This is a genomic window from Pseudomonas kilonensis (assembly GCF_001269885.1).
GTDB classification, from domain to species: domain Bacteria; phylum Pseudomonadota; class Gammaproteobacteria; order Pseudomonadales; family Pseudomonadaceae; genus Aquipseudomonas; species Aquipseudomonas kilonensis.
The window spans coordinates 115,343-169,225 of the sequence record NZ_LHVH01000023.1; the positions used below are offsets into that span (position 1 = coordinate 115,343).

Annotated in this window: 55 protein-coding genes (1 of these 55 running past the window's edge); 31 read left to right on the forward strand and 24 right to left on the reverse strand. The window is 61.0% G+C overall.

The window, feature by feature from the left end:
• The 8 genes from pnuC to AD662_RS16135 all read left to right on the forward strand — a co-directional run.
• Window positions 1–94 carry the 3' end of a nicotinamide riboside transporter PnuC gene (pnuC, locus tag AD662_RS16100; protein WP_053180120.1) on the forward strand. Its footprint begins 470 nt before the window's first position, so only the last 94 of its 564 coding nucleotides appear in the window; its start codon lies beyond the left edge, outside the window; its stop codon occupies window positions 92–94.
• Complete coding sequence (locus AD662_RS16105; RefSeq protein WP_053188875.1) at window positions 91–615, forward strand: AAA family ATPase; 525 nt, start codon at window positions 91–93, stop codon at window positions 613–615. The genes pnuC and AD662_RS16105 overlap by 4 nt, the downstream gene beginning before the upstream one ends.
• A gap of 323 nt (window positions 616–938) precedes the next feature.
• Window positions 939–1,385 carry a hypothetical protein gene (locus tag AD662_RS16110; RefSeq protein ID WP_053188771.1) on the forward strand — a complete coding sequence of 149 codons (447 nt, stop codon included), beginning with the start codon at window positions 939–941 and terminating at the stop codon, window positions 1,383–1,385.
• 1 nt (window position 1,386) lies between these two features.
• Window positions 1,387–1,980, forward strand: a complete 594-nt coding sequence (locus tag AD662_RS16115) for a hypothetical protein (protein ID WP_018601559.1) — start codon at window positions 1,387–1,389, stop codon at window positions 1,978–1,980.
• Between the two features lie 59 nt (window positions 1,981–2,039).
• The gene (locus AD662_RS16120; protein WP_033062397.1) at window positions 2,040–3,014 is read left to right on the forward strand and encodes a hypothetical protein; all 975 of its coding nucleotides are present in this window, start codon (window positions 2,040–2,042) and stop codon (window positions 3,012–3,014) included.
• Between the two features lie 169 nt (window positions 3,015–3,183).
• Window positions 3,184–3,864: a C39 family peptidase gene (locus AD662_RS16125; RefSeq protein WP_018601563.1), complete on the forward strand. Its 681-nt coding sequence runs from the start codon at window positions 3,184–3,186 to the stop codon at window positions 3,862–3,864.
• A 59-nt stretch (window positions 3,865–3,923) separates the two neighbouring features.
• Window positions 3,924–4,670: a hypothetical protein gene (locus AD662_RS16130; RefSeq protein WP_018601565.1), complete on the forward strand. Its 747-nt coding sequence runs from the start codon at window positions 3,924–3,926 to the stop codon at window positions 4,668–4,670.
• 46 nt (window positions 4,671–4,716) lie between these two features.
• Entirely contained in the window at window positions 4,717–6,000 is a 1,284-nt protein-coding gene (locus AD662_RS16135; RefSeq protein ID WP_053188774.1) for a transporter, read from the forward strand.
• 161 nt (window positions 6,001–6,161) lie between these two features.
• Here the strand turns inward: AD662_RS16135 and AD662_RS16140 are convergent, their stop codons facing one another.
• Entirely contained in the window at window positions 6,162–7,487 is a 1,326-nt protein-coding gene (locus AD662_RS16140; protein WP_024618716.1) for a sigma-54 dependent transcriptional regulator, read from the reverse strand.
• Window positions 7,488–7,828: 341 nt separating this feature from the next.
• Between AD662_RS16140 and AD662_RS16145 the strand changes: the two genes are divergently transcribed.
• The 3 genes from AD662_RS16145 to nhaB all read left to right on the forward strand — a co-directional run bounded on the left by AD662_RS16145 (window position 7,829) and on the right by nhaB (window position 11,166).
• Window positions 7,829–8,095: a hypothetical protein gene (locus AD662_RS16145; RefSeq protein ID WP_014338145.1), complete on the forward strand. Its 267-nt coding sequence runs from the start codon at window positions 7,829–7,831 to the stop codon at window positions 8,093–8,095.
• Between the two features lie 183 nt (window positions 8,096–8,278).
• Window positions 8,279–9,568: a delta-60 repeat domain-containing protein gene (locus AD662_RS16150; RefSeq protein WP_053188778.1), complete on the forward strand. Its 1,290-nt coding sequence runs from the start codon at window positions 8,279–8,281 to the stop codon at window positions 9,566–9,568.
• Window positions 9,569–9,663: 95 nt separating this feature from the next.
• Window positions 9,664–11,166 (forward strand): sodium/proton antiporter NhaB, encoded by a 1,503-nt coding sequence (gene nhaB / locus AD662_RS16155; RefSeq protein ID WP_053188781.1) that lies wholly within the window; start codon window positions 9,664–9,666, stop codon window positions 11,164–11,166.
• A 159-nt stretch (window positions 11,167–11,325) separates the two neighbouring features.
• On the opposite strand, the gene AD662_RS16160 is transcribed toward nhaB, so the two are convergent.
• From AD662_RS16160 to gnd, 3 genes are read right to left on the reverse strand one after another with little or no spacing between them, the layout of a single operon-like run.
• Complete coding sequence (locus tag AD662_RS16160; protein ID WP_018601576.1) at window positions 11,326–12,147, reverse strand: Cof-type HAD-IIB family hydrolase; 822 nt, start codon at window positions 12,145–12,147, stop codon at window positions 11,326–11,328.
• A complete protein-coding gene (gene zwf / locus AD662_RS16165; protein WP_053188783.1) occupies window positions 12,144–13,664 on the reverse strand; it encodes a glucose-6-phosphate dehydrogenase in 1,521 nt (506 codons plus the stop codon). Before zwf ends, AD662_RS16160 begins: the two co-directional genes overlap by 4 nt.
• Window positions 13,661–14,665: a phosphogluconate dehydrogenase (NAD(+)-dependent, decarboxylating) gene (gene gnd, locus AD662_RS16170; protein WP_225919183.1), complete on the reverse strand. Its 1,005-nt coding sequence runs from the start codon at window positions 14,663–14,665 to the stop codon at window positions 13,661–13,663. Before gnd ends, zwf begins: the two co-directional genes overlap by 4 nt.
• A gap of 250 nt (window positions 14,666–14,915) precedes the next feature.
• Between gnd and AD662_RS29530 the strand changes: the two genes are divergently transcribed.
• Together AD662_RS29530 and AD662_RS16180 are read left to right on the forward strand one after the other, a co-directional pair.
• On the forward strand, window positions 14,916–15,089 hold the full coding sequence (locus AD662_RS29530) for a DUF6026 family protein (protein ID WP_018601582.1): 174 nt from the start codon (window positions 14,916–14,918) through the stop codon (window positions 15,087–15,089).
• 356 nt (window positions 15,090–15,445) lie between these two features.
• Window positions 15,446–17,185, forward strand: a complete 1,740-nt coding sequence (locus AD662_RS16180) for a phosphoethanolamine transferase CptA (RefSeq protein ID WP_053188788.1) — start codon at window positions 15,446–15,448, stop codon at window positions 17,183–17,185.
• Window positions 17,186–17,209: 24 nt separating this feature from the next.
• Here the strand turns inward: AD662_RS16180 and AD662_RS16185 are convergent, their stop codons facing one another.
• From AD662_RS16185 to AD662_RS16200, 4 genes are all read right to left on the reverse strand, one after another.
• Window positions 17,210–17,704 carry a GNAT family N-acetyltransferase gene (locus AD662_RS16185; RefSeq protein ID WP_053180138.1) on the reverse strand — a complete coding sequence of 165 codons (495 nt, stop codon included), beginning with the start codon at window positions 17,702–17,704 and terminating at the stop codon, window positions 17,210–17,212.
• A 57-nt stretch (window positions 17,705–17,761) separates the two neighbouring features.
• On the reverse strand, window positions 17,762–18,883 hold the full coding sequence (gene zapE, locus AD662_RS16190; protein WP_053188791.1) for a cell division protein ZapE: 1,122 nt from the start codon (window positions 18,881–18,883) through the stop codon (window positions 17,762–17,764).
• A 193-nt stretch (window positions 18,884–19,076) separates the two neighbouring features.
• Window positions 19,077–19,418, reverse strand: a complete 342-nt coding sequence (locus tag AD662_RS16195) for a nuclear transport factor 2 family protein (protein ID WP_014338135.1) — start codon at window positions 19,416–19,418, stop codon at window positions 19,077–19,079.
• Between the two features lie 51 nt (window positions 19,419–19,469).
• Window positions 19,470–20,186 carry a helix-turn-helix transcriptional regulator gene (locus AD662_RS16200; protein ID WP_018601589.1) on the reverse strand — a complete coding sequence of 239 codons (717 nt, stop codon included), beginning with the start codon at window positions 20,184–20,186 and terminating at the stop codon, window positions 19,470–19,472.
• A gap of 288 nt (window positions 20,187–20,474) precedes the next feature.
• Here AD662_RS16200 and AD662_RS16205 point away from each other — a divergent pair, with 288 nt between their 5' ends.
• The gene (locus AD662_RS16205; RefSeq protein WP_014338133.1) at window positions 20,475–20,945 is read left to right on the forward strand and encodes an LEA/WHy family protein; all 471 of its coding nucleotides are present in this window, start codon (window positions 20,475–20,477) and stop codon (window positions 20,943–20,945) included.
• On the opposite strand, the gene AD662_RS16210 is transcribed toward AD662_RS16205, so the two are convergent.
• A complete protein-coding gene (locus AD662_RS16210) occupies window positions 20,946–21,869 on the reverse strand; it encodes a carbon-nitrogen hydrolase family protein (RefSeq protein WP_053188794.1) in 924 nt (307 codons plus the stop codon).
• Between the two features lie 86 nt (window positions 21,870–21,955).
• Between AD662_RS16210 and AD662_RS16215 the strand changes: the two genes are divergently transcribed.
• Entirely contained in the window at window positions 21,956–22,864 is a 909-nt protein-coding gene (locus tag AD662_RS16215; protein WP_053188797.1) for a LysR family transcriptional regulator, read from the forward strand.
• Window positions 22,865–22,867: 3 nt separating this feature from the next.
• On the opposite strand, the gene AD662_RS16220 is transcribed toward AD662_RS16215, so the two are convergent.
• On the reverse strand, window positions 22,868–23,122 hold the full coding sequence (locus AD662_RS16220) for a hypothetical protein (protein ID WP_003181187.1): 255 nt from the start codon (window positions 23,120–23,122) through the stop codon (window positions 22,868–22,870).
• 160 nt (window positions 23,123–23,282) lie between these two features.
• Here AD662_RS16220 and AD662_RS16225 point away from each other — a divergent pair, with 160 nt between their 5' ends.
• Window positions 23,283–23,600: an ElaB/YgaM/YqjD family protein gene (locus tag AD662_RS16225; RefSeq protein ID WP_014338130.1), complete on the forward strand. Its 318-nt coding sequence runs from the start codon at window positions 23,283–23,285 to the stop codon at window positions 23,598–23,600.
• A gap of 183 nt (window positions 23,601–23,783) precedes the next feature.
• Here AD662_RS16225 and AD662_RS16230 read toward each other — a convergent pair whose 3' ends face one another.
• The 3 genes from AD662_RS16230 to AD662_RS16240 form a co-directional block, all read right to left on the reverse strand.
• Entirely contained in the window at window positions 23,784–25,661 is a 1,878-nt protein-coding gene (locus AD662_RS16230) for a feruloyl-CoA synthase (RefSeq protein ID WP_053188878.1), read from the reverse strand.
• A gap of 141 nt (window positions 25,662–25,802) precedes the next feature.
• A complete protein-coding gene (locus AD662_RS16235; protein WP_053188801.1) occupies window positions 25,803–27,251 on the reverse strand; it encodes an aldehyde dehydrogenase in 1,449 nt (482 codons plus the stop codon).
• A 108-nt stretch (window positions 27,252–27,359) separates the two neighbouring features.
• A complete protein-coding gene (locus tag AD662_RS16240) occupies window positions 27,360–28,190 on the reverse strand; it encodes a p-hydroxycinnamoyl CoA hydratase/lyase (RefSeq protein ID WP_053188803.1) in 831 nt (276 codons plus the stop codon).
• Between the two features lie 213 nt (window positions 28,191–28,403).
• Here AD662_RS16240 and AD662_RS16245 point away from each other — a divergent pair, with 213 nt between their 5' ends.
• Complete coding sequence (locus tag AD662_RS16245) at window positions 28,404–28,889, forward strand: MarR family winged helix-turn-helix transcriptional regulator (protein ID WP_014338127.1); 486 nt, start codon at window positions 28,404–28,406, stop codon at window positions 28,887–28,889.
• A gap of 152 nt (window positions 28,890–29,041) precedes the next feature.
• On the opposite strand, the gene AD662_RS16250 is transcribed toward AD662_RS16245, so the two are convergent.
• Window positions 29,042–30,349, reverse strand: a complete 1,308-nt coding sequence (locus AD662_RS16250; protein WP_053188807.1) for an OprD family porin — start codon at window positions 30,347–30,349, stop codon at window positions 29,042–29,044.
• A 313-nt stretch (window positions 30,350–30,662) separates the two neighbouring features.
• Between AD662_RS16250 and mhpT the strand changes: the two genes are divergently transcribed.
• The 4 genes from mhpT to AD662_RS16270 all read left to right on the forward strand — a co-directional run bounded on the left by mhpT (window position 30,663) and on the right by AD662_RS16270 (window position 33,654).
• Window positions 30,663–31,886, forward strand: a complete 1,224-nt coding sequence (mhpT, locus tag AD662_RS16255) for a 3-(3-hydroxy-phenyl)propionate transporter MhpT (RefSeq protein WP_024617574.1) — start codon at window positions 30,663–30,665, stop codon at window positions 31,884–31,886.
• A gap of 88 nt (window positions 31,887–31,974) precedes the next feature.
• A complete protein-coding gene (locus AD662_RS16260) occupies window positions 31,975–32,700 on the forward strand; it encodes a CPBP family intramembrane glutamic endopeptidase (RefSeq protein ID WP_053188810.1) in 726 nt (241 codons plus the stop codon).
• A gap of 65 nt (window positions 32,701–32,765) precedes the next feature.
• A complete protein-coding gene (locus AD662_RS16265) occupies window positions 32,766–33,143 on the forward strand; it encodes a hypothetical protein (RefSeq protein WP_018601616.1) in 378 nt (125 codons plus the stop codon).
• A gap of 82 nt (window positions 33,144–33,225) precedes the next feature.
• Window positions 33,226–33,654, forward strand: a complete 429-nt coding sequence (locus AD662_RS16270; RefSeq protein WP_018601618.1) for a hypothetical protein — start codon at window positions 33,226–33,228, stop codon at window positions 33,652–33,654.
• Between the two features lie 67 nt (window positions 33,655–33,721).
• Here AD662_RS16270 and AD662_RS16275 read toward each other — a convergent pair whose 3' ends face one another.
• From AD662_RS16275 to AD662_RS16290, 4 genes are all read right to left on the reverse strand, one after another.
• On the reverse strand, window positions 33,722–34,420 hold the full coding sequence (locus AD662_RS16275) for a tRNA (adenine(22)-N(1))-methyltransferase (RefSeq protein WP_053188813.1): 699 nt from the start codon (window positions 34,418–34,420) through the stop codon (window positions 33,722–33,724).
• Window positions 34,421–34,435: 15 nt separating this feature from the next.
• Window positions 34,436–35,362 (reverse strand): Gfo/Idh/MocA family protein, encoded by a 927-nt coding sequence (locus AD662_RS16280; protein WP_053188816.1) that lies wholly within the window; start codon window positions 35,360–35,362, stop codon window positions 34,436–34,438.
• 131 nt (window positions 35,363–35,493) lie between these two features.
• Window positions 35,494–36,288, reverse strand: coding sequence for a DeoR/GlpR family DNA-binding transcription regulator (locus AD662_RS16285; protein ID WP_053188822.1), 795 nt, complete (start codon window positions 36,286–36,288; stop codon window positions 35,494–35,496).
• A gap of 112 nt (window positions 36,289–36,400) precedes the next feature.
• The gene (locus AD662_RS16290; RefSeq protein WP_053188824.1) at window positions 36,401–37,408 is read right to left on the reverse strand and encodes an aldo/keto reductase; all 1,008 of its coding nucleotides are present in this window, start codon (window positions 37,406–37,408) and stop codon (window positions 36,401–36,403) included.
• Between the two features lie 93 nt (window positions 37,409–37,501).
• Between AD662_RS16290 and AD662_RS16295 the strand changes: the two genes are divergently transcribed.
• The gene (locus AD662_RS16295) at window positions 37,502–38,404 is read left to right on the forward strand and encodes a LysR family transcriptional regulator (RefSeq protein ID WP_053188829.1); all 903 of its coding nucleotides are present in this window, start codon (window positions 37,502–37,504) and stop codon (window positions 38,402–38,404) included.
• Between the two features lie 104 nt (window positions 38,405–38,508).
• Here AD662_RS16295 and AD662_RS16300 read toward each other — a convergent pair whose 3' ends face one another.
• Window positions 38,509–38,850, reverse strand: a complete 342-nt coding sequence (locus AD662_RS16300; RefSeq protein WP_053188881.1) for a hypothetical protein — start codon at window positions 38,848–38,850, stop codon at window positions 38,509–38,511.
• A gap of 150 nt (window positions 38,851–39,000) precedes the next feature.
• Between AD662_RS16300 and AD662_RS16305 the strand changes: the two genes are divergently transcribed.
• The gene (locus AD662_RS16305; RefSeq protein ID WP_053188832.1) at window positions 39,001–39,237 is read left to right on the forward strand and encodes a hypothetical protein; all 237 of its coding nucleotides are present in this window, start codon (window positions 39,001–39,003) and stop codon (window positions 39,235–39,237) included.
• A 97-nt stretch (window positions 39,238–39,334) separates the two neighbouring features.
• Here the strand turns inward: AD662_RS16305 and AD662_RS16310 are convergent, their stop codons facing one another.
• The gene (locus AD662_RS16310) at window positions 39,335–40,273 is read right to left on the reverse strand and encodes a hypothetical protein (protein WP_053188834.1); all 939 of its coding nucleotides are present in this window, start codon (window positions 40,271–40,273) and stop codon (window positions 39,335–39,337) included.
• A 112-nt stretch (window positions 40,274–40,385) separates the two neighbouring features.
• Here AD662_RS16310 and AD662_RS16315 point away from each other — a divergent pair, with 112 nt between their 5' ends.
• On the forward strand, window positions 40,386–40,871 hold the full coding sequence (locus tag AD662_RS16315; protein ID WP_053188837.1) for a thiol-disulfide oxidoreductase DCC family protein: 486 nt from the start codon (window positions 40,386–40,388) through the stop codon (window positions 40,869–40,871).
• Here the strand turns inward: AD662_RS16315 and AD662_RS16320 are convergent.
• The 3 genes from AD662_RS16320 to AD662_RS16330 all read right to left on the reverse strand — a co-directional run bounded on the left by AD662_RS16320 (window position 40,868) and on the right by AD662_RS16330 (window position 44,823).
• Complete coding sequence (locus AD662_RS16320) at window positions 40,868–41,362, reverse strand: DUF2269 family protein (RefSeq protein ID WP_053188841.1); 495 nt, start codon at window positions 41,360–41,362, stop codon at window positions 40,868–40,870. The two genes, AD662_RS16315 and AD662_RS16320, sit on opposite strands and share 4 nt — an antisense overlap.
• A 3-nt stretch (window positions 41,363–41,365) precedes the next feature.
• Window positions 41,366–42,493, reverse strand: coding sequence for a saccharopine dehydrogenase NADP-binding domain-containing protein (locus tag AD662_RS16325; protein ID WP_053188844.1), 1,128 nt, complete (start codon window positions 42,491–42,493; stop codon window positions 41,366–41,368).
• Window positions 42,494–43,635: 1,142 nt separating this feature from the next.
• On the reverse strand, window positions 43,636–44,823 hold the full coding sequence (locus AD662_RS16330; RefSeq protein ID WP_053188847.1) for a XylR family transcriptional regulator: 1,188 nt from the start codon (window positions 44,821–44,823) through the stop codon (window positions 43,636–43,638).
• A gap of 154 nt (window positions 44,824–44,977) precedes the next feature.
• Between AD662_RS16330 and xylA the strand changes: the two genes are divergently transcribed.
• The 4 genes from xylA (at window position 44,978) to AD662_RS16350 (ending at window position 50,302) form a co-directional block, all read left to right on the forward strand.
• A complete protein-coding gene (gene xylA / locus AD662_RS16335) occupies window positions 44,978–46,294 on the forward strand; it encodes a xylose isomerase (RefSeq protein WP_053188850.1) in 1,317 nt (438 codons plus the stop codon).
• 146 nt (window positions 46,295–46,440) lie between these two features.
• On the forward strand, window positions 46,441–47,442 hold the full coding sequence (gene xylF / locus AD662_RS16340) for a D-xylose ABC transporter substrate-binding protein (protein WP_013693217.1): 1,002 nt from the start codon (window positions 46,441–46,443) through the stop codon (window positions 47,440–47,442).
• Between the two features lie 166 nt (window positions 47,443–47,608).
• The gene (gene xylG / locus AD662_RS16345) at window positions 47,609–49,165 is read left to right on the forward strand and encodes a D-xylose ABC transporter ATP-binding protein (protein WP_018612822.1); all 1,557 of its coding nucleotides are present in this window, start codon (window positions 47,609–47,611) and stop codon (window positions 49,163–49,165) included.
• Window positions 49,166–50,302, forward strand: coding sequence for a sugar ABC transporter permease (locus AD662_RS16350; protein WP_018612820.1), 1,137 nt, complete (start codon window positions 49,166–49,168; stop codon window positions 50,300–50,302).
• Window positions 50,303–50,312: 10 nt separating this feature from the next.
• Here AD662_RS16350 and AD662_RS16355 read toward each other — a convergent pair whose 3' ends face one another.
• A complete protein-coding gene (locus AD662_RS16355; RefSeq protein WP_053188852.1) occupies window positions 50,313–50,921 on the reverse strand; it encodes a LysE family translocator in 609 nt (202 codons plus the stop codon).
• Between the two features lie 106 nt (window positions 50,922–51,027).
• On the opposite strand from AD662_RS16355, the gene gcvA reads away from it, so the two are divergent.
• From gcvA to AD662_RS16370, 3 genes are all read left to right on the forward strand, one after another.
• Complete coding sequence (gcvA, locus tag AD662_RS16360; RefSeq protein WP_053188855.1) at window positions 51,028–51,948, forward strand: transcriptional regulator GcvA; 921 nt, start codon at window positions 51,028–51,030, stop codon at window positions 51,946–51,948.
• Between the two features lie 31 nt (window positions 51,949–51,979).
• Window positions 51,980–52,441 (forward strand): GNAT family N-acetyltransferase, encoded by a 462-nt coding sequence (locus tag AD662_RS16365; RefSeq protein WP_018612814.1) that lies wholly within the window; start codon window positions 51,980–51,982, stop codon window positions 52,439–52,441.
• Window positions 52,442–53,221: 780 nt separating this feature from the next.
• Window positions 53,222–53,503 (forward strand): hypothetical protein, encoded by a 282-nt coding sequence (locus AD662_RS16370; RefSeq protein WP_053188858.1) that lies wholly within the window; start codon window positions 53,222–53,224, stop codon window positions 53,501–53,503.
• Window positions 53,504–53,883: the final 380 nt, after the last annotated feature.

Genomic DNA, 53,883 nt, shown 5'->3' on the forward strand with positions numbered 1-53,883 from the left:
CCTGCACCTGACCGCCGCGCTCTACGCCCTGTTCACCCTGCTGGCCGTGCAAGGCTGGCGGGAATGGCGCGCCGACCCGGCCCTGCGCGCATGAAGGTGGTGGTCCTGACTGGCCCGGAATCCAGCGGCAAGAGTTGGCTGGCGGCGCAATTGCAGGAACACTTTGGCGGCGTGCGGGTGGATGAGTACGTGCGCCACTTCATGGAACAGACCCGGCGCGATACCTGCCTGGCCGACATCACCGACATCGCCTCCGGCCAACTGGCCTGGGAAGATCAGGCCCGTGCCCGCCGTCCCGCGCTGTTGATCCTCGACACGCACCTGCTGAGCAACATCCTCTGGAGCCAAACCCTGTTCGGCGACTGCCCGGACTGGCTCGAGCCGGCCCTGCTGGCCCGTCATTATGACCTGCACCTGCTGCTGAGCCCCGAGCAGGTCGAATGGACCGGCGACGGTTTGCGTTGCCAACCCGAACTGGCAGAACGGCTGGCGTTTTTCGAGACGATCGAGGCTTGGCTGAGCGGACATCGGCAACCGTTCCAGGTCATTGAAGGCGATTGGGCGCAACGCCAGCAGCAAGTGTTCGCCGCCGTTGCCCGCCTGCTTGAAGCCTGACCACAAGGGTGATCTGTTTCATTGCTGAAACACCACGGTCGCTGCAAACCCGGATCCAACGTCGCTTCACCAAATTGCCATCAAGACTGTCAAGCTTCTGAAACACCCCCCAAAAAGCCTGGATCCAGAGCCCTGGGACAGTGTGTGACCGCCTGGTCACCATGCCCCTTGTCTCAGCGCTGAAACAGGTCCCTTCCCCGGCTTCCCTCCCATAAATCCAACTCATTGAATCCAAAGGCATTCCAAAACTCGGCACGACACCTGCTCTGCCCCATTTCGCAACGCTGGACCAGGGCCAGCCCACCGAAGAAGGAATCGATGCCGTGGGAACTTTCGAGAGAAATTTGACCTGTCTGCTGTTGATCGGCTGCGCCGCCAGCGCAACGCTCAGTCTGCCAGCGCAGGCCGAGGGCAACGGCGTCATCGTGCTCAACCGTGACGTGCAGCCCATCGCAATTGGTCGCAACGGTGGCAAAGACCCCTACCCGACCACCGTCAATGCCAACCCCTCCGAACGAATCAATCAGGCGACCGCCAGCACCGAACTGAGCGATGGCGAGTTCGCCAGCGTGGCCAGCGGCTCGTCGATCCGCAACACCATCAACCCGAACACAGGCGTGCAGGGCCTGAACGTCGTGACCAACCCCAACGGCATGCCGGGCATGAATGCCGGTCACGGTGGCGGTAGCGGCGGCGCGATCTCCGGCACCATCAACCGCTCGTTGAGTTCTGGCCTGGCCCCGCTGGGTCGGCTGGCGGGAGGTCAGTGATATGAAGCCCGCGCTGTTTCTACTCACTCTGTTCATGCTTTCCCTGCTCAGCTCTTTCACCGTATTTGCCGATTCAGGTGTTGCGGTGGTCAGTAACGCCAACCTGCAGGATTCCGGCAGCCATTACACCGGCAACTTCAACGTCAACCAGGCGGCCGGTGACCAGATCCAGCAGACCAATGCCCGGGCCATTGCCATTGGCAGCCACGCCCAGGCCAGTACCCGCGTGCAACAACGGGTCGACACGCAGGCCAACCCTTCCATGAACGCCACCGCCCGCATCGGCGGCCAATCCTTTACCAACGGCAACGGTGTACTGGGCGTCAACCAGTCCGCCGGGGCCAACAACCAGATGGCCAATGTCATGCGGGTGGGCATCAGTGCCCAGCCGCAGAGCATTGACGACAGCGCCCTGTCTCAACAGAACGTGGCGTTGCTACCGAACTCAGGAGCAACTGGCGCCCCAACCGGCAGTCGCCAGGTCGTTACCAGCGACCAGGCCTTCACCGGCAGCCGAGGGGTAATCCAGGTGAACCAGAGCGCCGGGGTGGGGAACCGTATGGCCAACACCCTGAGCATCCGAGTCGCTGATTGACCCGGAGGCTACATAAGAAAGTACCGACACTTAACCAACGACACGCAAGGAGAAACACCATGAAACCTACAATGGCACTCAAACCATTGGTTTTCGCTCTCGCCGCTGTCATGGCAATGGCTGCACAGGCTGGAGGAAACGGCAACGGGCACGGCGATGGTAACGGCCACCATGGTCCCAAAGGCCCAACGTGGGAAGAACAGCTGTCCATCAACGCCAGTGCGATGGCTACCGTGATCGATGAGCAGAACAGCGACGGCAACGAGGTGCTCAACCAGGGCACTAAAAACACCGCCGACGCTACCGACTCCCTCAATGGCAGCAACGGGAACATGGGGGCGAACATCGCCGCTGGCGATGGTAACCAACAAGACAACGCCGCAGCGCTGGCTACCGCTGACGAAAGCTTCATCTTCGGCTCGGCTGTCGCCGCCTCAAGTGCCACGCAAACCAATACCAACAACTATGTAAAAAACAACTCGACCCACAACAACGCCTCGCTCACCAACGCAGGCAACGACGGCTCCGGCAACATCGGCATCAACGTGACCGCCGGCAACTTCAACCAACAGAAAAACAACCTGGCCATTGCCGTATCGGGTGGCCGTGTCGCACAGGCCTCTGCCGAGGCCAATCAGTCCTCCACTGGCCTGGTGGTCGACAATAAGGGTGTACGGACCTACAAAACCGACACGCTCACCAGCACCTACGCCGCTTCTGGCACCTTCAAGGCCAAAGGCACCGGCACCGTCGAAGAGGACGATCATGGTGGCTGGGGCAACAGAGGCGGTAACGGCGGTCACGATGACGACAAGTTCAAGTTCTCCGCCGTGGGGACTTTCGAACTGGCCGGCAGCAACACCCAGCAGGTGCTGACCCGCGACGGTTGGAAAAACCCTGTGATCAACAACGCCACCATGACCAACTCCATGAACGGCTTCTCCGGTAACGGCGGCGCCAACGTATCGGCAGGCGTGGGCAACCAGCAAAGCAACTCGCTGTCCATCGCAGCCGGCTGCAGGGCTTGCATGTAAAAAAGTACCGCTGTAGGGGCGGGGCTGTGGGAGCAAAGCTTGCTCGCGATGAGGTCGTTACATAAAACGCCTCTGTTGGCTGTAAACCGCTATCGCGAGCAAGCTTTGCTCCCACGGACTCGCTCCCACAGTGGGCTTTTTTCCCGGATGTCCACTAGGCGTATTGATCATGCGTGTCACTGCCGTTTCCCTGCTGCTCTGCCTGGCTTGTATGGCCGAAGCGGCGCAGATACCGGTCGCCGCCCTGCCTGGCGGCATGCTGGTCTACAAACCGGTGCAAAGCGTACGCGAGCGCAAGTTCAGCGACATCGTCGAGCAGAAAACCGATTTCAGTTGCGGCGCCGCCGCACTGGCCACGGTGTTGCGCCAGGCCTATTGGCTTGACGTCGATGAAGAGCACGTCATCAAAGGCATGCTGGTCAATGCCGACCAGGACCTGGTTCGCACCCAGGGTTTTTCCATGCTGGACATGAAGCGCTACGTGGAAAGCATCGGCATGCGTGCCCGAGGCTACCGGATACCGCCAGAGAAACTCGAAGCGGTGACGATCCCGGTGGTGGTCCTGATGGAAATACGCGGCTACAAGCATTTCGTGGTGTTGCAGCGGGCCGACAAGCAATGGGTCTACATCGGCGACCCGGTGCTGGGCCACAAGCGCTACGCCCATGATGAGTTCGTCAAAGGCTGGAACGGCATCGTCTTCGCGATCGTCGGCCCGGGCTATGACAAGACCAATGCGCTACGCAGCCCTCCTCAACCCCTGACAGCCCGTAACAAGCTGGACGGTTTCAACCCGGTCAGGGATGCGGAACTGATGGATTTCGGCTTCATTCAGAGCGACTTTTTTTAATCGCCGACCTACTGCCAACAATAAGTACAAAAAGGAGCAGGAAGCTCCGGGAGCAACACATGAAAACCTCACACTGGCTGTCGCTGGCCTGCCTGCTCGCGACTGCCTCGGGCTATGCCCATGCCGGCTTCAAACCCATCGAAGTCAAGGACCAGGAGCTTGCCGAGCTGCGCGGTCGTTATGTCATGCCCGGCCGAGTCATCAGCTTTGGCATCGTCATGAGCAGTACCTGGCGCAACGCCAGCGGCGACTTGATCGGCGCCACCAGCACCATGCAGATCCAGGCTGCCACCGTCAAACCCGAGTTTTATGTCTCCACCGTCAAGCAGACCGGCAACGGCAGCGTCCCGGAACAGGGCAGCGGCAACATTACCGGTGGTGCGGGCCTTGGCACGAGCCAGGGCGTGACCCAGAGCGTACGTGCCGCCGGCGACGGCAACACGGCCTACAACAACGTCAACATCAATGTGAAGGAGAGCAACCGGGCGCCAGCGCTTGTGCCCTCCCAGGGCCAACTGCTGACCAAGGGCCAGACCATCAGCGGCAGCAACGCCGCCGGCAGCGTCGCGGTCACCGCCACCGGCAGCGGCGTGCAAATGGCGATCCAGGCCAGCCACAACCAGGGCAGCAGCCTGCAACAAGTGGCCCAAGGCGGTTTGCTGCAAAACACCCGCCTGCTGGGCAACAGCAACCTGGTCAACAACATGACGCAACTCAATGTGGTGCTCAACAATAACGGCCCCAGTGCCGGCGCCTTGGACTGCAATCTGACCCAACTGCGTGGCCTGCGTAACCTCGGTTATTGAGCTACGCTGATCTCCGATCATTGGGCAAATAGGGACGACATATTTCATGTATCGATCCGTATCGTTGCGCGCTGTGATGTGTTTAAGCACGTTGTTCCCGGCGGCCGTGTTGCACGCGGCCCCGGATGCGGACATCGAGGCCCTGAAACAGGAACTTCTAGAGCTCAAGCAACGATACGAGGTCCAGCAAAGGGCCCTGGCGGTGCTCGAACAGCGGGTTCGCCAGGTAGAAGATCAACCCGCGGCGACACCGCCCAAGCGCCTGGCCAAATCCCCGGCCGACATGAAAGGCAACCAGACCGTGGCCGGCGGTGGCGCGGCAACGGCTGGCGGCAGCGGCTACGGGCAATCCCTGGCCGATGATTCCCAACCGGCCCAGAGCGTCTCCAACCTCTATGACGAGGCCAGCGGTTTCTTTGGCGGCGGTAAATTCAGTTTCGAGACTGGCGTGACCTATTCGCGCTACGACACGCGGCAACTGATCCTCAACGGTTTCCTGGCCCTGGATTCGATTTTCCTGGGCAACATCAACCTCGACCGGATCAAGGCCGACACCTGGACGCTGGACCTCACCGGTCGCTATAACTTCGACAACCGCTGGCAGTTCGACCTCAACGTCCCGGTGATCTACCGCGAATCCACGTACCAGTCAGGCGGCGCGAACAACGGCGCAGCCGGTGTCACCAGCGAAGAGACCGTGACCCGCAACCCCACCATCGGCGACGTCAACTTCGGTATCGCCTACAAGTTCATGGATGAGTCGATCAACTCCCCGGACGCGGTGGTCACCTTGCGAGTCAAGGCCCCCACCGGCAAGGACCCGTTCGGTATCAAGCTGCGCCAATCCCAGGCCAACACCAACCTGTTCGTGCCTGACGACTTGCCCACCGGCAACGGCGTATGGTCGATCACGCCCGGGCTTTCGCTGGTCAAGACCTTCGACCCGGCGGTGCTGTTCGGCACCCTTTCCTACACCCATAACTTCGAAGAATCGTTCGATGACATCAGTTCCACGGTCAACCAGGAGGTCCCGGGCAAGGTGCGGATCGGCGACAGCTTCCAGATCGGCGCGGGCATTGCCTTTGCCTTGAACGAGAAGATGAGCATGTCATTCTCGGTCTCTGACCTGATCCAAAAGAAAAGCAAGCTCAAACAGGACGGTGGCGACTGGGAGTCGGTGACCTCCAGCGACGCCAACGCCGGCTACTTCAATATCGGCATGACCGTCGCCGCGTCCGACAACCTGACCATCGTGCCCAACCTGTCCATCGGGCTGACCGACGATGCGCCGGATTTCACCTTTAGCCTGAAATTCCCGTACTACTTCTGACGCCCTTAGGGATATGTGAAGGACACATCCCCCAAGGACACTGCAAAACTACTGTGGGAGCGGGCTTGCTCGCGAAAGCGGCGTGTCAGTGACATGGATCAACCTGACACTACGCCTTCGCGAGCAAGCCCGCTCCCACAATGGGTTGTGTATAGGCAGTTCTAGCGGATCTGGTGCTTGTGCAGCAGACGATAGAACGTCGGCCGGGACACGCCCAGTACCCGGGCGGCGACGCTCAGGTTGTCACTGTGACGGTTGAGCACATCACTCAGGGCCTGGCGCTCGGCGCGGGTCTTGTAGTCCTCCAGCGTGCCCATCGGTGCCACGACGCCCTGGTGGCTGGCCAGGCCGAGGTCACGGGCCTCGATTTGTCGGCCTTCGGCCAGTACCAAACCGCGACGGACGCGGTTGGCCAGCTCCCGCACATTGCCGGGCCAGTCATGCATGCCCATCGCCACCAACGCATCCTCGCTGAAGCTGCGGGGACGGCGGCCGGTTTCCTGGCTGTAGAAATGGGAAAAGTGGCTGGCCAGCATCGCCAGGTCACCATGGCGTTCGCGCAACGGCGCCATCGACACTTGCAACACGTTCAAGCGGTAATACAGATCCTCGCGAAATCGCTTGTGCTCAATGGCCGCCTCAAGGTCCACATGGGTGGCGGCCAAGACCCGCACATCGACCGCAATCGGCTGACTGCCACCGACCCGCTCAATGTGTTTTTCCTGCAGAAAACGCAGCAGGTTGGCCTGCAGCTCCAACGGCAGGTCGCCAATTTCATCGAGAAACAACGTGCCACCGTGAGCCGCCTCGATCCGTCCGATCTTGCGTTGGTGAGCCCCGGTGAACGCGCCCTTCTCATGCCCGAACAATTCGGACTGGATCAGGTGCTCCGGAATCGCACCGCAGTTAATGGCGATGAACGGCTTGTTGCGCCGGTGAGACTGACAATGCAGGGTGCGCGCCACCAGTTCCTTGCCGGTGCCGCTCTCACCCCGGATCAATACCGGCGACTCGGCAGGCGCCAGCTTGCTCAACAATTTGCGCAGTTCGCGTATTGGCTTGCTGTCGCCCAGCAGCTCATGTTCGGGCTGATCAATGTGGACCGAGCCCTGCCCCCGCAGGCGCGCCATGCCAAACGCCCGGCCCAGTGTCACCTGGACCCTGGACACGTCGAACGGCAAGGTATGGAAGTCGAAAAACCATTCGCAGACAAAATCACCGACGTTTTGCAGGCGCAACACTTCCTGGTTGAGCACGGCGATCCATTCGGTGCCGCTACGGCTGATCAACTCCTTGACCGCTTCCGGGCGCTCCAGGTGAAAAGGTTGTAATCGCAAAAGGCCGACGTCACACGTCCGATCGCCAGCGTGTTCAAGGGCGCAACTGTCCACATCCCAGCCAATGGTGCGCAGACCTGGCAACAGGCGATGACAATCGTCGCAGGGATCAACCACGAGCAAACGACGTGACGTACTGGCTTCGATCATGACTGATCCTTGGCGCCAAAATAAGGAAATATGATTAGAAACAGTCGTTTGGCAAACCTGCATGTAACAGTAGCAAGAAGTTGACGCCCCCTTGTATCGATTGATTATCGAGATCGCGTCAAACTGGTTATAAGCGAGCGTTTCGTTAGTTGTCGCAGGCGTATTTCTTTCATGGCGCTTTCAAACAAAAGCCAAAAAGCCTGGTCTGAAAGAAAATCGAAATTTATTTAAATAATGTGTGACCCGCCTGCGGGTTCGGGACATCAGTACAAGTAACCAGCCGCACGGTACGCCCAACCGACGGCACATCATTTGTTTGGGCACACTTAAGAGAAAACGCCATGAACGCCCCGCTCCGTATCAACGAAGCTCTTTTGATTGCCGACCGCGCATTCCGTCCTTTCCACTGCGTGGCCTGGGCTCCACAAGACGGTAACGGTGAACTTAGCCTGACCGTCGTCGACCGCACCAATACCCATATTGGCCGCACCCAGATTCCAAGCAGCGCCTATACCGACCCGGTCCAACTGGCCGACCTGTTGAAACAGGCCCGTGCCGAACTGAGCCAGGAAGGTTACACATTGCAATCGTGGTCGATGCCTGAATAACCACCGGTAAAGCCTGTTATCGATTGCAGGCTTGGCTCTGGATTGTAAAGCCATTGTTATGGCACGAATCGCTGCTGTATCTGTAGAACATGACAGTTGTGCATTGTCACATTCAGGGATTGAATGTTGCCCTCATGCAGTCGTCGCCCTTCCGGGCCTTTCGACACGCAAGGAGAGGCAGGCATGCTCGATCAGTTCGCGTTTGTGCTCCCCCGGACCATGGCCCACGCCGGGCAGCTTGACTCAGGCTTTGCCGCCAACGGCAAAGCCTGGGTTCATTTCGAAGACAGCACCTCGAGCCTGACCACTGGATTGACCCTCGACCACGCAGGAAGAATCCTGGTGGCGGCCAGGATCGAGACCACCCACGGCAGCCGGTTCGGGCTGGCAAGACTCAACCATGACGGTTTAACCGACCCGGGCTTCGGCACTCGCGGCTGCGTGATCGGCGCATTTGAAAACGGTTTCGACGCGACGGCAGGCAAGGTGATCGCGTTGCCCGACGGGCATATCCTGTTGTCCGGCCTGCACTACGAAAACAACGACCATACCTTTCCCGCCCTGGCGCTGTTCGATCAGCAAGGCCGCGCCGTTCAAAGCTTCGGCAACGCCGGCCGGCACATCATCAGGCTTTGCGGCAATCTCTCCCAAGGCCTGCGCGATCCCTGGCTGCCGCCCGGCGTGCCGGGACTTGAGGCTTGCGACATGCAAGTGCAGGCCGATGGCCGGATCCTTGTGCTCGCCAACCATCACTATCAATTGTCCGACCATGTCGGCGTACTGATCCGGCTCTTGCCGTGCGGGGCATTGGATACCTCATTCAACGGTCGCGGTTTCGTGATGGTCCGACGCTTGTTGAAAAATACCTGGCTCGGCTGCCTGGCGCTCCAGGCTGACGGCCATATTGTCGTCGGCGGCGCCATCGACTTGCCCCAGCATGGCTTGATTGCCCGCTATGACAGCAGCGGCAAGCTCGATGACAGCTTCGGTGAAAACGGCTTTCTGTCGATCCTGGCGCAGGGTCACAGCGTGATGGTCAGCCAGATCGTCCAGGACACGAACGGTGATCTGCAGGTGTTCGGCAGCAGCCGTGATCCGATGCATAGCCTGTCCCTGAAAGTGCGCCCCGACGGCAAGCCGGACCGTCATTGCAATCAGGGCCAGTGCCAGCTCATGGCGATCGGGCGCAACGCCAGTCAGTGGACCGCCGCCCAGCTTCAAGCGGACGGAAAACTGCTGACCGCTGGCGCCACCATCGGCGGTATCGAGGCCGATTTCGTGCTTGCCCGACATCTGCCAGATGCCAGCCTCGACCCGGATTTCGGCCAGGGCAAAGGCTGGGTTCGCACTCGACTCGGCTACAGCCTCGATACCGCCACCGCCCTGGCTGTGCAGACTGACGGCAGAATCCTGGTGGGCGGCTATTCGCTCCACGGTCATTATCGAGCGGTGGTTGCGCGATATTGGGCCTGAGTCGAATTGTCACGGGTGAACGGTATTTATTCTTACGCTTGATATTCCTCATTTCTTACGGCAACTTGCGCGCTTCTAACTAAAAGGAGCAGCCGATGTCCGGCCCAATGGCTCAAGCGTTCGCGCACAACTTTCTTGGCCACTCACCGCGCTGGTACAAGGCGTGCATCATCACCTTCCTGATCCTCAATGCCGTGGTGCTGTGGACCCTGGGCCCGGTCGTCGCAGGCTGGATGCTGGTGCTGGAGTTCATCTTCACCCTCGCCATGGCCCTTAAATGCTACCCATTGATGCCTGGTGGGTTGCTGCTGGTCGAGGCCCTGGTGCTGGGCATGACGACCCCCAAGGCGCTGTACGACGAGCTGCTGCATAACTTCCCGGTCATCCTGCTGCTGATGTTCATGGTGGCCGGGATCTACTTCATGAAGGATCTGCTGTTGTTCCTGTTCTCGCGCCTGCTTTTGGGTGTGCGTTCCAAGGCGATGCTGTCCTTGATGTTCTGCTTACTCTCGGCGTTTCTGTCGGCCTTTCTCGATGCCTTGACCGTCACGGCAGTGATCATCAGCGCCGCGGTGGGCTTTTATTCGGTGTACCACCGCGTGGCGTCGGGCAACGATCCGCGCCAGGACAGCAGCATCGATGAAGACCATGACCTGCCGACGCTGCATCATGCCGACCTGGACCAGTTCCGGGCCTTTCTGCGCAGCCTGCTGATGCATGGCGCCGTGGGCACGGCGCTGGGCGGCGTCTGCACCTTGGTGGGTGAACCACAGAACCTGCTGATCGGCCATGAAATGGGCTGGCATTTCGCCGACTTCTTCCTGAAAGTCGCGCCGGTGTCGCTGCCGGTGCTGGTAGCCGGGCTAGCGACCTGCGTGGCGCTGGAAAAGCTGCGTTGGTTCGGTTACGGCACGTTGTTGCCAGACAACGTGCGTGCCGTGCTGGCCGACTACGCTGAGCAGGACAATCGCGAACGCACCGCACGGCAACGAGCGGCGCTGATCGTTCAGGGTATCGCCGCGCTGATTCTGATCGTGGGCCTGGCGTTACACATTGCCGAAGTCGGCCTGATCGGCCTGATGGTCATCGTGTTGATTACCGCCTTCACCGGCATCACCGACGAGCACCGGCTGGGCAATGCGTTCAAGGACGCCATGCCGTTCACGGCGCTGTTGGTGGTGTTCTTTGCGGTAGTGGCGGTCATCCACGACCAGCAGTTGTTCACGCCGCTGATCCAATGGGTCCTGGCCCTGCCCGCCGACCAGCAGCCGGGCATGCTGTTCATTGCCAATGGCCTACTCTCGGCCATCAGCGACAACGTGTTCGTGGCGACCATCTACATTACCGAGGTCAAACAGGCCTTCGTCAACGGCCACATGAGCCGCGAACAGTTCGAGACCCTGGCGGTGGCCATCAACACCGGCACCAACCTGCCGAGCGTCGCCACACCCAACGGCCAGGCCGCCTTCCTGTTTCTGCTGACCTCGGCGATTGCCCCGCTGATTCGCCTGTCCTATGGCCGGATGGTCTGGATGGCGCTGCCCTACACCGTGGTGATGGGTGGCTTGGGCTGGTATGCGGTGACTTACTGGTTGTAGAAATATTGGAACATCGATGGCAAGGGGATCCCTCTGTGGGAGCAAGGCTTGCCCGCGATGAAGGCGATGCGGTCTATCAGGAACCGAGGCGCCTGTTTCGCGAGCAAGCTTTGCTCCCACAGTAGGAATAAATTCCCCTGCCACAAAAGCCGGGGCATCCTATCGCGGCAAGATGTACCGTTCGATCGCCAGCGCCGCACCGTCATCGATAACGGCGGCGGTCACGACATCCGCTTGACGCCGGATCGCCTCCTCCGCCTGCCCCATGGCAATCGACAACCCCGCGCGGTGGAACATCGCCGGGTCGTTACCACCATCGCCCATGGCCGCCGTCTGTTCCAGTGGCACATCAAGGAAGGCTGCCAGGGTCGACAGTGCTTCCCCTTTGTTGGCCTTCATCGCCGTCACGTCCAGGTAGATCGGTTGCGAACGCGACACCTGGGCCTGGCCCTTGAGCAGCGGATGCAGCCGAGCTTCCAGTTCCACCAGCAGGTCGGTGTTGGCGCTGGTGGCGACGATCTTGTCGATCCGCTCCAGATACGGCTCGAAGCTTTCGACCTCTACGGGTGGGTAGCCCAGGCCACGCGTCTCCACCGGTACCATCGGACCATTGGCGTCGCGCACCAGCCAGTCGCCATCGGCAAATACCCAGACTTCGATGCCGGGTTGATCGGCATACAGGGCCAGCGTGGTCAGAGCGGCCTCGGGGGGCAGGTAATGGACGGCAAGAAAGCTGCCATCGGGATGAACCAACGTGCCGCCATTGAACGCCGCCGTGGGCAGGTCGACGCCCAGGGCCTCGATCTGCTGCAACATGGCCCGCGGCGGCCGCCCGGTGGCGAGGCTGAACAACACACCGGCCTCACGCAATGAGCGAACCGCTTCAATGGTGCGCTGGTTGAGACTGTGATCAGGCAGCAGCAAGGTGCCGTCCATGTCGCTGAGTAAAAACCGGATGGGGTGTTTCAGCAGATCACTCATCCGAGGCCATGCCAGACGCGATTGTCGCGAGTCAGCAAGTCCTCGGCGGCCGCCGGGCCATCTTCGCCGGCCTTGTAGGACTGGAGTGCCGCGTCCTGCTGCCAGGCATCGAGGAACGGCTGCACGGCGCGCCAGCCGTTTTCAATGTTGTCGGCACGCTGGAACAGCGTCTGGTCACCTGTGAGGCAATCGTAGATCAGGGTTTCGTAACCTGTAGACGGCTGCATTTCGAAGAAGTCCTTGTAGGCAAAGCCCAATTCGATATTGGCCATGTCGAGTGCCGGCCCCGGCCGCTTGGCCAGCAGGTCGAACCACATGCCTTCATTGGGCTGAATCTGGATTCTCAAGTACGTAGGTTGCAGTTCGTCGACTTCGGTGTCGCGAAACTGCGCGTAAGGCGCTGGCTTGAAGCAGATGACGATCTCCGTGTCCCGCACGCTCATGCGCTTGCCGGTGCGCAGGTAAAACGGCACGCCGACCCAGCGCCAGTTGTCGATCATGACCTTGAGGGCGACGTAGGTCTCGGTGCTGCTGTCGGGCGCTACGTTGGCCTCCTGGCGATAACCGTTTACCGCCTTGCCGCCGACTTCACCGGCAGTGTACTGGCCACGGACCGAGTTGGCCCGGGCCTGCTCCACCGACCAGGGCCGGATCGCCCCGACAACCTTGGCCTTTTCCCCACGCACGGCGTCAGCACCAAACGCCGCTGGCGGCTCCATGGCCACCATCGCCAGCAGTTGGAAAAGATGATTGGGCACCATGTCTCGCAGGGCGCCGGTATGCTCATAAAAACTGCCACGGGTTTCCACGCCGACGGTTTCGGCGGCGGTGATTTGTACGTGGTCGATGTAGTGGTTGTTCCAAAATGCCTCGAACAGGCTGTTGGAGAAACGGCTGACCAGAATGTTCTGCACCGTTTCCTTGCCCAGGTAATGGTCGATGCGATAGATCTGTTTCTCGCTCATGACCTTGAGCAGGCAGGCGTTCAGCGCTTCGGCGGTAGGCAGGTCGGAGCCGAACGGCTTTTCGATCACCACCCGCCGGAAGGCGCCCTCCTGCTCCTGAAGCAGCCCGGCCGCACCGAGGCGGCTGACCACTTCACTGAAAAAGCGCGGCGCGGTCGCCAGGTAGAAAACCGCATTGCCGGTGCCGCTGGCAGCGATTTTCGCCGCCAGCGCCTGGTAGGTGCTCTCATCGAGGAAGTCACCCTGGACGTAGCTGATGCCCTGGGCCAGCTTGGCCCACAGCACTGGGTCGAGCGCGCGGTTGGCATCACCGCCCTTGCTCGCCGCTTCGTTACGGATGAAATCCTCGAGTTTCTTGGCAAAATCCACATCGCTGATGGCGTTGTGGTCAACCCCGATGATGCGCAGCCCATCGCCCAGCAGACCGTCGCGACTGAGGTGGTAAAGCGCCGGCATCAGAAGACGCTTGACCAGATCGCCATGGGCACCGAACAGAAACAACGTGGTCGGCGGCGCAGGTTCTGCCTTGGATTTACTGGCGATCGAGGTCATTTTTTCGGCGTCTCCACGTGGCCGCCAAAGCCGAAGCGCATGGCCGAAAGCATTTTGTCACCGTACGTGCTTTGCTGGCGCGAGCGGAAACGGGCGAACAGTGAACTGGACAGGACCGGAACCGGCACCGCTTGCTCAATGGCGGCCTCGATGGTCCAGCGGCCTTCTCCGCTGTCGGCGACTTCGCCGGAAAAACCGTCCAGTTTCGGGTCGCTGGCCAACGCGTCGGCGGTCAAGTCCAGCAACCAGGACGACACCACGCTGCCGCGACGCCAGACTTCGGCGATATCGGCGACGTTCAAGTCGAAACGCTGCTCAGCCGGCAGGCTTTCGCTGGATTTGGTCTTGAGGATGTCAAAACCCTCGGCGAAGGCCTGCATCATTCCGTATTCGATGCCGTTGTGGATCATCTTCACGAAATGCCCCGAACCGGCCGGGCCCGCGTGGATGTAGCCACGTTCGGCGCGGTCATCGTCGGATTTGCGATCACGGGTGCGCGGGATGTCGCCCATGCCCGGCGCCAGGCTGTCGAACAGCGGGTCCAGGCGCTTCACCACGTCGGCCTCACCGCCAATCATCATGCAGTAGCCGCGCTCCAGGCCCCAAACGCCACCGGAGGTGCCGACGTCGATGTAGCTCAGGCCTTTTTCCGACAGGGCCTGGGCGCGACGGATGTCGTCCTTGTAATACGTGTTACCGCCGTCAATGATCACATCACCCGGCTCAAGCAGTTCGCTGAGGGCGTTGATGGTGTCTTCGGTGGGTGCGCCGGCCGGCAGCATGACCCAGACCGCCCGTGGTTTTTCCAGGCCGGCGACCAGTGCCGAGAGGTCCGCGACGCCCATCGCGCCTTCCTGGTGCAGGTTTTCGACAAAAGCGGCATTGCGGTCATAGACGACGGTGGTGTGCCCATTGAGCATCAGGCGCCGCGCAATATTGCCGCCCATGCGGCCCAGTCCAATGATCCCGAGTTGCATGTGCTGATGCTCCCTACTACAAATAAAGGTAAGTCAAAGATTTAGCTCGTAAGACACGTGGAGGTTAGTCCAGAGCATTGCTGCATAGTTTCCGGGTAATTCGAGCGATCACAAGGGATAAAGCTCAAGATCCGGCCGAAGCCACAGCGACCATGAAAAATAAAAAAGTTCCAATCACAAGCAAAAGAAATCAGAATCGGCGCCGATAGTAGAGGTGTCGACCAAATACTGGCGACATCTCTATAGTTGATGTACGCCATTTGCGAGGTGAGCAATGGGCCCTGTCGTTACCGCACGTCCTCCCCAAACCCTTTATGTGACCATTCGTCGCGATGAATTGCGCCTACTCAAGGAAGAACGCGATCTACTGCTTGATGAAGTGATGCAGCTGCGCATGCAGTTGCAACACGCACAACTGCCCCACCAGAGCCAGTCCCTGGCTCGGTAACCGCACCAGAGGGTAGGAGCTGGCGAAGCCTGCGATCTTTTGATATTGATCTTTCGCTTGAGACTTAACTGTCTGGGGCAAGATCGCAGCCTCGTTGCACTCGACAGCTCCTACACAGCTCCTACACAGCACCTGCAGGCAAAGGCCAGCGGGTGCAAGCTCCCTCGCCACAGCGTGGGGCGCTTCTTTGCCTGTCGTGCTACCGGCTCATCACCTTCCCTGCGTTTTGTAACCGAAAAACTCATAATTTTTTCACAACCGGCTCGCAATACTCCGCGCCTTTAGGGTTGCTCGGCGTATGCCTGCGGTCACCAATCAGGTGCCGACAGCTTCGTCGATAAGGGCTGGAGCGCTTGATGAGCTTGTTCAAACGCAGCAAAACGACAGCGAAAGGTTTCGACTGGGCCGGATTCGGCTGGCTGTTTCTGTTCTTCTGGTATTTCTCGGGCATCACCCAACTGCTCATTTTGCTGAGCGACACCTCCGGTTTCACCGGCTTTCGCCAAGCATTCGTGATGAGCGCGATATGGCTGGCACCCCTGCTGCTCTTCCCCGCCCGTACACGCTTGCTTGCCGCATTGATCGGCGTGGTGCTGTGGGCCTGCTCCATGGCTAGCCTGGGCTACTTCTTCATTTATCAGCAAGAGTTTTCCCAAAGCGTCATCTTCATCATGTTCGAATCGAACGTGCCTGAAGCCGGCGAGTATCTGACACAATATTTCGCTTGGTGGATGGTGGCGGCGTTCCTGGCCCATACCGCCGTCGGCTATTGGCTCTGGACCCGCCTGCGCCCGGTGTACCTGCCCCGAGGTCAGGCCATGGCGGCGGCAGCCGTCATCGTGCTTGCCGTGGTCGGCTACCCGTTGATCAAGCAGACCCTGCGCACCGGCAGCTTCGCCTACGGCCTGGAGGAGTTCGAAGATCGCATCGAGCCGGCGGTGCCGTGGCAGATGCTGGTGGCCTATCGTCACTACGGTGAACAGTTGGAGAACATGCAAGGCATGCTCCACAGCGCCAGCAAAATTGCGCCACTGCGCAACCTCAAGGATGCCATGGCCGACCAGCCGGCCACCCTGGTGCTGGTGATCGGTGAGTCCACCAACCGCCAGCGCATGAGCCTCTACGGTTACCCGCGGGAAACCACACCGGAGCTGGACAAGCTCAAGGACCAGTTGTCGGTGTTCGACAACGTCATCACCCCGCGCCCCTACACCATCGAAGCGCTGCAGCAGGTGCTGACGTTCGCCGACGAACAGAACCCGGACCTGTACCTGAGCACACCGTCGCTGGTGAGCATGATGAAACAGGCCGGCTACAAGACGTTCTGGATCACCAACCAACAGACCATGACCAAGCGCAACACCATGCTCACGACCTTTTCCCAACAGGCCGACGAACAGGTGTACCTGAACAACAACCGCAACCAGAATGCCGCGCAGTATGATGGCGACGTGATCGAGCCGTTCAACAAGGCCCTGGCCGACAGCGCCCCGCGCAAGCTGATCGTGGTGCACCTGCTCGGGACCCACATGAGCTACAAGTATCGGTATCCGCCGACCTTCAACAAGTTCACCGACCGCAAGGACGTACCGGCGAGCCTGCGTGATGATCAGGTCCCGACCTACAACAGCTACGATAACGCGGTGCTTTACAACGATTTCGTCGTGTCCAGCCTGATCAAGGACTACGCCAAGACCGACCCCAACGGTTTCCTGTTGTACCTGTCGGACCATGGTGAAGACGTGTTCGACTCGCAGGGCCACGGCACGCTGGGCCGCAACGAAGGCAAGCCGACCGCACCGATGTACACCATTCCCTTCATGGCCTGGGCGTCACCCAAATGGCGCGAAAGCCATGACTGGAACTTTGCCGGCGACCTGTCACGGCCCTACAGCAGCTCGCACCTGATTCACACCTGGGCGGACATGGCTGGCTTGAGCTTTGATGAGCTGGACCACAGCAAGAGCCTGGTCAGCAATGACTTCAAGGCCCGGCCGCTGCTCATCGGCAACCCGTATCAAGCCCCGCGCAAGGCCCTGATCGACTTCAGCCTGATGCAGCCCAAGTCGACATTGACTAAAGTCGTGCAGAAATAACCGAAGTCGTCCAGATGCACGCTTTTACAGGGGCTTGATCCAGAACTGCATAGGCCCGTGGGCCGGGTCGAACATGCCGGCGGCAAAGCCGAACTTGGCGTAGCTGCCCTGGGCCACGGCATTGCCCTCGAGCACCTCCAGGGTGATCTTGCAGCAACCGCGCTGGCGGGCGATGTCCTCGACCTTCTGCAACATCTTCTGGCTCAACCCGAGACCGCGAAAGGCCGGCATGACCGCCACGTCATGGATGTTCACCAAGGGCCGGCAGGCAAAGGTTGAAAAACCTTCGAAGCAATTGACCAACCCCGCCGGTTCGCCGTTGACGAAGGCCAGCACGCTGAAAGCATGGGGGCGCTTGGCCAGTTCCCCGGGCAGGTGCAACAGCACCTCGGCCGGCAATGAATGCCCCCCTCCCATCGGGTCCTGCGCATAGCCATTGAGCACATGACAGATCGCTTCGGCGTGGACCGGGTTGCTGTAGCTGGCTTGTAGAACAAGAATGTCCTTGGCTTCTTCCATGACCTTCCATCTCACTTCGGTAGTACCGGCGACTCGACGCCGTCGGCGGGATACAGGTCAGACCTGCTGACCAAAACGTTGCATTTGCATTTCCTGGAGGCGACTGAGCGTACGGCGAAACGGGAATTGCAGATAGCCCTCGGTGTACAACTCATCCATCGGCACCTGGGCCGAAAGGTACAGCGGCACCTTGCGGTCATAACATTCGTCGACCAGGGCGATGAAGCGCCGTACGCCATCGTCATGGATCGACAACTGCGGCAGTTCGCGATCACCCGCCGCGACCCGTTCGACGCCGTCCTCGGTGCCACGGGCAATGCGCCCTTCGCGCTGTTCGGCGCTCAGGCACGGTACATCACTGAGCAGGATGACGCTGAAGCGGTCGCACAGCGCCATGAAATCCAACGCCGAGAATGGCTGTTCGCACAGGTCGGAGTAACGGCTCCAGAGCACGCTGTCGCTGGCCTGGACCGGTTCAAGCAGGCGATGACCGACCTCGATCGGCGCGCTGTTCGACGTTTGCCCGGCGGTCAACTGGATGAAAACATTGGCCAGCGGATCAGGTTGCCCGGGATCGCGCAGCCAATAACGCTGCTGTAACTGGCCTGGGTGCTGGCGATGGTCTTGCCAGCCGTTCACCGGCACAACCTGCATATATCGATTGATCGCGGTGATAGTCGGCAGGAAACGCTCACGGTTGTGGCCGTTGGCATAGAGTTCTTCCGGCGGCAGGTTGGAGGTACTGACCATCACCATGCCCAGTTCGAACATCACTTGGAACAGGCGCCCGAGGATGATCGCGTCGCCAATGTCGTTGACGAACAGTTCGTCGAAACACAGCACCCGTACTTCAGCGCTCAGCTCCCGGGCCAAGGCTTGCAAAGGATCCGGCGTGCCGGTGAGCTGGAACGAACGCTGATGCACCCACGCCATGAAATGATGGAAGTGTTGTCGCCGGGCCGGCACCTTGAGGCTTTCGTAAAAACGGTCCATCAGCCAGGTCTTGCCACGCCCCACCGGTCCCCAGAGGTAAACGCCCCGGATCGACTTGCGCCCTTCGTGCAACGCCGTGTGGCATTGCTCCAACGCCATGATGGCCAATTCCTGGGCCTCGTCCTGGACGAAGCCGTGGTGTTCGATGGCATGCTGCCAGGCGCTCAGGGGGGAATCGAAGGTCATACGGCCCGGGTCCGGAAAACGAAGGTGGGGAGTATGCCCTGTGGGAGCAAGGCTTGCCCGCGATAGTTGCGCCGCGGTCCAACAGCCAAACCGCGTTATCGTTCATCGCGGGCAAGCCTTGCTCCCACAGGCCTTGATCCCACAAGACCTTGCTCCCACAGGGCATGCTTCCACAAGACCTGGGTGCAGAATGCTAAATCGAGATATCCAACCGACTGATCTTGCCCTGCTCATCGAGCCGGAAGGTATAACGCAACTCCAGCGGGCTGCCGGGGAATGTCCCGGAGATCAGGTTTTGCACCAGCACCTTGCCAGTGCGTTGCTGCACATTGAGGACTTCCACACGTGGCTGGAAGCGTCGGGCGGTGTCTTCCATCCATTGGGCGATGGCCTGGGCGCCAACACGGTGCTGGCCTTCATCGAACACGTTGGCATCCTCGGCGAAGAAACGCATCGCCGCCGAACTGTCACGGGCATTGGCGGCCGCAATGTAGCCGGCGATGGCCGGGGCCAGGGAAGAGACGGGATTGGACATGATACGGCTCCTTGTTTTATCGATCTGGCACCATGCTAGACCAGCGCTGTGTCAGTTTTTGTCAGGAGTGAAACGCCCGGTTTCGTCCAGTTTCATCAGCGCAAACCAGTCGCGCAGCAAGTCGCTGCGTCGGCCCGGATAACGCTCGCCTTGCTCGGTGGCAGAGGCAATCCGGTCGGTGCGAAAAGTTCGATAGGCGCTGCGCAATTCGCACCAGGCCACCACCACCCGCGCCTCATTGAAAAAACCCAGGGCCAGCGGCCAGATCAAGCGCTGGCTCGGGGTCTTGTTCACGTCGGCGTAGTCGATGTGCAGCTTGGCCTGGGCGCGAATGGCCTGGCGGTAGACATTCAGTTCCACGGTGTTCTGCGGATAACCATAACCCGGCGGGCCAGGCAACACCGTGGGGTTGCGCAACGCGTCTCGCACATCGGGCGCCAGCACCGCTGCGACCTTCGCCAGCGCGTCGGCCGCCGCCTTGCCCAGCACCTCGTCGGCGCGCTGATCCACGTAGCGCAAGCCCAGCACAATGGCCTCGATTTCATCGGCGGTGAACATCAGTGGCGGCAGGAACAGGCCACTGCGCAATACATAACCAATGCCCGCCTCGCCCTGGATCGGTGCACCGAGGGCTGTGAGTTCGGCAATGTCGCGGTACAAGGTGCGCTCGGAGACGTTCAGTTCGCCCGCCAACGTCGCAGCGGTGACCGGGCAACGCTTGCCCCGCAGGACTTGCAGCAAAGTGAGCAGACGAGTGGTACGCGACACGATGGACAGTCCGCAAAGAAAAAGATGACGCAGATTAGCAGAGGCTGGTGTCAGAAACTGTCAGGAGCCATGAACCTTGTTCGGATCCAGAGCAAGGTGGAATCTGCCCCGCAAGGCTGTGGGAGCAAAGCTTGCTCGCGAAACAGACACCTCGGCCCCTGAAAGACCGCATCGCCTTCATCACGGGCAAGCCTTGCTCCCACAGGGTGGTTTGCCGTTGTCATGGGGCCGCTGTGGGTTATCGTACTCAATCGTTTCCGAGTTTTTCCCTTCCTCGAGAGTCTATCCATGCGCAGAATCCTCGGCCTTTCCGTTTTCCTGATACTGCTCAGCCTGAGCGCCTGCGCCCTCTTCCCGCACCGTGACCCGCTGAACATCAACGTGGTCGGCATCGAGCCATTGCCCAACCAGGGCCTGGAGGTGCGTTTCGCCGTGAAACTGCGCGTGCAGAACCCCAACGAAACCGCCATCGACTACAACGGCGTGGCGCTGGACCTGGAGGTCAACGGCCGTACGCTGGCGACGGGGGTCAGTGACCAGAGCGGTTCGATTCCGCGTTTTTCCGAAGCGATCCTGAGCGTGCCGGTGAGCATTTCGGCGTTTTCCGTGTTGCGCCAGACCCTGGGTCTGAGCCAGACCCAAAGCCTGGATAACCTGCCCTACGTGCTCAAGGGCAAGCTCGCCGGCGGCGTGTTCGGCACCCTACGCTTCGTCGACCGCGGAACCCTGGACCTGCCGGGCTCCGCCGCCAACTGGTGATCAGGCGGTGAAGCGCACGCCGGGCTTGGCGCGCTCGTCCACCACCAACTCGAACACGTCCGGCCTGGCGTAATGCCCGACCACGTCATAGTCGTAGCGCGCCCGCACCAGTTCATCGGTGTCGATTTCAGCGGTCAGTAACCCGGCGGTGTCTTTCAGCGGCCCGGCCAGCACGTCGCCCATCGGGCCGACAATCACACTGCCGCCAGCAATCAACGGCCGCTCGGCCGGCCAGTGTGCGACCTCGATGCCCAGGGCCTGCGGCGAGGCCTGGACCTGGCAGGCACTGACCACAAAACAACGACCTTCGTGGGCGATATGGCGCATGGTCACCTGCCACATCTCCCGCTCATCCACCGTTGGCGCACACCAGACTTCCACTCCTTTGGCGTACATCGCGGTGCGCAGCAGCGGCATCATGTTTTCCCAGCACACCGCCGCGCCGACCCGGCCGACCTGGCTGTCGATCACGGGCAAGGTCGACCCATCGCCCTTGCCCCAGATCAGCCGCTCGGTGCCAGTGGGCATCAACTTGCGGTGCCGGGCCACCAGGCCCGCATCGGGTTCGAAATACAGCGCGGTGCAGTACAGGGTGCTGCCGACACGCTCGATGACGCCCAGCACCAGGCTCGCCCCCGTACGCGCCGACAGCCCGGCCAGCGCGTCGGTTTCAACGCCGGGCACGTCAATGGCATTGGCAAAATAGCGGGCAAACGCCTCGCGCCCCTCCGGCAACCGGTAACCCAGTTGCGTCCCGAACCCCTCGCCCTTGGGATAGCCACCCAACAGCGCTTCAGGCATCACCACCAGGCGCGCGCCAGCCTCGCGAATGGCCTCTTCGTAGGAAAGGATCTGTGCCAGGGTCTCGCCCTTGCCGCCGGGCAACGAGCCGATCTGCAGGGCAGCCACAATGGATTTGGGCATGGTTTTTCAACTCCTTGATCATCAGGTGTTGCTGATTCTCAAGCCGCGGCCGATCATGAATAAAGCCCAGAATGCTGCTAAATGATATGAGCCTTATGAATATCGCCGACATCGACCTCAATCTGCTCAAGACCTTCGAAGCCCTGCATGACGAATCCAGCGCCAGCCGCGCCGCCGTGCGCCTGGGCGTGACCCAGTCGGCCATCAGCGCGGCGCTGAGCAGGCTTCGCGCGGTGTATGACGATCAATTATTCGTGCGAACGGGCCGGGGCCTGGCGCCAACGTTGCGGGCCAATCAACTGAAGCCGGTGATCAGTGAAGCACTGGATAAATGTCGCCAGAGCCTGGCGATGGTCGACCCGGGTGCCAGCCATTACGAAGGCCGTTCGGTCATCGTTGGCCTGTCGGACGATTTCGAGATTGCCCATGGGCGTCGCCTGATAGACGAAGTGGCCCGACGCGCACCTGGCCTGCGCTTGATTTTCCGCCAGACCCACAGTCAGATCGTCGGCCGGGCCCTGATGGAGCGCGACCTTGATCTGGCGATCACGGCGGGCGGTTTCGCCCAGCGGTTGCTCAGCCGCCAGGTGTTGGGTGAAGGCGATTACGCCTGCCTCCTGGACCCGGCGAGCCTGGCGCAGGGCCAACAATCCCTCAGCCTGGAGGCGTTCGTGGCCCGCGAGCATCTGCTGGTGTCTTCGGGGGGCTTCATCGGCATCACCGATGAAGGGCTGGCCGGGCTTGGCCTGAGTCGACGAGTCTGTGCCTCGACCACCCACTTTGCCGCGTTGCCGTTCCTGCTCAAGGGCAGCCAGGCGGTGGCGACGATTCCGGCCCATGCCGCCCGGGCCATCGCCGACCTCAGCGGCCTGGCCTTGCTGCCCTGCCCCCTGGCCTTGCCCCGCTACCCCATCGAACTGGGATGGCGAACCCACACGCAAATGGACCCAGCGGTGATCAAGGTTCGCGAGGCCATTACGGCAACATTCGCCTAAGTCTTACTTGTTGGCAGCCATCAGTCGATTGACTTCACTGCGCACCATGTTGGCGTACTCCGGCGGCGACATGCCGTCCAGTTCGGCACGCACCCACTCGGCCCACTTGCCCTTGCGTTTGGAGCGCTCGCCGAACAAGCGGGCAGCATCGCCCTTGGCTTTGCCCAGATTGTTTTGCCACAGTTCAAAGAGTCGGGATTTTTCGTCTTCCAGCGCGGCGCGCTCGGCCAGGGGCTTGTCAGCCAGATTGAAGCTCATGGGAATTACCTGTTGCGTAAATAGGCGCCATCTTACACCTTGCAGGGAAACGTCTTAACCACGATTTGTGATGGGCTGCGCCGACAAGGCCAAACGTTGCAACTTTTGCACAAGCGCAGCACTCCATTGATCAATGCCATCATCAACAAGGAGCACTTCAATGGCCCGTAAAAGCACCGTTCAAGCGAATGGAGAGCAAATCAAGGATCAAGCCTTCAGCGAACTGAAGGCGTTGATCGAGGAATCGGAGAAACTGCTCAAAAGCAGTGCCTCGCTGGTGGGTGAAGAAGCTGACGACCTGCGCGGCCAGATCTCCCAGAAACTGCAACAAGCGCTTGATTCGGTCGCCAGCGCACGGGAGCGTACCCGTCCGATGGTCGATGCCACTGAGGTCTATATTGGCGGCCACCCTTGGCAGACCGTGGCGATTTCCGCCGGTTTCGGGCTGGTGGTGGGCTTGCTGCTGGGGCGGCGTTAAACATCACGACCTGTGCGCGGGCAAGCCCGACTCCCATAGGGGCCGGTGGCGCACACAAATATTGCCTACACCACAAATCCACTGTGGGAGCGGGCTTGCTCGCGAAGGCGGTGTGTCAGTCGACATTATCCTTGACTGATAGACCGTCTTCGCGAGCAAGCCCGCTCCCACATGGCTTTGTGCTTAGCCCAACGTCCCCGCCCGCAGGATCGACGCATCCTCCCCGCGATACAGCGCCTCGACCTTCCCCGCCCGCCACTGCAACACCGCCCGTTGGTTGATCGAGCCCTTGTCGGTGATTTCACCGCGGTCGATGGAGGCTGGCTCATCGAGCAAGGCGATCCACTCCACGCGACTGGCGTTGCCGCTGGCTTCGCGATTCAGGCGTTGCAGCCAGTCGGCGAACCATTGACGTACCGACGGGCTGGCGAGGACCTGGGCGTCACTGGCGTCCGCGCCCAGGCCTGACAGGCGCCGGCATTCAGCAAGCCGTGGGAACACCAGCGCCCCCAGGCACTCGCGATCCGGTGCGGTGATCACCAGGTCCTGCACGTAAGGCGTGCCCTCCAGCACCGCCCGGTTGCGCAACGGCCCGACGCTGACGAACACACCGGAAGACAATTTGAAATCCTCGGCAATCCGCCCATCGAACATCAGCCCCAGTTGCGGATGGCTGGCATCGGCCAGCTTGATCGCATCCCCCGAACAGTAGAAACCGTCCTCGTCGAATACCTCGGCCGTTTGCTGCGGCGAGCGCCAGTAGCCGGGCATGATGTGCGGACCGCGAAAACGCCCTTCGAACTTGCCGTCCACCGGCACCAGGCGCACCTCGCAGCCAGGCGCTGGAAGACCGATGTAGCCGGCCATGGACAACGGCCCGGTGGTGAAGGTGCAGGACGGCGCCGCCTCGGTCATGCCCAGGCCCGCCATCATGCGGATACGTTCGCCGCAATGCTGCTCGGCGACCTTGTCGAGTCGGTCCCAGGTGCTTTGGGAAAGGCCCGCCGCGGCGAAGAAGAACAGGCTGATGCGCTTGAAAAAGCGCTCGCGCAACTCCCCATCCCGCTCCAGGGCGTTGACCAGTTCCTCCCAGCCCTTGGGCACGGTCAGGTAGGCGGTCGGTGAAATTTCCTTGAGGTTGCGCAAGGTTTCGGCGAAGCCCTGGGCAGTGGGTTTACCGTCGTCCAGGTAGAACGTGCCGCCGTTGTACAGCACGATGCCGACGTTGTGGCTACCGCCGAACGTGTGGTTCCACGGCAGCCAGTCCACCAGCACCGGCGGCACCTCGCCGAACACCGGAAAGGTCTGCAACAGCATCTGCTGATTGGCGCAAAGCATACGCTGGGTGGTGATCACGGCCTTGGGCAGCTTGGTGGAGCCTGAGGTAAACAGGAACTTGGCGATGCTGTCCGGGCCAGTGGCGGCGAACGCCTGCTCGGCTTCGACGCAGCCGGGTTGGGCCAGCAGGCTGGCGAAGCTTGTCCTGGGCCGACCGGCCATCTCGCCATGCACCGTGATCAAGGGCACGTCCGCTGGCAATACGGCGGTGATCGCCCGCTCGAACGGTGCGGCTTCACTGACAAACACCAGCCCCGGCTGCAACAGATCGCAGACGTGGCGCAGCTTGGCGAAATCCTGGGACAGCAATGAATAGGCTGGCGATACCGGGCAATAGGGAATACCGGCGTACATCGCGCCGAGGGCCATTTGCAGGTGCTCGATGTCGTTGCCGGAGAGCAGCGCCAAGGGTTTTTCAGCCGACAAACCGTAACCGAGCAGGCTTTGGGCGATGGCCCGGACACTGTCGAGCATTTGCGCATAACTGACTCGACGCCAGTCACCGCCGGCTTCACGGGCCGCGATGAACGTCTGCTCTGGGCGCACCTCGGCCCAGTGCACCAGGCGATCGAGCAACCGCGCCGGCAGCGGGGCCAGGGGTTCCAGGGAGCGCATGTGCAAGATGCCACGCTCTTCCCGGACTTCGACGGCAGGATGACCAATCGACACCTGGCGATACCGCCCGGCCTCGGGTCGGGAGGACGATCTGGACTCGGAACTCACGTACATTTCCTCCACCAAGGCACACTCGGGTCGCGATGCGAGCGGAGCGTGGCAGCACGGGGCTGCGGCCTTGTCATTGTTATTCTGGCCTGCATCGGGGCGATGGCCTTCAAGGCTCGATCGCCCGCGATGCGACGGGTTTCAGATCGGGTAATGCCGGGGACCGTTCTGCAAAGTCACCCAACGCAGCTGGGTGAAATGCTCGATGGACGCCTTGCCGCCAAAGCTGCCGTAACCGCTGGACTTGACCCCGCCGAAGGGCATTTGCGCCTCATCATGCACGGTCGGCCCGTTGATGTGGCAAATGCCCGACTCGACCCGCTGGGCCAAGGCTAGAGCACGACTCGTGTCGCGACTGAAGATGGCAGCCGACAGGCCGAACTCGGAATCGTTGGCCAGGCGCAGCAGCTCTTCATCGCCGTCACCGCGCAGCAGCACGGCCACCGGCCCGAAGGACTCTTCGCGGTACAGGCGCATCTGCGCAGTGACGCCGTCGAGCAAGGTCGGTTGCAGGATGCTGCCCTCCAACTGCCCCCCCGTGACCAGTGTTGCGCCTTTGGCCAGGGCATCGTCGATCAGCCCCTTGATGCGTTGGCCGGCACTGACGTCAACCAACGAGCCCAGCACCGAATCGCCGGCCGCCGGATCGCCGGCGCGCAGGGTGGCGATCTTGGCGGTCAAGCGGGCGATGAACTCATCCGCCACACGGGCATCGACGATCAGTCGCTCGGTGGACATGCAGATCTGGCCCTGGTTGAAGTAGGCGCCGAAGGCCGCTGCTTGCACCGCGGCGTCCAGATCAGCATCGTCCAGCACCAGCAGCGGCGCCTTGCCACCGAGCTCCAGCAACGCGGGTTTGAGGTGGCGCGCCGACAGTTCGCCGACGATGCGCCCGACGTGGGTCGAACCGGTGAAATTGACCCGGCGCACCGCCGGGTTGGCGATCAACCGCTCGACGATGGCCGGCGCATCGGCAGGTGCGTTACAGATCACGTTGACCACACCGTCACCCAGCCCGGCGTCTTGCAACACCTGGCCGATCAGCCGGTGCACCGCCGGGCTTATTTCAGAAGCCTTGAGCACCACGGTGTTACCGCAAGCCAGGGGCATGGCGATGGCGCGGGTGGCGAGAATCACCGGGGCATTCCAGGGGGCGATGCCCAGTACCACGCCGCAAGGCTGACGCAGGGCCATGGCGAAACTGCCAGGCACGTCCGAAGGAATGATTTCGCCATTGATCTGGGTGGTCATGGAAGCGGCTTCGCGCAGCATGTTCGCCGCCAGGTGCACGTTGAAACCGTACCAATTGGCCATGGCACCGGTCTCGCCGGCAGCAGCGACGAATTCACTGCTGCGGGCCTGCAACTGCTCGGCGGCACGCAACAGCCGCGTCCGGCGCTCGTTGGGTGCCAGCGCGGCCCAGGCGGGAAACGCCGCTTGGGCTGCGGCCACGGCGGCGTCGGCATCTTCCAGGGTGGCGGCGGCCACGCGAGACACCACCTCACCGGTCACCGGGTTGCAGCGTTCGAAGGTCCGGCCGTCACGGGCCGGGCACGACTGGCCGCCAATCAACAGGGGCACGTCCAGCATGGTGATTCCTCTTTATTGTCTTTATCGGGAATACATCGCAGCGGTGTAACAGTAGCGCCAGGGCGACGCAGCGAACAGCGGGATGCGGCCTGCCATTCGCCTGTCGTTTCAGCGCTTATAGGTTTGCAAGCCAGGCTTGATGCTCTTGTCGTCCAGGAACTGCTTCATGCCCTGCTCGCGGCCGCCTTCGGTGTCGAGCAGGCGCGACTGGTCGAGCTTGGCGTACAGGTAATCCTCGTTCTGCTCCCAGGTCAGCTCGCGGCAGCGCTTGAAACCATGCTTGGCGGCTCGCAGCACCACCGGATTCTTCTCCAGCAGGTTGCGCGCCAGCTCCACGGTGACTTCACGCAGTTGCGCCAGGGGCACGCTTTCGTTGACCAGGCCCATCTCGGCGGCTTTCTGCCCGCCGAAGGTCTTGCCGGTCATGATGTAGTACAGCGATTGGCGATGGCCCACGGTATCGGCCATGGCCTTACTGACGAGGTTACCCGGCGGGATGCCCCAGTTGATTTCCGAGAGCCCGAAGGTCGCTTCGTCGGCGCAGATCGCCAGGTCGCACGCCACCAGCGGGCTGAAACCGCCACCAAAGCACCAGCCGTTGACCATGGCGATGGTTGGCTTGGCGTACATGCGCAGCAGCTTCCACTGCCATTGCGACGCTTCACGACGGATTTTTTCCTGGAGGATTTCCGGCCCGGCATCCACTTCGCGGAAATATTCCTTGAGGTCCATGCCAGCGGTCCAGGCATCACCGGCCCCGGTCAGCACCAATACGCCAGCGGCCGGATCCTGCTCCAAGGTCTCGAGCACGTCGATCATCTCGCGGTTGAGGGTCGGGCTCATGGCGTTGCGTTTTTCCGGGCGATTGAGGATGACCCAGGCGATGCCCTCCGCGATTTCGACCTTGACCGTTTTCCAGCGACCTTCGTAATTGCTCATGATGCGTGCTCTCTTGTTCTTGGCTGAAGATGATCAAAAACTAAACCGGAAAATTAGTTATGTCAATTAACTATTAATCGATTTATCTGTATTTTTCCGGGCCTGGATCGAGGGTTACAAATCTCGAATATGCGCGACCCCATAGCCAGGGCGCCGCAACCCCGGCAAACTGGATAGCCTTGTTAACCACTTACCTTGAGGAAGTTCACTTCGATGGCCAAGTCTTCCAAGCTTGCCGAACCCGCCGAGCCCCTGGCCGCCGGTACCGACGCGCAAGCGCCGCTGGACTCCGCGCTGGACGACCTGATCGGTTACGCCCTGCGTCGCGCCCAGTTGAAACTGTTCCAGAACCTGATTGGCCGGCTGGCCGTCCACGATCTGCGCCCTGCCCAGTTTTCGGCCCTGGCGATCATCGACCAGAATCCAGGCCTGATGCAGGCCGACCTGGCCAAGGCCCTGACGATCGAACCGCCGCAAGTGGTGCCGCTGCTCAACAAACTGGAAAGCCGGGCCCTGGCCGTGCGCGTGCGCTGCAAGCCGGATAAACGCTCCTACGGGATTTTCCTGAGCAAGACCGGCGAAACGTTGCTCAAGGAACTCAAGCAAATCGCCGCGCAGAGCGACCTCGACTCCACGGCGACCCTCTCAGGGGCTGAGCGTGAGGAGTTGCTGCGGTTGTTGAAGAAGGTTTACCAATAAAGGACACCGCTCCCCTGTGGCGAGGGAGCTTGCTCCCGCTATGTGGGAGCAAAGCTTGCTCGCGACGAAGGCACCTCGATTTCTGAAAAACCGCAGTGCGTTCATCGCGGGCAAGCCTTGCTCCCACAAGAGCTAGCCAGGCACCTCGAAACTCACCAGATCGGCACGCTGTACGTCACCAGGAACCGGGTCTGGTTCTCGTCGCGAAATGCCGCGGTGCCCGGGAAATTATTGCGATAGATCGATTTGCGTGCCAGCAGCCCGACGTTTTTCAGCGGGCCGCCCTGGATCACGTACCCCAGCTCCATCTGGAACTCGCGCTCCTTGCGATCCTCGGCATTGAGGGCCGCCAGTTCGATGTGATCGCCACGCACATAACGCAGCCGACTCCGCAGGCCCGGCACGCCCACGGCGGCAAAGTCGTAGTCATGGATCGCCTGCCAGGTGCGTTCCTTGGCATTGAGGAAATCCGAGCTCATGGTCATTTCGCTCAAGCCCATCAGCTCGGTGCCGGACACATAAGGCGTGGCCGTATCGCCACTGGCATGCATGTAGCCCAGGCTCACGCGATGGCCGCCCAGGCGATAGCCGACCAGCGCCGAGACATTGCGGTTATCCACCTTTCCAGCCTTGGCCGCACCGTCTTCGTCGCTGAAAAAACTGCGCAGGTCGGTGGTCAGGACGCCGTCGCCCAAGGGCAGGTTATGCAACAACGCCAGGGTGTCCTGTTGGTACAAGTCCGCCACTTCGGCGTGATAAGCCCGCAGGCTGAGGTCTTTGTTGACCTGGTAGTCACCGCCCACGTACGCCATGTGGGAAGAAGTCGCCGCACCGTTGAAACGACGGTTGGGCGAGGCGATGCTCATCGCTTGGTAGTCGGTGGAATCGCGCCGGGCGATGCGATCGATATAACCGGTGTTCAACGTCAAACCGTCGATGTCCTTGGAACTGAGGGTCGTCCCGCGAAAGGTCTGCGGCAGCAGCCGCGACGGGCTGGCAAAGGCAAACGGCAGGAAGATCGACACATCGCCGGTCTTCACTGTGGTTTGCGCAAAACGCAGCTTGCCGGTCACGCCCAGGCGCGAATACTCATCCGCCGCGCGCTTATCGCTGCTCGACACCGGCAACAGTTCGGTGCCGCTTCGGTCCGGCGACGAGTCGAGCTTGATGCCCAGCAATCCCCTCACGTCGAGGCCGAACCCGACCGTGCCTGGGGTAAACCCCGACTCGACGTTCATGAACACACCTTGAGCCCACTCCCTGGCCGCGGTCTTGGCGCCGTCGTCCTTGTAGTCGCGGTCCATGTAGTAATTGCGCAGGGTCAGGGTACCGTGGCTGTCGTCGATGAAGCCCTCCGCCCGCAAGGTGGGAGCCCCCAGGCTCAGCCCGAGACAGGCCAGCAGATGAACGAGCGATGAAACAGGGCGCACCGTCAGGGCGGCCCGGGCAAGGTTTGGCATGTTCGATATCCACTTATTGTTGTTGTTTTGTTCGGCCCAGCCTTGGTGATGGGGGCCGAGGGAACCAAGAATGGAAACCGCACGGGTGCTTCGTCAATCAACAATGGCCGATAATCGAACATTAATATCATTAACTAATTTATCAATTAACCTGAAGATTCTCGCCAAACCGCTGATTTTCTTAATGATCTGGTCCGTTATTGAATTCCCTTTGGCCGCCTTCATTTTTTAGTTAGCTTTGTTAATCTTAAATGCACCCGCCGGTTTTCCTCCGAGCCGGTGTTCCCTCACAAAAACAATAAGAGGATTTGCCATGAACCAGCCGGCGCGTCGTGCGACGCTGACCATCGCCTTGTGTTTCATCGTTGCATTGATCGAGGGTTTCGACCTGCAGTCAGCCGGTACCGCAGCCGCTGGGCTGCGACAGACGTTTGCCCTCGACCCGAAGATGATGGGCTGGGTATTCAGCGCCGGGATCATCGGGCTGTTGCCAGGTGCGTTCTTCGGTGGCTGGATCGCGGATCGCATCGGTCGCAAGAAAATCCTCGTCGCCGCGGTCTTGCTGTTCGGCGTGTTTTCCCTCAGCACCGCTTATGTCGAACACTTCTCCAGCCTCTTGCTGGTGCGCTTCATGACCGGCCTGGGCCTGGGCGCCGCCCTGCCCAACCTCATCGCCCTGTGCGCCGAAGCCGTGGGCGAGCAGCGCCGGGGCACGGCCATCAGCGTGATGTATGCGGGCGTGCCGTTGGGTGGTGCATTGGCGGCAGTGGTCGCCATGTTGTTTGGCGAACACTGGCAGATGACGTTTTTCATCGGTGGGTTGGCGCCCTTGCTGGTGGTCCCGCTGATGCTCTTGTGGCTCCCCGAGTCCAGCGCCTTTCGCCAGGCGCAGGATGGTGGTTCATCGCGCGATTCCACCGCCCAGGCGCTGTTCGGTGAAGGTCGCGGCCGTACCACCATGGCGCTGTGGCTGAGTTATTTCTTCACCTTGACGGTGATGTACATGTTGCTCAACTGGCTACCGTCGTTGCTGCTGGAACAAGGCTTCAGCAAACCCCAGGCTGGCCTGGTGCAGATGCTGTTCAACATCGGCGGAGCGCTTGGCTCGTTGCTCGGCGGCCTGTTGTTGGACCGCTGCAACGGCATCAAGGTGGTGCTGTTCGTCTATGCCGGCCTGCTGAGCGCCCTGGCCGGGGTCGGGTTGTCCGTCGGCATCGTGCCGATGGCCATTGCCGGGTTCGCCGCCGGGTTGTTCGTCATGGCCGCGCAATTGGTCCTCTATGCCCTGGCACCGCCCTCCTACCCTACGGCCATCCGTGCGACGGGGGTTGGTGCAGCAGTGGCCATCGGACGCCTGGGGTCGGTGGCCGGGCCTCTGGCCGCCGGGCAGATCCTGGCGGCCGGGGGCGGGACCACGGCCGTATTGCTGGCGACGTCTCCTGGGTTGGTGGTTGCGACGCTGGCTATTCTTAGTGTGATTCGTCATTCGGCAGCGCCGCGGTTGAGTACGACGAAACCGGTTGGGGGGCATTCCTGAGCAGGCCGTCCACAAAGTCGATAGGCGCTCATCCCAGAAGATCAAAACACTGGCATCATGCCTTTTTCCTTGCACTCATGGAGTGACTGTGACGAATCTGTGTACCGCCTCTGAGTTGGCATCCGCCTCCACTTTATCGCCCTACCGCTTTTTTCCCCGACTCGGGATGTTTGCGCTTGCCACCCTGGTCGTCTTCCTGGCAGCAGTGCCCGAGGTCCTTTTCGTACCCGCAGACATGCAGGCCTACCTGGCGTTCACGACAACCTCCGGTATCACCGCGCTCGTTCTCCTCGCCCTCTTCGCCTTGCAATACCGTGCCGATGCGCGCACCCAATGGCGTGGTCATTCCATACGCAACCCCCTGCGGTGGGGGGCGCTTGGCATCATTGGGGCCTACCTGCTTTTCGGGGTCGCCATATTCGTGCTGGGGTTGCCGCGAGAAGTGTTCATGGCCGAGCTCCTGGAGGGGCTCAACGGTTGGCAGGCCACGATCAAGATCGCCTCGCTGATCGTGCTGCCGCCCATCGCTGAAGAGTTGTTTTTCCGCCATTACATGCTCCGGCTGTTCCCCTACGAGAACAGCCGTGCCTGGACATGGATCGCGATCATCGTCACGTCAGCCGTGTTCGCCAGCATGCACATCCAATACGGGAATTGGATGACTGTCGCGCTGATCTTCGCCTGTGGAGGCGTATTCGCTGTTGCGAGAGTGGTCAGCGGTGGCCTGCTGGTGCCGGTGCTCCTGCATTCGCTGGCCGAAATTGTCGCACTGACCACTGACAAGTCTTTCTCGCTGATGGGGCTTTACGGTTGAATCAGGCAAAGGTGCAATACCAGACGATGATTTCGCGAACGCCAGCACCTCAAACAAGGGTAACCATGAACACTCACGCAGCGTGCCTCGGACTGCTTGCCTTGACGCTCCCCTTCCTGTGCGAGCCCGTCCAGGCCTCGACGTGGCAGATCTGCCATATGGAGCTGCGTATCGTCGAGGTCCTGAAACAACCCTATCCGCAGCTTCAGGCGCAGATCGTGAAAGCCCGGCCGAAATCCGCCTCGGTGGAGTGTCCTGCACAAGGCTCATCGCTCACCTTCACCCCGGAAACCCCGGACTACCAAGCCACACTGCCCCGCCGACAATGGCCCGGCAAAGGGCAGTCGGTACGAGTGGACTACCGCTACCTGGATGGCGTTTGTAAAGGCGACGGTAACTCGTATGCGTGTCGTATCAAACACTATTCAGTGGTCGGTCAGTAGGTAATGACAAGGCGGGGACATTAGCGACAATCGTCGTAATGCCTGTCGAAATGGAACATCAATACTTCAAGGAAATGCGTAGATGCTGGAAAAAATTGTGAAGTCCAAGGGGGTCGGTTTTCTGGTGGTCGACGCTGAGTTGAATCAAGACAACGCCGAGGCTTTTTTTACTATCGCTGGGGCTGGCGATGCGGGTGTGCTGGGCAAGGCACTGAAGAAATTCAAGGAAAAACACGGGGGACTTTGGGTAGGCGGGAAGATGCTGCTGACCCCGACCACGATTCACTTGAACGCCAATTGGATGAATCGAATTGCCCAAGATGGAACCCTGGATATTGAGGTCCCATTGGCATCGATCCGAAATGTCAGATTCGAAAAGAGTCTTATCACCCATATCGTCCGACTGGACACTGACGAGCAGTGCATCAAGTTTCGCTGCTTCGGGGCAAAGGAAGTCGCCGCGCTGATCGAGGAGACGATCCTGGCGCAGGCATCGGTCTCGGTGCTCTGAATGCAGCGTTCACCAACGGGGGGCTGCTACGCAGCCCAGCGAAAGCAAGCTCCCTCACCACAAGGTCTCAGGCGGCCAACAGCTCGCTGATCCACCGGACCTGCCGAGCAACCTCTTGCAGCTTCTCTTCCGGCACGGCTTGCCGCGCCTTGGCGAAGCTGGTGAGGGTCTTTTGCTTCTGGCGCAGCAGGCGCTGCCACTTGGCCAGGAAGATCGGGGTGCGGGCTTGCAGCTGCAGCGGGCCGAAGTACAGCTCCTCGGCCGTGTACGTCACCGGCCCGGCGCGCTCGGCGACGATGATCTCGTAGTAGAAACGGTTTTCCCGCAGCACTTCCTCGCAGAGGATGCGGTAGTCGTTCTCCATCAGCCATTGGCGCAGCGGTTGTTCACCGCCATTGGGTTGCAGGATCAGGCGCTCCTGAGCGCTCAACCGCGCTTTGCCGCTGTCCAGGATGTCGCGGATCGTCTCGCCGCCCATGCCACAGAGGCTGATCGCCGTGATCCCGTCTTCCGGCTCGATCGCCGCCAGGCCATTGGCCAGGCGCACGCTGATCTGCTGTTCCAGGCCATTCTCGCCAACGGTGCGTTCGGCGGCGCGAAACGGCGTCAGCGCCACCTCGCCAGCCACCGCCATCACGATGGCGCCACGGCGCAGCAAGGCCACCGGCAGGTAAGCGTGATCCGAGCCGATATCGGCCAGTCGCGCGCCCGCCGGCATATGCGCCGCCACGCGCTCCAGGCGCATGGACAAGGTCTGTTCGTTCAACTGCAATTCCCTGGATTAATCGTAGAACGGCTCGACCGCCGTCCGGCTGCCGACAAAAAAGCTGTCCGCGACCAACCGCAGCGGCTGCAGGTCCATGTCGCTGGTTTGCTCGGCAATCAGTTGTTGAAAATGTCGATACACCGCTGCGTACTCGCCTTCCTCGGAAACAGCCTGGCCCACGCCGTCGATGCTCAACAGTGCACCGCCGTTGTCCAGGCGCAGGACGCCTTCGGTGCAGCGAATCTCGATGCTCCAGAGCTCGTCATGACCATGGTCGAAATCAAATTCCGCACGAATATCGAGGTGGCGCGCGTCGGCCATCTTGATGCTGGCGGCAATCGGCGACTGGCAGTTGTCCGGCACGCGCAACTCGGCGGACTCCACGAACAGCGGCAACGCCAGCAGATGGGTCACTATCGACAAGGCATTGATACCCGGATCGAACACACCCAAGCCGCCGGGTTGCCAGATCCATGCCTGGCCGGGGTGCCACTTGCGCACGTCTTCCTTCCAGTCGATCTGCACGCTCTGCAAGGTGCGACTCGCCAGCCAGTCACGGGCGGCTTCGATGCCCGGGGCGTAACGCGAATGCCAGGCGAACAGGCCACTGACGCCTTGCTCGCGGACCTGCTCCACCAACGCCATCGCCTCCCCCAGGGTCGCGCACGGCGGTTTTTCCACCAACACGTGTTTGCCTGCCGCCAGCGCCTGTTGCACCAGGGCGAAGCGACCTTGTGGCGGTGTGCAAAACGCAATGGCATCGACCTGCGGACCGCTTTCGAGCAACTCGCCCAGGGACCGGAAGTTCTCCACCCCGGCGCAAGGCTGCCCTTGCGTGGCGACAGCCACCAGTTGGAACGCAGGGTTGGCGTGGATGGCAGGAACGTGTTGATCCTGGGCAATTTTGCCGTAGCCCACCAGCCCGAGACGAATCGGTTGCATCGATGACTCCTGATTTTTGTACTTGTGATCGGCCAGCAAACTAGACGCAAATCGCCCGGCGGACAATGGGGGCCGTGCAGTCTCTATACGATTGTCCTGCGCAATTGGGCAACAGCCGTGCAGCAAAGACCTCAGCTGTGCCGCGGCTCACTGGCTGCCGTCACGACGTTGGTCACCCGGCCGAAGAAAGGTTCGAGTCGCTCCCGGGGCGCATCGTGCTCCACCACCAGGGTGGCGACCTCTTCGCAGGAGGCCACCTGATAGTGGGCAACGCTGGAGAGCTTCTCATTGGTCACCGCCGCAATCACCTGCCCGCTTGCCGCGACCACCGCGCGCTTGAACTCCGCGTCATCCAGGCCGAACGCCGTGACGCCATTGTCCGGATCGATGGCGCAGGCGCCGAGGACACACACGTCGAAACTGAATTGGCGCAATTGCTGGACAGCCGTCAGCCCGATCACACCCCCCGCGTTTGGACTCAAGCGGCCACCCAGCAGAATGACCTCAGCGCGGGGCAGCTTCATCAACTGAACCGCAATCAACGGCGAATTGGTGGTGAGGGTCAACTGAAGTTGCGGATCGATGGCGCAGGCCACGGCCAGGTTGGTTGACCCGGCGTCGATGAAGACGTGCTGGCCCGCGCGCAGCAGTGCCGCGGCCGCTTGGCCGAGACTGCCCTTGCGCGCCGGGTCTTTGCGTACGCGTACGTCCAACGACCCTTCGACAGCGGGCAAGAGTATCGCGCCGCCATAAACGCGCTTGCACACCCCCGCCGCTGCCAATGCGCCCAGATCACGCCGTATCGAGTGCTCGGACACATTGAATTCGCTGGCCAAGTCGGCCGCGATCACCCGGCCATACCGGGCAAGACGCTGGCTGATCAATTGCTGGCGTTCGCCGGGGAACGCTTCGTGAGGAGAAGTCATGATGCTACAACCTGCATAAACGAGCACTAATGATCACAAACGAGCAAATAGTGCCGGTTATGCAGCGAGGCGTCAAACCCGCTTGTTCAAGCGGGCTGCCAAACGTCAGAGGTCAAGCGGCCCCAGGGACATTCGTGCCCATACCCAAGGGCAGGAAAGGTTGAATCTCATCGATTTCCTCGGCACTGAGGCGCAGCTGTGCGCCGGCAATCAGTCCATCGACCTGCCCGGGACGACGGGCACCGACGATGGCACCGGTCACCACTGGCTTGCGCAGCACCCAGGCGATGGCCACTGCCGCCGCGCTCACCCCATGTCGTTCACCGATACCGGCCAAGACCTCGACCAGCGCCAGGTTCGCGCTCAAGCGAGGCTCTTGGAAGTCCGCGCTTCGGGCCTTGCGCCAATCGTCATCGGGCAATTGGGCGATGCGCTCGCGCGTCATGCTCCCGGAAAGCAGTCCCGATTGAAGGGTGGAATAGGCCAAGACCCCCATTGCCACCTCCTCGCAAAATGGCAGGACGTCCTTCTCGATGTCTCGCATCAGGGCGGAATAAGGCGGTTGGAGAGAGACGATCTCGGTCACCGCCTGGGCCCGCTGGAGTTGCGCGACATCGAAATTGGAGACGCCGATAGCGCGAATTTTTCCCTGTTCGCGGGCGGTGGCCAACGCCGAAAGCGCACTCTCGATTCCTTCGCTGCTGCCATCTGCAGGAAAGGCCGGCCAGTGGATCTGATAAAGATCGATGGTTTCGACTTGCAGCCGGCGCAAGCTTGCCTCGACCTCGGCGAGCAGCGATTGAGGCGCCAGCGAGTGCGAGATCGCTTTGGTGACCGGGTCCCAGACCAGACTGCCCTTGGTGAACACCAACGGTCGCCGTGAAGCTGGCACCCGACGCAACAGTTGCCCAACCAGTTGCTCGGCGTGACCCAAACCATAAACCGCCGCCGTATCGATCCAGTTCACACCGCGTTCGACGGCATATTCAAGGGCGCCCAGGCTGTCCTCGTCATCCTGCGCGCCCCAACTGTATTCCCAGCCGGTGCCAGCAATGGCCCAGGTTCCCAGGCCAATGGGCGAAATCAGAAAATCCGATGATCCAAGACGATTCTTTTGCATTGCGAGTTCTCCACAGATGATGTGGGCCAGTATCCGCGAGCGATCTCATGACGATAAGATGGGTAATCGTATTTGAACTACTGAACAGTACTCATGAGTCAGCACCCCGATCTTTCCGAACTGGATGCCTTTGCCGCCGTCGCTCGCCATCGCAGCTTTCGCAAGGCCGCCGACGAGCGCGGCGTTTCGGCCTCGGCACTGAGCCACGCCATGCGTGCACTGGAAGCGCGCCTGGGTGTCAGGCTGCTCAACCGCACCACGCGCAGCGTGACCCCGACCGAGGCCGGCCACCAGTTATTGGCAACGCTGGCCCCGACCCTGCAGCAGGTTGCCGATGCGCTGGCGCAACTGACCTCAATGCAGGAAGTGCCGGCCGGCAAGCTTCGCCTCAACGTGGCGCGTCCGGCGGCGCGTGCGGTGTTTGCGAAAGTGCTCGCGCCATTCGTGGCCAGGTATCCACGTATTCAACTGGACCTGGTCACCGATGATGGCTTGACCGACATCGTGAACGGCGGGTTTGACGCTGGCGTGCGTTTTGGCGAAAGCCTGGCCGGCGACATGATTGCCGTTCCTGTCGGCCCTCCTCAATCGTTCGTGACCGTCGCTTCACAGGCTTACCTGGCCGCAAAGGGGATGGTCCAGGCTCCACGGGACTTGCTCGACCATGCCTGTATCGCCCGACGTTTTCCCAGCGGCAAACTCTATGCCTGGGAGTATCAGGCAGAAGGGCAACCGATGCGCTTGTCCGTCACCGGCCCGCTCATTCTTGAAGACGATGCGCTGATGATCCAGGCCGCAAAAGATGGCGCCGGGATTGCCTACGTCTACGAGGAGCTGGTGCGCGATGACATCCGCAATGGGCTGCTCACGGAACTGCTTGCGCAATGGAAAGCACCGCCAAGCCGGTTTTTTCTCTACTACCCCAGCCGACGCCATGTGCCACCGGCCCTGAAAGCGTTCATCGCGTTCATCCGGGCGGATGATGGGCCAACCTGAAACCGGCAGGCAAAAAAAGCCCCGCGACCGAGGACGGTGCGGGGCAAGGGAATTGGTTGGTTGCGGCCAACCAAAGGAGCACAGTGAAAAACGTTACGGGCCGGTCAGATGCATTCCTGTGCGGCGCGTTCAAAACTCGAAGGCAAGAGGTTGGAGGCCAGCAAATGTCGCTCGTAGATGAACACCTTGCCGCCGCTGCCAGCCTTGTAGGCTTCCAGCACGTTATCTGCCGAGACTTTGCTCGGCACCACGATGCGGTAACTGCGCTGGGTCTGCGAGACCATCGGGTTCAAGGCATTGCCCTGCAATTTCGGTACGACGCATTCAGCGTATTGAGCCGGCGTCTTGCTGGTCTGCAAGGTCAAGGTCGGGTCGTTCGGCGCCGAGGCACAACCGGCCAGCAACAACGGGGAAAACGCCAGGGCAAGCAAAAATAAAGGGCGCATGGGTCGGGTCCTGAAAATAAAAAAATGGGCTGCGTGTTCGATGGCGCTGATTTTCCAATGATTGCCGGCAAAGCAGAACTTGCATTTGGTAATGGTCACTATTACTCCTAGCAATAGTTGCAAGCCGAGAAAGATTGATGAGGTATAGCCATGAGAACGTTTGATCTGATTCGCGACGCGGTATTGCCCGACTTCCGTGAGCGGGTGGCGGACTACCTGATCCAGTACGAAAGCGTGCTGTTGAGCGGCACCGAACCCGACCCGGAGCTCAGGCGCGCCACGGCCAATCAACTGCGCGGTTATTTGCGCGGGTTGAACACCACTCGGGTACTGGGCATGGCGGATTGGGAGGAACTGGATCGGCGGGTGGTGGATACGTGGCTTTAGCACCCGGCCAAGGACAGGCCGGACTTCCAGGAATGTGCTCGCTTCAGCTTGCTCCCGCTGGGCTGCGCTGTAGGAGCTGCCGAAGGCTGCGATCTTTTCACTTGTGGCTCAAATGTCTGGGAAAGATCGCAGCCTCGCTTCGCTCGACAGCTCCTACAGGCCCAACGCTCGCTTGCGCCCTGTTCAGCAACCGTTGCACCCACGCGGCATCCTCGGCATTGACCACCCCATAGCGGTTCGGCGGTAAAAAATTCCAGTGATGAGCGGCCTCGTCCAGGCGCTTGAGTTCATCGGCAGACAGCCAGTACGGCGTCTCCACCAACGGCATCGGCGCACCGTCGAAACGTCGGCCCAACTGCAGGTTCGTGCCGGGGGCGAAAGCAATCGCCAGATGCTGGAGGGGTTGCAGCCGCTTGTCCGGTGCAGGCATTTGCCCTACCCGCCCGTAGCTGAAGTCGCCCGAAAACTCCTCCTTGAGCACCAGCCAGTGCCCCGCCGCGGTCTTGGCCAGGATCCATTGCGACACACCGCTGTCTTGCACGTACTTCACCTTGCCGTCGGACCATTGCATGAGGGTATTGCAATCCGGGTCATAGTCGTTGGACCACAGGCAGATGCCGGAGACCAGGGTATGGTGTTCGAGCTCGACCAGCCCTTGATCAGGCATCGATTGCCAATATCGCTTGGTCGGGTCGCGCTTATCGCGCAAGTAGTTATGCAGGACCCAGGCAGCCATGAACAGCAAAGTGGCGAGCACAAGCCAGCCAAGGGAATCCCCGACGATTCGGTCAAGGTCGACGCCTGGGGCGGATAACCCTTGATAGACCAGCAGCCCCAGCAGAAACGCGATGCCCGGCAACACCGGGCCCAGGCACAACGGCGGCACCAGCACCACGATCCAGCTGAAACGATGCATGGCAGCACGCTCACGCGCCCAGGCCTGCTCCTGGGCAAGCATCGGCACCCGCTCCCGTGGGCCGATGTCAGGATTGGGGGTCTGGAAGCGTGTGAACAGGTTGTAGATGTCATCGCTCATGGATCGGATCATGCCTTTGAAATCATCATGGTCGAGCAACCCTTCGGGACGCCCTTTGACGCTGGAACACGCGTATTATCCGGATAACCAAGCGCCATGTAGACACACATTCATGCCCATCTCCCAAACTCGCCCCTCACCCGCGCCCTTGCTCAAGCCAGGCGAGACAGTGGTCCTGTTCGATGGCGTTTGTAAACTATGCAATGGCTGGGCGAAATTCCTGATCCGCCATGACCACGCCCGACGCGTGCGATTGGCCTCCGTACAGTCGCCCGAAGGGCAAGCCCTACTTGCCTGGGCGGGCCTGCCCTTGCAGCAGTTCGACACCATGGCCGTGGTTCGCGATCAGCATTACTGGGTGCGTTCGGAGGCGATTTTTGAAGTCGTAGCCCTGCTGCCCTGGGCCTGGCGCCCGATGAAGCTGCTGCGCTACGTCCCCCGCAGGCTTCGGGACTGGGCCTATGATCGCATTGCCCTGAATCGTTATCGGCTGTTTGGCAAATACGACGTGTGCCTTTTGCCGAGCCCGGATCATGAGCGGCGTTTCTTGAAGGCTCCAACGCCTGGGAGCAATCCGGTGGAACGGATCGGTACTTAGCCCGTCAGTAGCTCGATCCACTGAGGTGGCGTCATCTTCGTCACCATGATCAGCACAATGACAAACATCCCCAAGAATCCAAAAACGCCCATCCAGAACCACTTCTGATACACGGATGAGTATCGATCATCGAGCGCCTGCCCGTCCCCAACCGCGCTCGAAGCCATCACGTATAAACGCTTCTGAAGCACCAGCACAGGAAGCCACAGCGCCCCCACGCAAAAGAAAATGATCAACGACGTCATTATCCATTCCGTGGTCAGGGGAAGTCCGGCCAGTCTCATTAACAGATAGCCCGTCGCTATCTGAATAAAGCCCGCCGGCGTGGTAATCCAAGTGTCGAACTGGACGACCGTCCTGGCCACGTGGGCAATGACCTGAGGGTTGGCGGTGCGGCTGGCCGCGATCAGGTAAAGATAGGACCCCATGCCGAAGCCGAAGAGGAAAATGGCAGCAATGATGTGGAGGTACTTCAGGCAAAGATAGAGCATCTGTCAGCCCTGCGCCTCAGAGAAGTGAACGGACAGGTTCAAGTTTTCGGGATCGTTGATGGCGGCCATGTATTCGTCGACGGTGATTTCACCCACGCAGGCCCGAGCACCGGGTTCGGGCCGATACCCTTGGGCGACTTTTGCCGCCAAGGCAACGGCTGCGCAGCTGGGAATCTCCGGCCCCTTGTCGTTCATGGCGGTGAGCTGCACGTTCATCGACAACGGTTCGCCATTGGCCCCCATGCCATGGACGTCGATGTACATTGCGCTTTTGCCATCGCCAAATCGTTCGAACCAGAGCCCCCACCGATGAAGCCTGGCGGCCCAAGGGGCATGGTCACGTACCATCCCCATCCGCATTGCCTGGGCCAGCAGGTAGTTGGCAATGCCGCCGAGCTTCAGGCCTGAGCCGGCCTTGAAGCTCAGGGTCTGGGCACCATAGCGGCTGGCAAAGATATCCATGTCCGGCACGTCGACATTGGCCAGTACCCGGGTCCCCATATAACGCATTCTACGAAGCGTCAGGTCCTGCCATCCCAGGACCTCATGTACCCGACCATTCCGGAGTTGCTTGATCGGCTTGCCTGCATAGGCCAGAACGCCTTCGACAGTGGACAACCCCGGCATCTTGGCCGAAGAGGAAATACCATGTTCGATCGTGTCGATGCGTTTAAAGCGATGCCGCTGCTGATCGATGAGGGCGGCCGAAAGCGTCGGCACTGAGCTGCAACCACTGAGGACCGCGACGCGTGCCTGTTTTGCCCGGGCGTCGAGTGCGCTAATACCGGTGACGAAGGCCCTGGAATCGGACAGGTCGCAGTAGTTCACGCCCGCGTCGATGCAGTTCTCGGCGACGGCATAGGACTGCCCTTGAAATGGGCCACCGGTATGGATGACCCATTGGATGTTCATCAAGCCCAGGACAGATTTGAAGCCCGCGCCCATGGCGTCGCCGCACCAGCTTTCACACACAGCGCCCGATTGAGCGTTCAACTCATCGACTTTGTGCTGCAGTTTTTGGGCGTCACGTCCGGAAATCACCAACTGTACGCCTGGCATCGCCACCAGGTGCCTGGAAACGATACTGCCGAAGTTTCCATACCCACCGACCACCATCACCCTGAGCGTCATTCCATCCGTCCCTAAATATTCGATGAAGCCCGCAACCTTGCCACAAGGAAGACGCGGAGGTGTACCCCTTGTGGTGGGTCACTGTCCCTTTGTGGCGAGGGAGCTTGCTCCCGCTGGCTGCGCAGCAAATTAGCCTGACACACCAGGGTGCCAGGTTTCAGGGCCGCTTCGCGCCCCAGCGGGACCAAGCTCCCTCGCCACAAGAGCGGTTCGGTGGTGTGCCAACTCATCAGGCGCAGACCTGTTTTTTTGTGGCGAGGGGATTTATCCCCGCTGGGCTGCGCAGCGGCCCTATGTCGTCAACTCAATTAGCCTGACACACCAGGGTGCCAGGTTTCAGGGCCGCTTCGCGCCCCAGCGGGGATAAATCCCCTCGCCACAAGAGCGGTTCGTTGGTGTGTCAGTTCATCAGGCGCAGACCTGTTTTTTGTGGCGAGGGGATTTATCCCCGCTGGGCTGCGCAGCGGCCCCAGGTCGTCAACTCAATTAGCCTGACACACCAGGGTGCCAGGCTTCAGGGCCGCTTCGCGCCCCAGCGGGGATAAATCCCCTCGCCACAAGAGCGGTTCGTCGGTGTGTCAGTTCATCAGGCGCAGACCTGTTTTTTGTGGCGAGGGGATTTATCCCCGCTGGGCTGCGCAGCGGCCCTATGTCGTCAACTCAATTAGCCTGACCCACCAAGGTGCCAGGTTTCAGGGCCGCTTCGCGCCCCAGCGGGGATAAATCCCCTCGCCACAAGAGCTATTGGGTGGTGTGTCAGTTCATCAGGCGCAGACCTGTTTTTTGTGGCGAGGGGATTTATCCCCGCTGGGCTGCGCAGCGGCCCCAGGTCGTCAACTCAATTAGCCTGACCCACCAAGGTGCCAGGTTTCAGGGCCGCTTCGCGCCCCAGCGGGGATAAATCCCCTCGCCACAAGAGCGGTTCGTTGGTGTGCCAACTCATCAGGCGCAGACCTGTTTTTTGTGGCGAGGGGATTTATCCCCGCTGGGCTGCGCAGCGGCCCCAGGTCGTCAACTCAATTAGTCTGACACACCAGGGTGCCAGGCTTCAGGGCCGCTTCGCGCCCCAGCGGGGATAAATCCCCTCGCCACAAGAGCTATTGGGTGGTGTGTCAGCTCATCAGGAGCGGTTCGGCCGTGGGTCAGTGAGTGGCCGCATTTGCTCCCTGCTGATACTCCCGAGGGGTGCAGCCGAACTCGCGGCGAAACACGGTGTGCAGGTATTGCGCCGATTTGAAGCCGCAGTTCTGGGCGATGTCGGCAATCGGTGAGTTGGTGTTTTCCAATCCGTTGGCCGCGGCGGCCAGTTTGAAGCGCAGGATTTCGTCGTGGACGCTGCAACCCCGCTCCTTGCGAAAGTGCGCTTCCAGCGATGAGCGCGACACTCCCACATAGGCCGCCACCTGGGCCGTCTTGATGCCCTGGCAGGCGTATTGGCGGATGAAGAGCAGTGCCTGCATGACATAAGGGTTGCCCAACGGTTGATGCAGGCTCGACACCTGTACGTTGATCGCATCAGGCGGAACCAGAATCTGCGTGCCGGTGGACGGCATGCCGTGCAGCATTTGATGGAGCAGGCGCGCGGCGGTGCGACCCATGGTTTCGGTGCCCTGGATCACCGAACTCAGCGGCACCCGTGTCAGGCTGCGGGTCAGGGGGTCGTTGTCGATGCCGATCAACGCCACTTGCTCGGGCACGGCGATCCCGGCGGTCAGGCAGGCTTGCAGCAACTGCCGGGCGCGGGCGTCGCTGACGGCGATGATACCGATGGGTTTGGGCAGGCTTTGCAACCAGGCGATCTGCTGTTCAACGGCGCTGTCCCACAGCGGCGCGCTGGTGCCCATGCCACGATAGACCTCGGCGTGCAGGCCATCGCGCTGCACCAGCCGGCGAAAGGCTTTTTCCCGTTCCTGGGCCCAGCGATTGGCTTGTGCCTCAGGCAGGCTGAAACAGGCGAAGCGGGTCAAGCCGGCCTCGATCAAGTGCTCGTAGGCCAACGTCATCAACGCATCATTGTCGGTGGCGACATAGGGAATGCCCTTGGGGTAGGCGCGTTCGTCCTGATAGGAGCCGCCCACCGCCACCACCGGCAGCTTGATCCCGGCCAGCGCCTCGCCGATCAGCGGGTCGTCGAAGTCGGCGATGATCCCGTCGCCCTGCCAGCGCTCGATGCCTTTCAAGCGACAGAGAAAATCTTCCTCGAGGAACAAGTCCCAGGACGCGCGCGTGCTGCTCAGGTAGTTGCCGATACCGCTGATGATGCCGCGGTCGTAGATCTTGCTGCCGTTGAACAACAGTGCAATGCGGTGAACGGGCGGGACGGTTTTCATTGCTTTAACCCTGGGCCGATGCACACAGACTAGGCGCGCAAGCAGCGAACCTCAATACTCAAAATCGAACTGCTCGTTGGTGATTTTCATAATCAGCAGCCACAGGGCCGGCGTTAGTATCGAGACACCGCCAAGAATAAAAAGGAACTCGCCCATGTCGTACTTCCCCGCTGTCGACAAGATTCGCTATGAGGGCCCCGCCAGCGATTCGCCGCTTGCCTTCCGTCACTACGACGCCAACAAACTGGTGCTCGGCAAGCCCATGCGCGAGCACCTGCGCATGGCGGTCTGCTACTGGCACACCTTCGTCTGGCCGGGGTCGGATGTGTTCGGTGCCGGTACCTTCAAGCGCCCGTGGCAGCACGCCGGGGATCCCATGGAAGTGGCCATCGGCAAGGCCGAAGCGGCCTTCGAGTTCTTCTCCAAGCTGGGCATCGACTACTACTGCTTCCACGACACCGATGTGGCCCCGGAAGGCTCTTCGCTCAAAGAGTACCGCGAACACTTCGCCCAGATGGTCGACCACCTGGAGCGCCATCAGGAAGAGACCGGGATCAAGCTGTTGTGGGGCACCGCCAACTGCTTCAGCAACCCGCGTTTTGCCGCCGGTGCCGCCAGTAACCCGAACCCGGAGGTGTTCGCCTGCGCCGCCGCCCAAGTGTTCAGCGCCATGAACGCCACCCAGCGTCTCAAAGGCTCCAACTACGTGTTGTGGGGCGGCCGTGAAGGTTACGAAACCCTGCTCAACACCGACCTGAAACGCGAGCGCGAACAGCTGGGCCGCTTCATGCGCATGGTGGTCGAGCACAAGCACAAGATCGGCTTCAAGGGCGACCTGCTGATCGAGCCCAAGCCCCAGGAACCGACCAAGCACCAGTACGATTACGACAGCGCCACGGTGTTCGGCTTCCTGCAACAGTTCGGCCTGGAAAACGAGATCAAGGTCAACATCGAAGCCAACCACGCGACCCTGGCCGGGCACAGCTTCCATCACGAGATCGCCACGGCCGTCTCCCTGGGCATCTTCGGCAGCATCGACGCCAACCGCGGCGATCCGCAGAACGGCTGGGACACCGACCAGTTCCCCAACAGCGTCGAGGAAATGACCCTGGCCACCTATGAAATCCTCAAGGCCGGGGGCTTCGGCAATGGCGGGTTCAACTTCGACTCCAAGGTCCGGCGCCAGAGCCTGGACGATATCGACCTGTTCCACGGCCACGTCGCCGCCATGGACGTCCTCGCCCTCGCCCTGGAACGCGCGGCGGCCATGGTGCAGAACGATCAGTTGCAACAGTTCAAGGACCAGCGCTATGCCGGCTGGCAGCAACCGTTTGGCAAAGCGCTACTGGCCGGTGACTTCAGCCTTGAATCACTGGCCGAGCATGCCTTCACCAACGAGCTGAATCCCCAAGCCGTCAGCGGTCGCCAGGAGATGCTCGAGAACGTGGTCAATCGCTTCATCTACCCCTGACAACGGGCAATCGTCGGGGCACAGGCGCTGTTACATTCGCGCGACAAATCTGTGCCCACGGCGCGCTGCAACGCTCTACAGTTCTACCCGGTATCACGCTCATCGTCAGGCAGTGTCTTTCAAACAACAATAAAAGGACGCACCACATGAATACATTCAAACGTACCCTGCTCGCCGGCGCCCTCGCCCTGCTCTCGCTTCCGGTCATGGCCGATGCGGCCCATCCGAAAATCGGTTTTTCCATCGATGACCTGCGCCTGGAACGCTGGTCGCGCGACCGTGACTACTTCGTCGCGGCGGCGGAAAAACTCGACGCCAAGGTCTTCGTCCAGTCCGCCGATGCCAACGAGCAGAAGCAGATCTCGCAGATCGAAAACCTGATCTCCCGCGGCGTCGATGTGATCGTCATCGTGCCATTCAACGCCACCGTGCTGACCAACGCTGTCGCCGAAGCCAAGAAGGCCGGGATCAAGGTCGTGTCCTACGACCGACTGATCCTCAACGCCGATATCGACGCCTACATTTCCTTCGATAACGAAAAGGTCGGCGAGATGCAGGCCAGCGGCGTGCTGAAGGCCGCGCCCAAGGGCAACTACTTCCTGCTCGGTGGCGCGCCCACGGACAACAACGCCAAGGTTCTGCGCGAAGGCCAGATGAAGGTGCTGCAACCGGCCATCGACAAGGGCGACATCAAGATTGTCGGCCAGCAGTGGGTGAAGGAATGGAACCCCACGGAAGCCCTGAGCATCGTGGAAAACGCCCTGACCCGGAACAACAACAAGATCGATGGCATCGTCGCCTCCAACGACGCCACCGCCGGCGGCGCCATCCAGGCCCTGGCCGCCCAGAAAATGGCCGGCAAGGTGCCGATCTCGGGCCAGGACGCTGACCTGGCAGCGGTCAAGCGGGTGATCGATGGCACCCAGACCATGACCGTCTACAAGCCGCTGAAGCTGATCGCCTCCGAAGCCGCCAAGCTCTCGGTGCAACTGGCGCGCAACGAGAAGCCGACCTTCAGCTCGCAATACGACAATGGCAGCAAGAAAGTCGACACCATCCTGCTCACCCCCACGCCGTTGACCAAGGACAACATCGACCTGCTGGAAAAGGACGGGTTCTATACCAAGGCGCAGATCGCCGGGCAGTGACTTGGGGGCAACCCTGGAGACCTGTGGGAGCGGGCTTGCTCGCGAAAGCGGTGCACCAGTCAACATTGATGGTGCCTGACATACCGCCTTCGCGAGCAAGCCCGCTCCCACAAGGTCACACCTGCCCCACTGCTGATGTGTGAGCCCTTTTTCATGAGTCCTTGCCATGTCCGACTACCTGCTGCAAATGAACGGCATCGTCAAAACCTTTGGTGGTGTCAAAGCCCTGAACGGCATCGACATCAAGGTCAGGCCGGGTGAGTGTGTCGGCCTGTGCGGTGAGAACGGCGCCGGCAAATCCACGCTGATGAAGGTGCTGTCGGCGGTCTATCCCTACGGCACCTGGGAGGGTGAGATTCTTTGGGACGGCCAGCCGCTCAAGGCGCAGTCCATCAGCGAAACCGAAGCCGCCGGGATCGTCATCATTCACCAGGAGCTGACCCTGGTCCCCGACCTGTCGGTGGCTGAAAACATCTTCATGGGCCACGAACTCACGCTGCCCGGCGGGCGCATGAACTACCCGGCGATGATCCACCGCGCCGAAGCCCTGATGCGTGAACTCAAAGTGCCGGACATGAACGTCTCGCTGCCGGTTTCGCAGTACGGCGGTGGCTACCAGCAACTGGTGGAAATCGCCAAGGCGCTGAACAAGCAGGCGCGGCTGTTGATCCTCGATGAGCCCTCCTCGGCCCTGACTCGTTCGGAAATCGAGGTGCTGCTGGACATCATCCGCGACCTCAAGGCCAAGGGCGTCGCTTGCGTGTACATCTCCCACAAGCTCGATGAAGTGGCCGCCGTGTGTGACACCATCTCGGTGATCCGCGATGGCAAACACATCGCTACCACCGCCATGGCGGACATGAGCATCCCGAAGATCATCACCCAGATGGTCGGACGGGAAATGAGCAACCTCTACCCCACCGAACCCCACGACATCGGCGAGGTGATTTTCGAGGCGCGCCACGTCACCTGCTACGACGTCGACAACCCCAGGCGCAAACGGGTCGACGATATTTCATTCGTTCTCAAGCGTGGGGAAATCCTCGGCATCGCCGGGCTGGTCGGCGCCGGCCGCACGGAACTGGTGTCAGCGCTGTTCGGCGCCTACCCCGGCCGCTACGAAGGTGAAGTCTGGCTCGGCGGCCAAAAAATCGACACGCGCACACCGCTCAAGTCAATCCGCGCCGGCCTGTGCATGGTCCCCGAGGACCGCAAGCGCCAAGGCATCATTCCGGACCTGGGCGTGGGCCAGAACATCACCCTGGCGGTGCTGGACAATTATTCGAAACTGACCCGCATCGACGCCGAAGCCGAACTGGGCAGCATCGACAAGGAAATCGCGCGCATGCACCTCAAGACCGCGAGCCCGTTCCTGCCGATCACCAGCCTCTCCGGTGGCAACCAGCAAAAAGCCGTGCTGGCGAAAATGCTCCTGACCAAACCCCGCGTGCTGATTCTCGATGAACCCACCCGCGGCGTGGACGTCGGCGCCAAGTACGAGATCTACAAGCTGATGGGCGCGCTGGCGGCCGAAGGCGTGTCGATCATCATGGTGTCCTCGGAGTTGGCCGAGGTGCTGGGGGTTTCCGACCGCGTCCTCGTGATCGGCGAAGGCCAGTTGCGCGGCGACTTCATCAACCACGAACTGACCCAGGAACAGGTGCTCGCCGCCGCGCTCAGCCATCCCGATGGCCATAACAATAATGATCGGAAGTCCGCGTAGATGAATCAGGTCAAACAGCTGTTTTCCCGCTACAAAATGCTCGCGCTGGTGATCGCCGTGGCGCTGATCTGGCTGTTCTTCAGTTGGCAGACCGACGGCGGATTCTTGACCCCGCGCAACCTCTCCAACCTGCTGCGGCAAATGTCCATCACCGGGATCCTTGCCTGCGGCATGGTGCTGGTGATCATCAGTGGCGAAATCGATTTGTCGGTGGGCTCATTGCTTGGGCTATTGGGTGGCCTGGCGGCGATTCTCGATGTGGTCTATCACATCCCGCTGCTGGCGAACCTGAGCCTGGTGGCCCTGTGCGGCTTGGTGATCGGCTTGGGCAACGGCTACATGACCGCCTACCTGCGCATCCCATCGTTCATCGTCGGGCTGGGTGGCATGCTCGCGTTTCGCGGCGTCCTGCTGGGAGTCACTGGCGGCACCACCATTGCCCCGGTGTCACCGGAACTGGTCTACGTGGGCCAGGGTTACTTGCCGCACACGGTCGGGACCGGGCTCGGCATCCTGTTGTTCGCCCTGACCCTGTTCCTGACCTGGAAACAGCGGCGCAACCGTGCCCTCCATGGCCTCGCGGCCCACTCCCTGGTGCGCGACGTTTTGCGCGTGGTGGTGATCGGCGCAGTGCTGGCCGGGTTCGTCTATACCCTCAACAGTTACGACGGCATCCCGGTGCCGGTGCTGCTCCTGCTGATCCTGCTGGGCGTATTCAGCTACGTCACCAGCCAGACCGTGTTCGGCCGACGTGTCTATTCGGTGGGCAGCAACATGGAAGCCACGCGCCTGTCCGGCATCAACGTACAGGCGGTGAAGCTGTGGATCTTCGGCATCATGGGCGTGATGTGCGCCCTCGCCGGCGTGGTCAACACCGCACGCCTGGCCGCTGGCTCACCCTCGGCCGGCAACATGGGCGAACTCGACGCCATCGCCGCCTGCTTCATCGGCGGCACCTCCATGCGCGGCGGCTCCGGCACGGTCTACGGCGCCCTCCTCGGCGCGCTGGTCATCACTAGCCTGGACAACGGCATGTCCATGCTCGACGTCGACAGTTATTGGCAGATGATCGTCAAAGGCAGCATTCTGGTGCTGGCGGTGTGGGTGGACGTGAGTACGCGGACGGGGCGGCGCTGACCTGTACTCGTCACTTGCTGGCAGACGCCATCAGCACGCCGAACCCCAGGAAGGTGATGCCCGACAATTTGCCGACAATCCTGGCGCCCTGGCTCGACGAGAGCCAGCCCCTGGCGCCATTGGCCATCAGCGCATAACCGCAATGCACCAGCACCACAAGCACGCTATAGGACGACACCAGCAAGAAGAACTGGCTGTAGTAGTCACCCGCCGGCTTGATGAATTGGGGGAACACGGCGAGGAAGAAAAACCCGGCCTTGGGGTTGAGCAACTGGATCGACAGCGCCTCGCCGAATCGCCGCCACGGGCGCGTGGACGTGACCGTGAGTTCGGGCACGAAGCGTTGGGTGCGCCACATCTTGATGCCCAGGTACAACAAGTACAGCGCGCCGATGTATTTCAAAAGCGTGAAGGCCGTTGCCGAGGCGGCCAGGATCAACCCCAAGCTGCTGGCGCAGATACCCGCCACGATAAACGCGCCCGACGCGATCCCGAAGATGCCCGGCAGTGCGCCGCGCCAGCCATGGCGCAAGGCATTGGAAATCGTCAGCACCACACCGGGGCCCGGGCTGAGCACCGTCAGGGTCGCCAGGATCAGAAAAAGTCCGTAACCGGCCATGCATCACTCCACATTGAAGGCGAATTACTGTGGCCTTCAGGGTGGCGTGGCACCGGGACGCTGACAAACGCTTTAATTGCAGCGCCTATGTGACTAAATTAGACACATGATCACCAACCTCCCCCCGTTGAACGCCGTCCGCGCCTTCGCCGCTGCCGCTCGCCACCAGAGTTTCAGCCGCGCCGCCGAAGAGCTGCACGTCAGCCACAGCGCCGTCAGCCGCCACGTAAAGTTGCTCGAAGAGCGCTTGGGCGTGCTGCTGATCGAACGTCGAACCCGCCAGTCCTTGCTCACCCCGGCCGGTCGGGTTTTCTACGAGCAGGTCAGCGAGGCGCTGACCCAGATCGCCAACGCCGCCAGCGCACTGACGCGCAGCGCTGCCCAGCGCAAAGTGACCATCAACGTGCGCCCCTCCTTCGCGGTGCGTTGGCTGATCCCGCGATTGCCCGACTTCATGGCGCGCCATCCAGACATCAAGCCCGACGTCGTCACCAGCACCCGGCCTCCCGATCCATCACGGGAAACGTTCGACGTGGTCATCCGTCGCGGGCACGCCGGCTGGTCGCCCCATGTACAGCCCACGGTGCTGCTGGAAGACGACCTGCTGCTGGTCGCCGCACCGTCGTTGCTGCGCAGCGTGCCATTGGAAAACGTCCACGACCTGGCCCGGCACACCTTGTTGTCGGGCAGGACGCGCAGCAGCGATTGGCAAGACTGGGCGGAACACGCAGGGATCGAGCCATTGAACAACCTGCCGACCCTGCAATTCGATCACATGCACCTCGTGCTGCAGGCCGCCGTCGATGGGCTGGGCGTAGCGTTGTGTCCGGTTTCGCTGCTGGGCAGGGATTTGTCCAACGGGCGCCTGACCTGTCCACTGCCGTCGTTGCGCCTGCCGTTAGCCCGCTATTACTACGGGGTGTCCAGGGATGCGGTGGCTGAGACGCAGGTTTTTGTTGATTGGTTGTTTTCTCAGATCCAGCAAGATGCAGCCGCCGCGACATCTAGAATCGATGCCGGTTTTTGATGCTCGATTTGTTCAGTCAGATGGATCTCCAATGATTACACCAACGGATGAACTCGCGATACGTCAGATCTCAGCACTTCCCCCGGAAATTCTGCGGCTAGAAGCGCAGGCAATAACGGAAGGTTTCAGGTTTCTCACGCGCCTGATTGCTGATTGGAAAGACGGTTCCAATCGGTTCGATCAACCCGGGGAGGGTCTTTTTGGAGCTTTCAGCAATGGGCAGCTGGTTGCCATTGGTGGCCTGTCAAATGATCCCTATGCCGGGGCGGATATCGGCAGGCTGCGTAGGGTATACGTCTGGCGTGCAGCAAGGGGTCAACATGTGGGGAAAGCGTTAGTGCAGCGGCTTCTTGGGTATGCAGCGCAAAACTTCAGTGTGGTGCGTTTGTCCACGGATACACCGGAAGGCGCAGCCTTTTACCTTCGCTGCGGATTTCGGCCGGTAGAAGATGATTTTGCGACCCATGTCCTATCATTTTCAGATGTTGGGTAATCAGGACGAAAACACGCAGGCTCATCGAGCCTTTCGCCATCGACATCCCCGACAGCGCCCTCGAGGAGCTTCGGCACCGCCTGCTGAACGCAAGGCTGCCTGAGTTGTTGGCGGAGGATATCAGGGCTTTTTTTTCGCGGCTGTCGCTAGAAAAATCTGAAAATACTCGCCGCAAGCCTCCTGTGGGAGCCCTGTTCCTGTGGGAGCAAGGTTTGCCCGCGATGAAGACGACGCGGTCTTCCGGGGAACCGAGGTGTCTGCATCGCGAGCAAGCTTTGCTCCCACAGAAAGCCATGCACTCCAGTGGTAGCGGCAAAAATCGGTCCGAAAATCTCGTAGGAATTTACCTCTGTGGCGAGGGGATTTGTCCCCGCTGGGCTGCGAAGCGGCCCCAAACCAGGCACCTTATTTCGCCAGGCACACCGCAGGCGCCGGTTTTGCGACTGCTGCGCAGCCGAGCGGGAGCAAGCTCCCTCGCCACAGGGGGGGCGTGCGTCCTACAGGTCGGTTGTGGGGGCTGGGATCGACTTCTATAGTTGGGTCGTCGCTGGCTTTGGCCGGTGGCTGGGTTTCGCAGCCCGCGTGAACAAATCTGAATACCGTCAAATGAAATTCAGGCAAACTTGCCCGCGTTCATTTTATGGCGGTTGTGCGCGGGAGACTTTCGGGTCTGCCGAGTTTTTGGATTGGTTCCTCGGTCTGCGAACCCTCGCGCAACTGCCACCCATTTGATTCGCAGCAAAAAGGTGGCGATTCTTTCTATCGAATGAGTGCAACCTTATGACAACGAATCAACCATCCAGCCGCTTCACCCCTCTCACCCAAACCGCCACCACCCACCCCGTCCTGCTGATCGACACCCAAGCGCCACTCCCCGAACTCCACGCTTGCGCCAGCGAACGCCTGCACGCCACGCTCGATTACCTGACCTTGGTGGCGTGCAGCAGCCTGCGTGATTCGGCATCGAGCGACATCAACACCATCACCAACGTCGCCCGGATCCTGGTGCAGGATGTGGCGGATGTGTTTGGCGTGATCGAACAACGCGGGCTCGAAGGCTAAACCGTTGAGACGGCGACGGCACAATTGATCGTTCCCACGCTCCGCGTGGGCATGCATCCTGTGACGCTCTGCGTCACTTTCCAGAAGCGGAACGCGGAGCGTCCCTGGCGGCATTCCCACGCGGAGCGTGAGGAACGATCTCCACAGCCCCCCGCGACCCGATCGTTCCCACGCTCTGCGTGGGAATGCATCCCGTGACGCTCTGCGTCACTTTCCAGAAGCGGAACGCGGAGCGTCCCTGGCGGCATTCCCACGCGGAGCGTGAGGAACGATCTTCCACAGGCCCCGCGCCCCGATCGTTCCCACGCTCCGCGTGGGCATGCATCCTGTGACGCTCTGCGTCACTTTCCAGAAGCGGAACGCGGAGCGTCCCTGGCGGC

Excerpts from the sequence above, each read along its gene's own strand:
- zapE (WP_053188791.1), bottom strand. The coding sequence starts at position 18,883 with ATGACCTTCGATTCCCCCCTGAGCGCCTGGCAGCATGCCATCGAACAC.
- AD662_RS16355 (WP_053188852.1), bottom strand. The coding sequence starts at position 50,921 with ATGGCCGGTTACGGACTTTTTCTGATCCTGGCGACCCTGACGGTGCTC.
- AD662_RS16320 (WP_053188841.1), bottom strand. The coding sequence starts at position 41,362 with ATGCTCTATCTTTGCCTGAAGTACCTCCACATCATTGCTGCCATTTTC.
- AD662_RS16240 (WP_053188803.1), bottom strand. The coding sequence starts at position 28,190 with ATGAGCAATTACGAAGGTCGCTGGAAAACGGTCAAGGTCGAAATCGCG.
- AD662_RS16300 (WP_053188881.1), bottom strand. The coding sequence starts at position 38,850 with ATGCGCCCTTTATTTTTGCTTGCCCTGGCGTTTTCCCCGTTGTTGCTG.
- AD662_RS16115 (WP_018601559.1), top strand. The coding sequence starts at position 1,387 with ATGAAGCCCGCGCTGTTTCTACTCACTCTGTTCATGCTTTCCCTGCTC.
- AD662_RS16105 (WP_053188875.1), top strand. The coding sequence starts at position 91 with ATGAAGGTGGTGGTCCTGACTGGCCCGGAATCCAGCGGCAAGAGTTGG.
- AD662_RS16295 (WP_053188829.1), top strand. The coding sequence starts at position 37,502 with ATGAGTCAGCACCCCGATCTTTCCGAACTGGATGCCTTTGCCGCCGTC.
- AD662_RS16195 (WP_014338135.1), bottom strand. The coding sequence starts at position 19,418 with ATGTCCAATCCCGTCTCTTCCCTGGCCCCGGCCATCGCCGGCTACATT.
- AD662_RS16310 (WP_053188834.1), bottom strand. The coding sequence starts at position 40,273 with ATGAGCGATGACATCTACAACCTGTTCACACGCTTCCAGACCCCCAAT.
- AD662_RS16210 (WP_053188794.1), bottom strand. The coding sequence starts at position 21,869 with ATGCCCAAATCCATTGTGGCTGCCCTGCAGATCGGCTCGTTGCCCGGC.
- AD662_RS16185 (WP_053180138.1), bottom strand. The coding sequence starts at position 17,704 with ATGGAAGAAGCCAAGGACATTCTTGTTCTACAAGCCAGCTACAGCAAC.
- AD662_RS16215 (WP_053188797.1), top strand. The coding sequence starts at position 21,956 with ATGAGCCTTATGAATATCGCCGACATCGACCTCAATCTGCTCAAGACC.
- AD662_RS16135 (WP_053188774.1), top strand. The coding sequence starts at position 4,717 with ATGTATCGATCCGTATCGTTGCGCGCTGTGATGTGTTTAAGCACGTTG.
- AD662_RS16290 (WP_053188824.1), bottom strand. The coding sequence starts at position 37,408 with ATGCAAAAGAATCGTCTTGGATCATCGGATTTTCTGATTTCGCCCATT.
- AD662_RS16145 (WP_014338145.1), top strand. The coding sequence starts at position 7,829 with ATGAACGCCCCGCTCCGTATCAACGAAGCTCTTTTGATTGCCGACCGC.
- AD662_RS16365 (WP_018612814.1), top strand. The coding sequence starts at position 51,980 with ATGATTACACCAACGGATGAACTCGCGATACGTCAGATCTCAGCACTT.
- AD662_RS16315 (WP_053188837.1), top strand. The coding sequence starts at position 40,386 with ATGCCCATCTCCCAAACTCGCCCCTCACCCGCGCCCTTGCTCAAGCCA.
- gcvA (WP_053188855.1), top strand. The coding sequence starts at position 51,028 with ATGATCACCAACCTCCCCCCGTTGAACGCCGTCCGCGCCTTCGCCGCT.
- AD662_RS16325 (WP_053188844.1), bottom strand. The coding sequence starts at position 42,493 with ATGACGCTCAGGGTGATGGTGGTCGGTGGGTATGGAAACTTCGGCAGT.
- xylG (WP_018612822.1), top strand. The coding sequence starts at position 47,609 with ATGTCCGACTACCTGCTGCAAATGAACGGCATCGTCAAAACCTTTGGT.
- mhpT (WP_024617574.1), top strand. The coding sequence starts at position 30,663 with ATGAACCAGCCGGCGCGTCGTGCGACGCTGACCATCGCCTTGTGTTTC.
- AD662_RS16330 (WP_053188847.1), bottom strand. The coding sequence starts at position 44,823 with ATGAAAACCGTCCCGCCCGTTCACCGCATTGCACTGTTGTTCAACGGC.
- AD662_RS16150 (WP_053188778.1), top strand. The coding sequence starts at position 8,279 with ATGCTCGATCAGTTCGCGTTTGTGCTCCCCCGGACCATGGCCCACGCC.
- zwf (WP_053188783.1), bottom strand. The coding sequence starts at position 13,664 with ATGACCTCGATCGCCAGTAAATCCAAGGCAGAACCTGCGCCGCCGACC.
- AD662_RS16125 (WP_018601563.1), top strand. The coding sequence starts at position 3,184 with ATGCGTGTCACTGCCGTTTCCCTGCTGCTCTGCCTGGCTTGTATGGCC.
- AD662_RS16350 (WP_018612820.1), top strand. The coding sequence starts at position 49,166 with ATGAATCAGGTCAAACAGCTGTTTTCCCGCTACAAAATGCTCGCGCTG.
- AD662_RS16140 (WP_024618716.1), bottom strand. The coding sequence starts at position 7,487 with ATGATCGAAGCCAGTACGTCACGTCGTTTGCTCGTGGTTGATCCCTGC.
- AD662_RS16220 (WP_003181187.1), bottom strand. The coding sequence starts at position 23,122 with ATGAGCTTCAATCTGGCTGACAAGCCCCTGGCCGAGCGCGCCGCGCTG.
- AD662_RS16245 (WP_014338127.1), top strand. The coding sequence starts at position 28,404 with ATGGCCAAGTCTTCCAAGCTTGCCGAACCCGCCGAGCCCCTGGCCGCC.
- nhaB (WP_053188781.1), top strand. The coding sequence starts at position 9,664 with ATGTCCGGCCCAATGGCTCAAGCGTTCGCGCACAACTTTCTTGGCCAC.
- AD662_RS16270 (WP_018601618.1), top strand. The coding sequence starts at position 33,226 with ATGCTGGAAAAAATTGTGAAGTCCAAGGGGGTCGGTTTTCTGGTGGTC.
- AD662_RS16280 (WP_053188816.1), bottom strand. The coding sequence starts at position 35,362 with ATGCAACCGATTCGTCTCGGGCTGGTGGGCTACGGCAAAATTGCCCAG.
- AD662_RS16130 (WP_018601565.1), top strand. The coding sequence starts at position 3,924 with ATGAAAACCTCACACTGGCTGTCGCTGGCCTGCCTGCTCGCGACTGCC.
- AD662_RS16250 (WP_053188807.1), bottom strand. The coding sequence starts at position 30,349 with ATGCCAAACCTTGCCCGGGCCGCCCTGACGGTGCGCCCTGTTTCATCG.
- AD662_RS16160 (WP_018601576.1), bottom strand. The coding sequence starts at position 12,147 with ATGAGTGATCTGCTGAAACACCCCATCCGGTTTTTACTCAGCGACATG.
- xylF (WP_013693217.1), top strand. The coding sequence starts at position 46,441 with ATGAATACATTCAAACGTACCCTGCTCGCCGGCGCCCTCGCCCTGCTC.
- AD662_RS16225 (WP_014338130.1), top strand. The coding sequence starts at position 23,283 with ATGGCCCGTAAAAGCACCGTTCAAGCGAATGGAGAGCAAATCAAGGAT.
- AD662_RS16235 (WP_053188801.1), bottom strand. The coding sequence starts at position 27,251 with ATGCTGGACGTGCCCCTGTTGATTGGCGGCCAGTCGTGCCCGGCCCGT.
- AD662_RS16285 (WP_053188822.1), bottom strand. The coding sequence starts at position 36,288 with ATGACTTCTCCTCACGAAGCGTTCCCCGGCGAACGCCAGCAATTGATC.
- AD662_RS16370 (WP_053188858.1), top strand. The coding sequence starts at position 53,222 with ATGACAACGAATCAACCATCCAGCCGCTTCACCCCTCTCACCCAAACC.
- AD662_RS16205 (WP_014338133.1), top strand. The coding sequence starts at position 20,475 with ATGCGCAGAATCCTCGGCCTTTCCGTTTTCCTGATACTGCTCAGCCTG.
- AD662_RS29530 (WP_018601582.1), top strand. The coding sequence starts at position 14,916 with ATGGGCCCTGTCGTTACCGCACGTCCTCCCCAAACCCTTTATGTGACC.
- AD662_RS16265 (WP_018601616.1), top strand. The coding sequence starts at position 32,766 with ATGAACACTCACGCAGCGTGCCTCGGACTGCTTGCCTTGACGCTCCCC.
- xylA (WP_053188850.1), top strand. The coding sequence starts at position 44,978 with ATGTCGTACTTCCCCGCTGTCGACAAGATTCGCTATGAGGGCCCCGCC.
- AD662_RS16305 (WP_053188832.1), top strand. The coding sequence starts at position 39,001 with ATGAGAACGTTTGATCTGATTCGCGACGCGGTATTGCCCGACTTCCGT.
- AD662_RS16180 (WP_053188788.1), top strand. The coding sequence starts at position 15,446 with ATGAGCTTGTTCAAACGCAGCAAAACGACAGCGAAAGGTTTCGACTGG.
- AD662_RS16120 (WP_033062397.1), top strand. The coding sequence starts at position 2,040 with ATGAAACCTACAATGGCACTCAAACCATTGGTTTTCGCTCTCGCCGCT.